The organism is Aureimonas ureilytica DSM 18598 = NBRC 106430, from assembly GCF_000382705.1.
In the GTDB taxonomy this organism is placed as follows: domain Bacteria; phylum Pseudomonadota; class Alphaproteobacteria; order Rhizobiales; family Rhizobiaceae; genus Aureimonas; species Aureimonas ureilytica.
This window is the reverse complement of record NZ_ARQE01000003.1, coordinates 1-54,381: the sequence shown is the minus strand read 5'-3', so window position 1 is coordinate 54,381 and position 54,381 is coordinate 1. Positions and strand designations below refer to the sequence as shown.

The window sequence follows — 54,381 nt, the reverse complement described above, 5'->3', positions numbered from 1 at the left end:
CTTTCTGGCTCGGCCGGGCGGCGAGATCGGCGAAGCCGCCTTCATCTTCGTCCTGTCGCTCGGCACGCCGACCGGCATGATCGGCACGGGCATTCTCACGCTTTTCGTCGTCGTGGCGGATCTGGCAGGCGAACTCCAGAGGCGGGCCGAGTGCGATTACCTGTCCGGCGTCCTCAACCGTCGCGGCTTCGAAGAGAAGATCGGCGAACGGCGGGCCGACGCGGGGGAGGGCGGCTTCATGGTGTCCGCCGATCTCGATCGGTTCAAGGCCATCAACGACCGATGCGGCCACATGGTCGGCGATGAAGTGATCAGGCGCTTTGCCCGTCATCTCGACGAGGGCGCGAAGCCCGGCGATCTCGTCGGGCGAATGGGCGGCGAGGAATTCGCCGTGTTCCTGTCCTGCGCCAGCGCTGCGGAGGCCTTGCAGCGGGTGGAAGCGCTCCGCGATCGGCTTCCCTCGCTTTATGCCGATCTCGCTCTCCCCATGCCGGTCACGGCGAGCTTCGGCCTCGTCCGGTTCGAACCGTCCGAGACATTCGCGCAGGCCTATGCGCGCGCGGACGAAGCCCTCTACGCCTCCAAGCTCGCCGGCCGCAACAAGACCGTGTCGCGTCTGGACGCGGCGGCCTGATCCCCGCTTCGCCGGCGGCGTCGGACTCGGCCGAGCGCCCCCGTCAAAGCCGCGCCACGACCTCGCCGAGCCAGCGGTCTTTGAGCCCCAAGCGCTCGATTTCCTCGAAGGCCGAGCGCACGTAATCGACATTGGGGCCGGACTGGCCGTGACCGCCCGCCACCAGACGCGCCGCCGTGTCGACGTCGAGCCGCCCGGCATATTGCTGATGGCCGCGATCCACGATGTAGGCGAGGGCGCGCACGGGGCGCCCGTCCTGCAAGCGCACGGGGAGGGTGGTTTCCAGATAGACGCTCGTCGGCAGCTCGCGCTCGCGCAGGTAAGCGATCGTTTCGTCGCGCAGCGCCTCGGCCACGCGAAACGCCATGCCGACGCAGGAGCCGCCCCGGTCGAGTCCGAACACGAGGCCCGGCCGCTCCGGCGTGCCGCGATGGACATGGGAATAGATGCAGAGCGAGCGATGGAAGCCGGCGAGCCGCGCCGTCTGCCGCTCCTCGAAGGCGAAGCCCGGCCGCCACATCAGGGAGCCATAGCCGAACACCCACAAATCGCCCATACCGCTTGCCATTCCCTTCCCCGGCGCGCCAAAAGGCGGGCCGAATCGCTGATCGGTCCCGATCCGCTCGAAAGAGCGAGGCCGGGGCCGCTGAACCCGTCAGGTCGAGCGCGCCCGTCTTGCCTCCCGTGGCGAGGCGGGCGCGCTCCCCCGCGCAAAAAGGACGAGACGATGGCAAGGTCAAGCATTCCCGAGGGCCGGCCGCGCCGATCGCGCGCGGGGGGCAAGCTCAAGACGCTCCTCGTTCTCGTGATCGTCCTGGCGCTCGCCGGCGCCGGCGCCTGGTACTGGCTGGCAAGCGAACTCGACCGGCGTGTCGCCTCGGCGCTGGAAGCGGCGGGCGGGGGCGGGGCGGCGATCCTGTGCGAGAACCGGCAGGTCTTCGGCTTTCCCTTCCGGCTCGGCCTGTCCTGCGACCGGATCGCCATCGACGCGCCACAGGATGGCTTGAGCGTCTCGGCCGGCTCGCTGCGCACGGCCTCGCAGATCTACGATCCCGGCCATATCGTCGCCGAACTCGCCGGCCCGGCGCTCGTGAGCGCGCCCGACCTGCCGCCGCTCCATCTCGACTGGAGCCTCGCGCAGGGCTCCACGACGCTCTGGACGCAAGGGCTGGAGCGCGCGTCGCTCGTGATGGACGCGCCGGTCGTGTCGCTTCGCGAAGGCGAGGGGGCCGGCACGCCGATCGCGCGCTCGCAGCGGCTGGAAGCCCATGCGCGGCGCAACGGCGCGGCGCTCGACTTCGCCTTCACGGACACGGGCGTCGCCGCCACCCTGCCCAACGTGCCGCCGCTGCCGCCCTTCGACCTCGCCGCCGATCTGACGCTGGACGGCGCGGCCGGCTGGCTCCGGACCGGCGTACCCGGCGCCAACATCTCGGAAGCCCTGCGCGGCGAGGCGGGGACGATCCGCCGCCTCGCGCTGACCCTGCCGGGCGGCGGCGGGGCCGATCTCTCCGGCCCCTTCCGCGTGTCGGAAAGCGGCGAGATTTCGGGCGACTTCCGTCTGGCGGTGTCCGATCCGCAGTCGATCGCCGGTCTCGTCGGCGTTCTCGTGCCCGGAACGGGCGGTCTCGCGACGACGGTGGTCGGCGCGCTCGGCTTCGTCGGGCGGCAGGAGGGGGGCAAGACCGTGGTGGACGTTCAGGTGCGCGAGGGCGAAGCGCGGCTCGGCTTCATCCCGCTCGGCCGCCTGCCGCGCCTCTGAGGCGCCGAGAGCCAGAATGGACGCGGCGGCTCGGGGGTGCCCCGGCCGCCGCTGTTTCCTTGCCTGCCGACGCCGCCGCAGTAGGGGCGATGCCATGCCCGAGCGCGAGGCTTACTCGCCGGGAACGCCCTCTCCGGCGGGAGTGGTGGCGGGCGTGCCGGCTTCGTTCCCCGGCTCGTTCCAAGCGTCCTTGCGCGGCTTGAGGCGGCCGAAATTGGCCTCCTGCGTGTCCTGCCCCGCTTCCACGATGGAGCGGCGGATGGCGCGGGTGCGCGTGAACAGATCGAACAGCGAATCCCCGTCCGCCCAGCGGATGGCGCGCTGGAGCGAGGCCAGATCCTCCGAGAAGCGCGCCAGCATTTCCAGAACCGCCTCGCGATTGTTCAGGAAGATGTCGCGCCACATGGTCGGGTCGGACGCCGCGATGCGGGTGAAGTCGCGAAAGCCCGAGGCCGAGAACTTGATGACCTCGGACTGCGTGACGGTTTCGAGGTCGGCGGCGGTGCCGACGATGTTGTAGGCGATGAGATGCGGCACGTGGCTGACGATGGCGAGCACGAGATCGTGGTGCTCGGCCGTCATGGTCTCGACCATCGCGCCCGTCGCCTTCCAGAAGCGCACGAGGCGATCGGTGGCCTCCGGGTCCGTGCCTTCGATCGGCGTCAGGATGGTCCAGCGGTTCTCGAAGAGTTCCGCAAAGCCGGCGTCGGGGCCGGACTGCTCGGTGCCGGCGATCGGGTGGCCCGGCACGAAATGGACGTTACCCGGCAGATGCGGCTGCATGGCCGTGACGACAGCCGCCTTCACCGAGCCGACATCGGAAACGATGGCGCCGGGCTTCAGATGCGGGCCGATCGTCGCCGCCGCCGCGCCGCAGGAGCCGACCGGCAGGCAGAGGATCACGAGATCGGCGTCGGCCACGGCCTCGGCCGGGTCGAGATGGTAGCTCGTGCCGAGCTTGAGCTCCTCGGCGCGCTTCAGCGTTTCGGGCCGGCGCGTGGCGATCGCGGTCTCGCGCGCCAGACCCCGCTCGCGGATGTTGAGCGCGATCGACGAGCCGATGAGGCCGATGCCGATGAGGGCGACCTTGTTGAAAAGCGGCTCGCTCATCGGCCCAGGAACTCCTCGAGCGCCCGCAGGACGCCCGCGTTGGCCTCGGCCGAGCCGACCGTCATGCGCAGCGCGTTCGGGAAGCCGTAGCCCGTCACGCGGCGCAGGATGAAGCCGCGCTCGGTGAGGAAGGCGTCGGCGTCCGCCGCCATGCGGCCGGCGGCCTCGGGGAAGTGGACCAGCACGAAATTGCCGACCGAGGGCGTGACGCGCAGGCCGAGCGCCGAGAGACCCGTCGTCAGCCGCTCCAGCCATTCGTCATTGTGCGCGACGGTCTTCTCGACGTGATCGCGGTCGCGGATCGCCGCCGCGCCGGCCGCGATCGCCATGGCGTTGAGGTTGAAGGGGCCGCGGATGCGGTCGAGCGCGTCCACGATCGCTTCGGGCGCGACCAGCCAGCCGATGCGCAGGCCCGCGAGCCCGTGGATCTTCGAGAAGGTGCGCGTCATCACGACATTCTCGTGCTCGGCGACGAGGGCGAGGCCCGCTTCGTAATCGGCGCGCCGCACATATTCGGCATAGGCCGCATCGAGCACGAGCAGCACATGCGAGGGCAGGCCGGCATGAAGGCGGCGCACTTCGGCGGCCGGCAGATAGGTGCCGGTCGGATTGTTCGGATTGGCGAGGAAGACGATCTTGGTGCGCTCGGTGACGCAGGCGAGGATCGCGTCCACCTCGGCCCGCTCGTCGCGCTCCTTGGCGACCACCGGCACCGCGCCCGCCGCGCGGATATAGATGTCGTAGACGAGGAAGCCGTGCTCGGTGTGGACGGCCTCGTCGCCCGGCTGCAGGAAGGCCTGCGCCAGAAGGCCGAGAAGCTCGTCCGAGCCGTTGCCGCACAGGATGCGGGCGGGGTTGAGCCCGTGGACCTCGCCAATCGCCTGACGCAGCGCGCCGGCCTGCCCGTCCGGGTAGAGCTCCAGATGCGCCGCGACGTCGGCGAGCGCGGCCTGAACGCGCGGCGAGGCGCCGAAGGGCGTTTCGTTGGAGGACAGCTTGTGCAGCGTCACGCCGTCGGGCGCGCGGCTCTTGCCGGGCACATAGGCGTGGATGTCCAGAACGCCGGGCTTGGGAACGGGACGCGCGCGCTGTTCGGACATGGGATCGAGCCTGCGAAGGTTGCCGGATGGTCGGTTCGGGAGTGCCCGACCGGTCCCGGCGACGCAAGGCCCGGAGGGTCCGCTCAAGGCGCTCCAAGGGTCGCATAGACCCGCCGCGCCGGCTTGTCGAGCATTCCGGCGCGCGCCGGCTGGGTCTCGGCCGGGTGCGAAGGCCGCCGGGCGGGCGCGCCAAGCGTGTTGCCTTCCCGCGCGCCAGCCGATAGCACGGGTCATGTCCATCATCGCCGATCCTGTCACCGGGGAAAACCTCGGCATTCGCGAGGCCCGCCAGCCCTCGTCCAAGGTCGCCTATTTCGGCGAGGCCGAGCCGCTGCGCCTCGACGCGGGGCGCACGCTGTCGCCCTTCCACATCGCCTACGAGACCTATGGCGAGCTGAACGCCGACAAGTCCAACGCGATCTATGTCTGCCACGCGCTGACGGGCGACCAATACGCCGCCAGCCGCAATCCCGTGACCGGCAAGCCCGGCTGGTGGTCCACCCTCATCGGGCCGGGCAAGCCGATCGACACGGATCGCTTCTTCGTCGTCTGCTCCAACGTCATCGGCTCCTGCATGGGCTCGACCGGCCCGGCCTCGGTGGATCTCGCGACCGGCCTTCCTTACGCGCTGGACCTGCCCGTCCTCACCATTCCCGACATGGTGCGCGCGCAGGCCATGCTGATCGACCGGCTCGGCATCGACCAGCTCTTTGCCGTGATCGGCGGCTCGATGGGCGGGATGCAGTGCCTGCAATGGACGGTGGCCTATCCCGAGCGCGTCTTCGCGGCGCTGCCGATCGCCACCGGCGCGCGCCATTCCTCGCAGAACATCGCCTTTCACGAGGTCGGCCGGCAGGCCGTCATGGCCGATCCCGACTGGCGCGGGGGGCATTACCTTCAATACGGCACGCGCCCCCACAAGGGGCTCGCCGTGGCGCGCATGGCCGCGCATGTGACCTATCTTTCGGAAGCCGCGCTCCACCGCAAGTTCGGCCGCAACCTGCAGGACCGCGAAAAGCTCGGCTTCGGCTTCGAGGCCGATTTCCAGATCGAGAGCTATCTGCGCCACCAGGGCATGACCTTCGTCGATCGCTTCGACGCCAATGCCTATCTCTATCTCACGCGCGCGATGGATTATTTCGACATCGCGGCCGAGCATGGCGGCAAGCTGGCCGAGGCCTTCCGGGGCGCCAAGACACGCTTCTGCCTCGTCTCCTTCTCGTCCGACTGGCTGTTCCCGACGAGCGAAAGCCGCACGGTCGTCCACGCGCTGAACGCCAACGCCGCGTCCGTCTCCTTCGTGGAGATCGAGACCGACAAGGGCCACGACGCCTTTCTTCTCGACGAGCCGGAATTCACCGGCGCGGTGCAGGGCTTCGTGTCCTCCGCCGCGAAAGTCAGGGGCCTTCTGCCATGAGCGCGACCGCCGCCCCCGTTCCGACCACGGCCGAGGTCGCGGACGCGCCCGGCCGGCGCGTCGATCTGGAACTCATCGCCGATCTCGTGGCGCGGGGCAGCCGCGTCCTCGATATCGGCTGCGGCGACGGCTCGCTCATGGAAATCCTCCAGAGCCGGCGTGGCGTCGATGTGCGCGGGATCGAGCTCTCGCAGCCCGGCGTCAACGAATGCGTGCGGCGCGGCCTGTCGGTGATCCAGGGCGATGCCGATCGCGACCTCGTCCATTATCCAGACGGCGCCTTCGACTACGCGATCCTGTCCCAGACCATCCAGGCGACGGACAATCCCAAGCTCGTCCTCACCGAGCTTCTGCGGATCGGCCGGCGCGCGGTCGTGTCCTTTCCGAATTTCGGCCATTGGTCGGTGCGCTCGTCGCTCTTCTTCAAGGGGCGGATGCCGGTGACCAAAAGCCTGTCCTATTCCTGGTACGACACGCCCAACATCCATTTCTGCACGATCCGCGACTTCGTGGACCTCGCGCGGGATGTCGGTGCCGAAGTCGAGACCGCCGTCGCGCTCAATGCGTCGGGCGAGCGACTGGGCGTGCGGATGCCCTGGTCGCTGTGGAACCTCTTCGGTCAGCAGGCGGTGTTCGTGCTGAAGCGCTAGCCGCGCGCTCCCTTGTTCTCGCGATCCGCGATCAGAGGGGCGTCGAGGCCGCATTTCCTTTCCCGTCCGAAAATGCCTCGGAGCATTTCGACTGTTCTGGCGCATCGGGCGGCCATCCCTCGGCCGGCCCGACGGTTCAGGGGGGCGCGACGCGGGGGCAGACCCTTGGTTCAGAGATCGACGAGCTTCAGGCTGGCCTCGCCATAGCGCTCGCCGCTGACCTTGCCGGGCGCGAAGGCCTCGCTCAGCTCGGCGAGGTCGTCGGCCGAGAGCGCGAGATTGGCGGCGTCCATGTTCTCTTCGAGATAGGCCATGCGCTTGGTGCCGGGGATCGGCACGATGTCGTCTCCTTGCGCCAGAACCCAGGCGAGCGCCACCTGCGAAGGGCGGGCGGCGTGGCGCTCGGCGACGCCTTCCACCGTCAGGAGAAGCTGGCGGTTCTTTTCGATATGGCCTTCCGCAAAGCGCGGCGCGGTGCGGCGATAGTCACCCTCGGGGATCGCTTCGCGCGTCGCGAAGCGCCCGGTCAGGAAGCCGCGGCCGAGCGGCGAATAGGGCACGAAGCCGATGCCGAGCTCGCGCAAGGCCGGCAGGATTTCGGCCTCCGGATCGCGGCTCCAGAGCGAGTATTCGGTCTGGAGCGCGGCGATGGGCCAGGTGGCATGGGCGCGGCGGATCGTCTGCGGACCGGCCTCGGACAGGCCGAGGAAGCGCAGCTTGCCGCGCTCCACGAGCCGGCTCATCTCGCCCACCGTGTCCTCGATCGGCACGTTCACGTCCACCCGGTGCTGGTAGAGAAGGTCGATCGTCTCGAGCCCCAGGCGCTTGAGGCTCGCGTCCACCGCGCGGCGCACATGGTCGGGCCGGCCGTTGATGCCGAGCCGCTCGCCCTTCGGCCCCAGCATGTGGCCGAACTTGGTGGCGACCACCACGCCGTCGCGGCGGCCCTTCAGCGCCTGGCCGACGAGCTCCTCGTTGTGGCCCGCACCGTACATGTCGGCCGTGTCCAGTAGGGTGACGCCGAGGTCGAGCGCCCGGTGAATGACGTTGAGGGATTCGGCGTCGTTCCGCGCGCCGTAGAATTCCGACATGCCCATGCAGCCGAGGCCGAGCGAGGAGACGGTGAGGTCGGGGCCGAGCTTGCGCTGCTGCATGGGACATCCAAAGGCTTGAGATGGGAGAGGGGTCAGGCCGGCTCGCCGCCGGAGCCGGGCGGCGGGGCGAGGGCGTCGATGGGCTCGCGGTGCAGGGCCGGCGCGCCCTGGGGCACGAGAACGGGGCGCAGGCGCCTCAGGCGCTGCTTCTCGCCGTTCGACACGGGAATGCCGCGATACACGAGCTTGGTGGCTTCCAGGACGATCGCCCCCGAAAACAGCGGCCAGGCGCGACGCCCGACCCGGTCCCAAAGCGGCACGAGATTGAGAAACCCGGCGCGGCGGAAGGGCGGGAAATGCAGCGCCTGCGAGAAGCCCGACGGTGTGAACATGGTCTCGCGCAGGAGCTGCGTCGCCTGTCCGCGCGACCAGGGCCGGCCAGAGCCGAAGGGCGTGTGCTCGAATCGCGTCCACACGCCGCGCCGGCTCGGCAGGACGAGAACGAGCCGCCCGCCCGGGGCCAGCACGCGCCATGCCTCGTTCAGCATCTCCGTCGGGCTTTCGGCAAATTCCAGCGCGTGGACCATCAGGATGCGGTCGATGCAGGCGTCGCCAAGCGGCAGGTCGGCCGGGTGGACGAGGGCGGTCAGCGAGCGGCCGTGCGGCGGCCAGTTCACGGCGCCTTGCGCGGCCGGCATGAAGGCGAGCGCGCGTTCCGCGTCGGGCGCGAGCTTGTCGAGATAGGGCGTGACATAGCCGAGCCCGACGAGGCGTTCCTGCGAGATCGGCTTCCAGATCGGCGCCAGCGCCGCCGAAACGGAGCGCACGGCGGCCTCGCCGAGCCGTGTCGCGTAGAAGTCGCGGATATCGACGATGTCGGCGTTCAATCCTTGAGTCTCGCGGCTGCTGCGTTCGGCGGGACCCTATCGCACACTCGGCCGCTTCGCACAGGGCTTTTGCGGCCTCCCCCTTCGGCTCGGGACGGGCCTGCGCTATGTCCCCGGCCAGAGCCAAGGAGGGACGCCGCGCCATGGGTGCCGAGATCAGACAGTTCACCTGCCGACGGGACAATTTCGGCGTGCTCCTGCACGAGCCGGACAGCGGCCTGACGCTGTCGATCGACGCGCCGGAGGAGGGGCCGATCCTGGAGGCGCTGGAGCACGAGGGCTGGCGGCTCACCCATATTCTGACGACCCATCACCATGACGACCATGTCAGCGCCAACGAGGCGCTGAAGGCACGGTTCGGCGCGGAGATCATCGGACCGGCCGAGGAGGCCGCGCGCATTCCCGGCCTCGACCGCCCGGTGCGGGGCGGGGACCGGTTCGCGCTCGGCGCGATCGAGGTCGAGGTGATCGACACGCCGGGCCACACGGCGGGCGGGATTTCCTATTTTCTGCCGGGCGAAAAGCTTCTGTTCGCGGCCGACGCCCTGTTCTCGCTCGGCTGCGGCCGCTTGTTCGAGGGGAGCCCCGCTCAGATGTGGGAAAGCCTCCAGCGCCTGCGCGCCCTGCCCGACGACACGATGCTCTATTGCGGCCACGAATACACGGCCACCAATGCTCGCTTCGCGCTCGACGTCGATCCCGGCAATCTCCTGCTGCAGGAGCGGGTGAAGGAGGTCGAGACCCTGCGCGTCGAGCACCGGGCGACGCTGCCGGTCCTGCTCGGGCGCGAGAAGCGGACCAACCCGTTCCTGCGCGCCGACGATCCCGAGCTTCAGGCCGCGTTCGGCATGGCGGGGGCCGATCCCGTCGCCGTCTTCGCGGCGCTGCGCCAGAAGAGGAACGGCTATTGAGGGCGCGCGACATCATCGCCAAGCTCGGCCTCCAGCCGCACCCGGAAGGCGGCTGGTATCGCGAGACCTTCCGCGACACCGCCCTCGATGCGGACGGGCGGCCGCGCTCCACGGCGATCCTTTATCTCCTCGACACGGGCGAGACCTCGGAATGGCATCGCGTGACGGACGTCGCCGAGGCGTGGCACTGGCATGCGGGCGGCCCGCTGGCGCTCACTGTCTCGCCGAACGGGCACGACGCCTCGTCGCATCGCCTCGGGCCGAATCTGCTGCTCGGCGAAGTGCCGCAATTCGTGGTGCCCGCCGGGTGCTGGCAGACGGCGACGAGCCTCGGCGAATGGACGCTGGTCGGCTGCACGGTCGCGCCGGGCTTCCGCTTCGAGAGTTTCGAGATGGCGCCGAAAGACTGGCGCCCGACCCCGCGCCCGCCGCGCGGCGGGTGACGGGCGTCAGGCCCTCGCGAGAAGCCGGGAGAACATCGGCAGAGCGGCGAGCACGGCGCCGAGCGTGATCAGCGTGGCGGCGAGCGCGAGGGTCCAGCTCGGGCTCGCTTCGCCGAAGAGGATGAGAACCAGCGTCGACAGGAGCGGCGCGGCATAGCTCGCGGCGCCCAGAAGCTGGATGTCGCCGCGCTTCACGCCGTAATCCCAGACATAGAAGGCCGCGCCGACCGGCAGGAGGCCGAGGGCGAGGATCGCCAGCCATTCTCCCGATGTCGCCGGCCAGACCGTCGTCTCGAACATCCAGTGCGCGGGCAGCGACAGGAGCGCCGTTCCCGCGCAGAAGCCCGTCACCACGTCGCTCGGCACGTCTCGCGCGCGGCGCGACAGGAGCGAATAGCCGGCCCAGATCAGCGCGCAGCAGCCGGCCAGGATATAGCCGAAGCCATGGCTTCCCTCGAAGGACAGGCCACCGCCGCGCCCGGCGATGATGAGCCCCGCGCCGGACAGGCCGAAGAGCGCGCCGACGAGATGGAACCAGCGCAGCTTCTCGCCCGGCAGCATGGCCGAGCCGAGCACGATCAGAAGCGGCCAGAGATAGGCGATGAGGCTCGCCTCGGCGGCCGGCGCGTTGCGCAGGGCCGCGAAATACACGGCATGATAGCCGAACAACCCGCCGACGCCGAGAAGCCAGACCGAGGGCGGCTGTCGGAACACCCGGAGCGGCACCCGGCGCACGCGCAGCGCGACGAGGCCGACGAGCGTGCCGATCGCAAAGCATAGGGCGTTCATCTGGAGCGGCGGCACGGCGCCGCTTCGGGCCGTCAGGAGCGCCAGGAGCGCCCACATCAAAATTGCCGAGAACCCCAGTGCCGTCGCCATCGCCTTGCCCTCATTCCCCGTTTTGCGGGTAGCGAAGACACCGGGCGCCGTCAAACGCTTTGCCGGCCATCGATCGGGCAAGGCCGCCGCGTCGCACCTTGGGGTGCGACGCGGCAGCAAGGTGCGAGGCGCGGGCCGGGCAGGACCCGGCCCGAAACCGGGCCGATCAGTGGGCCAGCGCCTTTTCCAGCTCGGCCTTGCTCATCTTGGAGCGGTTGGGAATGTCGCGCTTGCGGGCTTCGGCATAGAGCTCGGCCTTGGTGCGCTCGCCGCTGTCCTTGTCGGCCTTCCTGCCCTTGCCACCGTCGCGATGCTCGGCGGTCTTCTTCGCGATCTTTTCGGGCTGCTTGGAGTGCTGCTGGCCCTTCTTCGTGTCGCGGCGCTTCTTGTCGGAGGTCTTCTTGTAGTCCTCGTCCGACAGGGATTCGCGGGCCTCCTTGGGCAGATAGCGCTCGCCCGTGTCGGCGCTCTTCTTGCCGGACTTGGTGCCCCAATCCTCCTCCTGCCATTGCTGGAGGCTGTTGTCCTTGCGCTTCTCGCCCTTGAAGCCGCCGCCCTCGCGCTCGTATTCGGCGGTCGCCATCTGCGCCTTGCGGGCGGACCATTGGCCGGGCTTGCCGCCCTTGGACCCTTTCGTGACCTTTTCCTTCACCTTCTCCCAGAGCTTGGGATTGGTATGCTCGGCTGTGGTGGACATGGCTTGGCTCCGATCCGACCTTTGATCGCCGACCAACGATCGATGCCGGGCGGGGGATGCCGAGGCCCCGATGCGACACGCGGACGCGCCCGCGTATCGCGCCATCCATGAGGGCTCAGGCGATCACGTCACGTGCGATCGCGTCTCAGGCGATCATGGCCGAGAAGTCCGCGATCGCGCGCCCCTCGTAGATGCCGTTGCCCAGGTAATGGTTCAGCGGATTGACGCCCGCGAGCGCCACGTCGGTGTTCTTGTCCAGATAGGCGCTCGTGTCGAAGGCGGCGGAGGGGTCGCGCTTCTCGCGCCAGCCATTGTCGTTGTAATGCGAGAGCGGGTCGATCTTGGCGGCGGCGACGTCGGGATTGGTCTTCAGGTAATAGCGCGTGTCGAACAGGGCATTGGGGTTGCGCCCTTCCTGGAAGCCGCTGGTCGCATAGTGCTGGCGCGCGTTGACATGGGCGGCGGCGACATCCGGGTTGGCGAAGAGGTAATAGGCCTCGTCGAACCCGTCGGCCGCGAGCCGCTCGCCGATCATCTTGTAGCTCGCGCGGCCCTCGGCCTGGCCCTTCTGCAGGAAGTGCTCGAGCGCGCCCATGCCGCTCGAGGCGACGTCGGGGTTGAAGCGCAGGTAGAGCCGCACGTCGAAGGCGAGCGAGGGGTCGCGCCCTTCCTTCTCGCCATAGGCCGCGAAATGGCCGAGCGGATTGACGCCCGCCGCCGCCACGTCCTTGTTGACGGCGAGATAGGCCGAGACGTCGAAGAACGCGTTGGGATCGCGCGCTTCGCGCGCGCCATAGGTCTGGAAATGGGCGAGCGCGTCGGTGCCGGACGCATACACGTCGCGCTGCGTCTTCATGTAGTAGAACGGGTCGAACAGGGGCTGGCTCGGGTCGAGCCGCACCGCCCCGTCGGAAAACTCGAAGCGCTCCACCCCGTCGGCGCGGTCGCTCGCCCCGGCGGCCTGGAGCAGCACCGTGCCGTTCTGGCCGAGGCGATGGGCGTAGCTCGCGAGCGCGCCGGAGAACACGGCGGTGTCGGTGCCGGCCCCGCCCGACAGCGTGTCGCTGCCCGCGCCGCCGATCAGGATGTCGTTGCCGGCATTGCCGACCAGGACGTTGTCGCCTTCGTTGCCGACGATCCGGTCCGAGCCCGCGCCGCCGATCGCGTTCTCGATCATCACCCCGCGCGCGATCGAGACATTGCCGACGAGCCCGCCGACATTGGAAAAGGCGCCGTCATTGAGGTCGATCAGCTGATCCTGTGTGTAGAGCGCGAAGTCCAGCGTGTCGCGCCCGCCCGCATCCCAGACCGAGAAGACGAGCTTGGAGGAGGCGCTCGTCGCGGTCAGGAAATCGCGCCCGGTGTTGGAGCCGAAGCCGTAGACGCTGTCACCCGTGCGGGTCGAGAGATTGGCGCCGTAGAGCCGCTGCATGGCGGCGATGTCGTCCATCATCGGACCGCTGGCATAGGTCCCGCCGAAGCTGCCCCCGGTGTTGGTCTCCGACCAGTAGCTCATGACACTGTACTGCGCCGTGTCCTCATAATAGGTCGCGTCGGTGGCATAGCTCGGCGTGCCGTTGCCGGCATTGTAATCGCCGGGATGCAGGAGGCCGAGCGCATGGCCGATCTCGTGCAGGAGCACGTGCCGCCCGTAGTTCTGCGCGTCCGGCGCCGCGTTGTAGGGGAAGGTGCCGTTGACCCAGACATCGCCGCCGATGCCGGTCTTCGAGCTCGGGTCCGGCAGATAGGCGAAGGCCGCCGCGCCGTCCGCGCCCCTGGCGTAGTTGCCGAACAGGATCTGCGAGGCGCTCGGCCCGCCGCGCGTGAAGGTGAGATTGGCGACATCCGCCCAGGATTGCAGCGCCAGCTGCGCCTGCGCCGCTTGCTGGGCGTTGAACCCCGTGAAGCCGCTCGTGTCGCCCGGCATGGAGGACGGCGCCTGCGTGCGGAAATCGTAGCTCACCGTCGCGGCCTTGCCGAGCGCATTCGCGCCGCCGTTCCAGGTGAGGTTCGCGCGGCCGATCTCGGCGCCCGCCGCGTCCGAACTCAGCGAGGTCTTGCCGTTCGGGCTGCCGTTGCCGCGATTGTCGTTGTTCAATGCGGCGTAAGGGGAGGGCGTGCCGCTGCCGAGGTCATGCCGAAGATCGCCGCAGAGAAAACACATGGGCAGCAATCCTTCTTCGAACGGGACGGATAAGGCGAGATTTAGCCAGCTAAAATTTTGCCGCAACCAGATGCTTTCAAGCCTCCGGATCGCGGCGATCTTGCGGCGGGACAATATGTGAACGCGAAAACTTAACTTGGGCTCACCCGGCCGTCTTGCGAATCTTCCACGCGGCGCAATTTCGGCCGGAGCGGCGGATGCGCAACAGCGTCCGGTCCGCTAGAAAGGCCGATATTCGAGGGCGAAGGGGACGAGACCCATGCAACGGCGCTTCATCCAGTGCGACGTTTTCTCACCGCTCGCGACGCGCGGAAACGGGCTCGCCGTGGTGCTGGACGGGGAGGGGCTCTCGGACGAGGCGATGCAGCGCTTTGCCGCCTGGACGCAGCTCGCGGAGACGACCTTCCTCCTGCCGCCGCAGGACCCCGATGCCGATTATCGCCTGCGCATCTTCACCACGACGCGCGAGCTGCCCTTCGCCGGCCATCCGACGCTCGGCAGCTGCATGAGCTGGCTTCACGCCGGGGGCGTGCCGAGGACGCCCGGCCTCGTGCGCCAGGAATGCGGCGTCGGCCTCGTCGAGGTGGACGTGTCGGCCGAGCGTCCGGCCTTCGTCGCGCCGCCGACGCGCATCGAGCCGCTGGAGGAGGCCGTTCTCGCCTCCGCGCTCCGGGCGCTGCGCATCGACCCGGCCGATGTGGTCGCCTCGGCGCGGCTGGTGAACGGACCGGTCTGGGAGTTCATCGAGCTGCGCGACGCCGACGCCGTGCTGCGGGCCGACGCTTCGGGCGCGAGCTTTCCGCAGGAGCGGGCGATCGGCCTTCTCGGCGCCTATCCGCCGGGCGGCGAGGCCGATTTCGAAGTGCGCATGATCGACATCTGGCACGGCGTGAAGGAGGACCCGATCACCGGCTCGCTCAACGCCGCGATCGCCCGCTGGCTGAAAGCCGATGGGCGGCTCGTCGCCCCTTACGTCGCCGCGCAGGGGCGCGCGATCGGCCGCCACGGCCGCGTCCACGTGCGCCCGCGCGGCGAGGACGTGCTCGTCGGCGGCGACGTGACCGTGCTGATCGAGGGCGTTCTAGATTTCTAGGGCTTGGCGAATCGCGTGGCGGTCAGCGTCAGCGGGCCGACCTGCGTGGGAATGCGCACATAGACGGGGGCGTAGACCCCGCTGTCGCCGATCGGCGCGAACCAGAGCTGGATGGTGCGCCCCTGCAGGAACTTGATGCCGTTGGACGAGGTGCGATAGCCCGACACCGGGCGGATGCGCGCGTTGCAGGCGATCGCCTTGCCGGAAAAGCCGTCGGCCTTGAAATCCCTGGCGCCATCGCCCGGCGACAGGACGAGATCGAGGCGCGACCAGCCATCGAAGAAGGGCGCGGTCCTGCCGCAGAGCGAGGCCGGATCCCGGCCGGGCTTCAGCATGAGACCGCTCAGGGGATCGACCACGCTGGCGAGCTGTGCGGGCTTGACCGGAACGAAATCGGACGGGGCCGGGCTTTTGGCCGGCGGCGCCACCTCGGCCGAGACGGCCCGCGTGCCCCGGTATCGCACGTCGGACCGCCAGGATTTGCCGTCGCTCGTGTATTCGAGGCGGTAGCGCTCGGCGAACAGCCGGGTGGGCCCGACCCGGCCCGAGACCGAACTCGTGCCGCGCGTAGAGGACACGAGTTCGGCGAGCCCCGCCGAAGACAGGGTGCCCGACACGGAATAGCGCGTCGGCGAAAGCCGGGTCTCGAAATGGGCGCGGCCGACCGGCAGGCCGATCAGCGAGATCGCATAGTCGGTCTGAAGCGGGCCGTCGGCGCGCGCCGGCAGGGCGGCGAGAAGACCGGTCAGAACCAGGGCGAGGCGTGGCAGCATGAAAATCCTCGTGGCCGTGCGGCCCGCGTGGTCTAGAAAGGAGTGCCCAGTCTCGGCCGCCGACGCATCGGGGTCTCCTCACAAAGCCGGGAGGCCAGGCCCGTGTGAAGGGGCCTTCGAGGAGGGGCATTCGGGGAGGAGAGAGGCGAGCGATCGGGAGAAGAACAGGCGGCTCAATCCATTGCACCGCTTTGTGGCGGCGGGTTGACGCGGCAGCCGGTCGCGACTATAGGAACCTTCGATTTTCCGATCATGCCATGGGGTCGATGATCGCGCTGCCGTCCGGCGGCGGCGCGCCCCGCAAGGCCGTATCGATTGTTTGAAAGGTGATCCCATGTCGCGCGCTTGCGAACTGACCGGCAAGGCCGTCCTGACCGGTAACAATGTCAGCCACGCGAACAACAAGACGCGTCGTCGCTTCCTGCCGAACCTGTGCCAGGTCACGCTGATCTCCGACGCGCTCGGCCAGCGTTTCCGTCTTCGCGTTTCGGCTCATGCGCTCCGCTCGGTCGAGCATCGCGGTGGCCTCGACGCCTTCCTCGCGAAGGCCTCCGAGATCGAGCTGTCGCCCCGCGCCCGCCTTCTGAAGCGCCAGATCGCCAAGAAGGTCGCCGGCGAGACGCAGGCCGCCTAATCAGCGTTTCGATCCCTTCGGGTCGATCGGGAAGCGTCACCGCTAGCGGTGGCGCTTCTTTTCTTTGGGGGCGGTGTTTCGTCCCACACGCCGCTCCCGATGCGTCGGGGGCTCCCATCGACCGCTGGTGCCATACCCCAGCCTAAAAAAATGGACCAAAGCCCGTGACCTCTTCGCGCCGCTATGTGCTGCCGGTGATCGCCATGACGATCATCGTGCTCTTCTCCAACGTCTCCGTGCAGTTCCCCGTGCAGGGTGAGATCGGGCCGCTCAAGCTCGCCGATCTCCTGACCTGGGGCGCCTTCGTCTATCCCTTCGCCTTCATCGTCACCGACGTGAACAACCGGCTCTACGGCCCGTCCATGGCGCGCCGCGTGGTCTATCTCGGCTTCCTCATGGCGGTGGTGAGCTCGGTCCTGTTCCCGCCGATTCTCTACCGTCTCGGCCTCGTGCCCTTCGAGACCGAAGCCGGCCGCTTGCTGCGCATCGCGCTCGCCAGCGGCACCGCCTTTCTGATGGCGCAGCTTCTCGACATTCTCGTCTTCAACCGCCTGCGCCTGCTCGCCTGGTGGAAGGCGCCGCTCGCCAGCGGCATTCTCGGCACGGTCTTGGACACGCTGACCTTCTTCACGGTCGCCTTCGCGCCGCTCTTCGTCTTCCTCGGCCCCAACGACGCGTTCTCGCTGGAACACGCGCCGCTCTTCGGCCTCCTGCCGGTGGACGCGCCGCGCTGGCTGTCCTGGGCGCTCGGGGATTTCTGCGTGAAGCTCGCCATCGCCGTGTTCGGCCTCGTGCCCTACCGCGTGGTGATCAACACCGTCCTGCCCTACCGCGAAGCGCAGCGGGTCGCGGCCTGAAACGGTCCCGGCGGCCGGTCGCTCAGGGCGTCCGGCCGGCCTCTGCGCCCTCGCGCAGGCGAAATTCCAGATAGAGATTGCGCTGGAAGAACGAGCCGTTGTCGTCGGATACGAGCGACAGGATCGTCTCGCCGCGCTCGTTGGTCCAGACGTCCAGCCCTTCCATATTGTCGATCTCGTTGCCGAAATCGGCCTCCATGATGACCGGCCCGTCCACCAGCGCGCCGGGGCGGATCGCGGCGGCCGCGATGCGCCGGATGCGCATGCCGATCCGGCCGAATCCCTCGTAGCGCCGCTCCAGAAGCAGGAAGTCGCCGCCCGGCAGGAAGGCCCCGTCGGTTGCCGACCAGACCTTGTCCTTGCGCACCGTGAACTGCCCGGCCTCGCCGCGCCCGAGAATCGCGGCGAGAAGATGGCCGGCCCCGTCGATCGACTGTTCGGCCACCACGATCGCCGCGCCCTCGAGGGGCGAGTCCTTCGGCGACACCGCAATCGTCTCCAGCCCGCCATTGGAGCGCAGTTCGCGCTTCGGGATGGGAAGCGGCACCGCCGTCGGGCGGCCGGGACGGGCCGCGTCGAAACGCTCGATCCGCGCGTCGCGCTCGAAGGACACGAGCGCGCTGTCGCCGTCGAGCGCCAGACCCTCGGCATCGGCCTCGCCCTTGCGGCGCGGCGGCGCGCCGGACGCATCGAGAATCGGGTCGATCCGGGCGTCGTCCATGCCGACGGGCCGGCCGGACGTGTCGCGCCGGATCGCGCCCCGGAACCAGTATCCGGTGTCGGTCACGGCGAGGAAGCGCCGTCCGCCCTCCTGCATGCGGATCGCGGACACGCCTTCCAGACGCCGGTCGTTGGAGCGGTAGCTGAAGCCGCCGAGGTAATCGAGCGCGCCGAAGCGCGTCTCGGCGGAGCCGATGCGGAACTGGCCGATCCCTTGCGCGTCGATGCGCGTCTCGGCCGGCTCGGCCCCGGCGGGGTCGAGCGTCAGGAGGAGGGCGAGCGCGGTGGCGGCGCGAAGGCGCGACCGGCTCATGCGCGCGCGCTCATCCGCCTACCTGCGGCCCGCCGCGCGACGGCGCGGATGGGGCATGGCGCCCTCGTCCTCGAACAGGGCGGCGAGCTGCTCGGTCATGGCGCCGGCGAGTTCCTCGGCGTCCGAGATCGTCACGGCGCGGCGATAATAGCGCGTCACGTCATGGCCGATGCCGATCGCCAGAAGCTCCACCGGCGAGCGCGTCTCGATCTCCTCGATCACGGCGCGCAGGTGCCGCTCCAGATAATTGCCGGGGTTCACCGAGAGGGTCGAATCGTCGACCGGCGCGCCGTCCGAGATCATCATCAGGATGCGCCGCTGCTCGGGCCGGCCGAGCAGGCGGTTGTGCGCCCAGATCAGCGCCTCGCCGTCGATATTCTCCTTGAGGAGCCCTTCGCGCATCATCAGGCCGAGATTGCGCCGGGCGCGCCGCCAGGGCGCGTCGGCCGACTTGTAGACGATGTGGCGAAGATCGTTGAGGCGTCCGGGCCGCTGCGGCTTGCCGGCCTTCAGCCAGGCTTCGCGCGACTGGCCGCCCTTCCAGGCGCGGGTGGTGAAGCCGAGCACCTCGACCTTCACGCCGCAACGCTCCAGCGTGCGGGCGAGGATGTCGGCGCAGGTCGCCGCCACCGTGATCGGCCGCCCGCGCATCGAGCCGGAATTGTCGATGAGGAGCGTCACGATCGTGTCGCGGAATTCGGTGTCGCGCTCCATCTTGAAGGAGAGCGGCTGCAACGGGTCGGTCACGAGGCGCGTCAGGCGCGCCGTGTCGAGATAGCCCTCTTCGAGGTCGAAGTCCCAGGAGCGGTTCTGCTGCGCCATGAGGCGGCGCTGGAGGCGGTTGGCGAGCCGCCCGACCGCGCCCTGAAGCGAGGAAAGCTGCTTGTCGAGGAAGGAGCGCAGCCGGTCGAGCTCGGCCTCGTCGCACAGATCCTCGGCGCCGACCGTCTCGTCGAAGCTCTCGTTGTAGACCTGATAATCGGTGTCGCCGAGATCGCGAGGCAGGGCCTGGTTGGGCCGGCGCGACTCGCCGGGCGTCTCGGAATCGACGTCCTCGTCCTCGGTCAGCTCGTCGCTCGTCTGCTCGGAGGTCTCGGCCTCGCTCGCATCCTCGCTTTCGGCCTCGCCCTCGGCTTCCTGCGGCTCGGCCTCGTCCTGGCCGGCTTCCTTCTCGGCGCCGCTGTCTTCCTGGTCACGGGACTGGTTGTCGCCGGCTTCCTCGGGCGTTTCCTCGTCGGACGGGTCGGACTCGTCGGCGAGTTCCTCGGCCATGTCCATGGACACGAGCATGTCGCGCAGCGCGCGCGCGAACAGGCGCTGGTCCTCGATCGTCTCGCCCAGGCGCTCGAATTTCGGACCGGCCTTGTCCTCGATCCAGTCGCGCCAGACATCGACGATGGCCTGCGCGCTCGGCGGAATGGCGCGGCCCGTCAGGCGTTCGCGCACCATCAGCGCCACCGCGTCCTCCAGCGGCGCTTCGGCGCGGTCGGTCACTTCGGTGAGGTTGGAGCGGAAATACTTGTCCTCCAGCATGGAGGCGAGATTGTCCGCGACGCCCGGCATGGCGTTGGCGCCGATCGCCTCGCAGCGGGCCTGCTCCACCGCGTCGAACACGGCGCGCGCGCCCCGCCCGTCGGGCGAGAGCGTGGCGTGGATGCGCGCGTCGTGGCGCGCCTTGCGCAGCGCCATGGCGTCGGACAGACCGCGCACCACGGCGATCTCGGTCTCGCCGGCACGCTTGGGAAGCTCGGGCAGGCGCGCCCGCTCGCCGGTCAGCCCGGGGCGCTCGTTGCCATAGGTGACCTCGAGCTCGCCATCGCCCGAGATCGCGCGCATGCAGCCCGCGACCGCGCGGCGGAAGGGCTCGCGATCCGTGGTCTTGGGGCGCTGCCCCTTGGCCGAATTGTCTCCGGGGCGCGCCATGCGGATCAGTCCAGAACCAGATTGGCCGCCGATTCCGGCAATTCCTCGCCAAAGGCGCGCTGGTAGAATTCGGCGACCAGGGGGCGCTCGAGATCGTCGCACTTGTTGAGGAAGGTCAGGCGGAAGGCGAAGCCGATATCGCCGAAGATCTCGGCATTCTCGGCCCAGGTGATGACCGTGCGCGGGCTCATGACGGTGGAAAGATCGCCGTTGCGGAAGGCCGAGCGCGTGAGATCGGCGACGCGCACCATCTTGGAGACTTCGGCGCGGCCCTTGTCGGTCTGGAAATGCTTGGCCTTGGCCAGAACGATCCCGACCTCGTTGTCATGCGGCAGGTAGTTCAGGACGGTGACGATCGACCAGCGGTCCATCTGCGCCTGATTGATCTGCTGCGTGCCGTGGTAGAGGCCTGTCGTGTCGCCGAGGCCGACCGTGTTGGCGGTGGCGAACAGGCGGAAGGCGGGGTGCGGGCGGATGACGCGCGCCTGATCGAGAAGGGTGAGGCGGCCCGACGATTCCAGAACGCGCTGGATCACGAACATCACGTCCGGGCGGCCGGCATCGTATTCGTCGAATACGAGCGCGACATTGTTCTGATAGGCCCAGGGCAGGATGCCGTCGCGGAATTCCGTGACCTGCTTGCCCTCGCGAACGGTGATCGCGTCCTTGCCGACGAGATCGATACGCGACACGTGGCTGTCGAGATTGAGGCGCACGCAGGGCCAGTTGAGGCGGGCGGCGACCTGCTCGATATGGGTCGACTTGCCGGTGCCGTGCGAGCCCGACACCATGACGCGGCGGTTCTTGGCGAAGCCCGCCAGGATCGCCAGCGTCGTCTGCTTGTCGAACAGATAGTCCGGGTCGATCTCGGGAACGTGCGGGTCCGTCTTGGAAAAGGCCGGCACCTTCAGGTCGCTCTCGAAACCGAAGGTCTCGCGGACGGAGATCATGGCGTCGGGGAGGTTCGCCACTTCCAGTTCCGCTGCACTCATCATACCTCCAACGGCGCTTGCGGCCCTGAGCGGGCGAGGCGCCACCACATCTCGTATTCGGTTTCGGGACAGGCCCGGGCGGAGCGAATGCGGACCGGACGATCCGATTCGACCCGGATTAACAGAAGCCCGACTGCTTCAAAAGCTTGTAGGCCTGAATCACCTCGCGCAGCCGGTCTTCCGAGCCGCGATCGCCGCCGTTGGAATCGGGGTGATACTGCTTCACCAGCGCCTTGTACTGGACGCGGATCGCCTCGGCATTGGCGTTCTGGGGCACGCCCAGCGTCTCCAGCGCCTTGGATTCCAGGGTGCGCGGCTTCTTGACCGGGGCGGGCTTGGCCGGCGCGCCGGCGCCCTCGAACAGGTTGAAGCGGTCGTGGATGCGCGCATTGACGCGGCGCGGCCGACCGCTCGGCAGCGAGGAGGGCATGGCGGCGGCCGCGCGCGGGCCGGCCGAGCTGTTGGTGCCCATGGGCGCCGTCGGCCGGTGGCCGGTCAGCGAGTCCTTCAGATACTTCTGGATGTCGTCGTCGCCGAGACCGGAGAAGTAGTTGTAGGACTTGTTGTAGAGGCGCACGTGGTCGACGCAGAAATTGAGGTACTGGCCCTCGTGGTCGCGCCCGCGCGGCGCCTTGTGGGTGCCGGGCTGGTCGCAGCCCTCCCACATGCATTCGGGCGCGCGCACCTTCTCGGCGGCTTTCTTGCCGGCAGGTTTGACGCGAATCTGGTCGAAGAGTTTGTTGTCGAGTGTCATCACGGCCGGATTATGGGGCCCCGCAGGGACGCGAACAAGAATTGACAGACGCGAAAACCCGTCCACAACAGGTCCGCGATCCGAAGGGGCGCGGGCGTGTCGATCCGGGCGTCGGATCACCCCGCCCGTTTCAACAATTGTGAGGCGCGATCATGACCATTCAAGCCACTATCGAAACCAAGTTGCGCGAGGCCTTTTCGCCCGAAAGCCTCGCCGTGGTCAACGAGAGCCATCTCCATGCCGGACACCACCATGGCGGCAGCGACCACCATGGCGGTTTCGACGGAACGGGCGAGACGCATTTTCGCGTGCGCATCGTGTCGCAGGCCTTTTCGGGGCAGAGCCGCGTCCAGCGCCACCGGGCGGTGAACGAGACGCTGGCGGCCGAGCTGTCGGGCGGCGTCCATGCGCTCGCCATCGAGGCGAGCGCCCCCGGCGAGCCGACCCGCCGCTAAGGGCCGGACATGCGCACGCGGCTTCGCCGGCGCAACCGGCTGCGCTTTGCCACGGGGCTCCTGTTCGCCGCGAGCCTCAGCTTCCTCGCCGGGCTCGCCGACGTCGTCGGTTTCATCCTGGCGGGTGATTTCGTGAGCTTCATGAGCGGCAACACGACGCGGCTCGGCATCGCGCTCGCCACCGGCGACGGCGCGGCGATCCTGCGCCTTGCCCTCGTGGTCGCGATCTTCGTGGTCGGCAACGCGTTCGGCGCCCTGTTCATGCGATGGACGCATGGGAGCCAGCCGGCGCTCCTGTGCCTCGTCGGCATCCTGGCGCTCCTGCCGCTTCTGTTTGCAGAAGCCTCGCACGGCATTCCCGCGCTGGTTCTCGCGATGGGCGCGCTCAACGCGGCGCTGGAGGAGGTGGACGGGCAGGCGCTCGGCGTCACCTATGTCTCGGGCGCCCTGTCGCGCTTCGGGCGCGGGCTCGGCCGCTTCCTGATCGGCCAGCAGGCCAAGGGCTGGTGGGTGCAGATCGTGCCCTGGGCGGGGATGCTGACGGGCGCGCTGACGGGCGCGCTCCTCACCCATCGCTGGGGCGCGCTCGCCGTCTTTGGCGTGGCGGGCACGGCGCTCGCCCTGGCGCTCGCCGGCTTCCTCGTGCCGCCGAGCTGGCGCCGTGTCTGGCTGGCGCGCAAACCCTTCCGCCGCGCGCCGCCCGAGCCGCGCAAGCCCGCTTCGTAATTCCGAGCGTCGGTCAGGCGCCGAGTTCGGCTTCCAGAAAGCGGCCGATTTCGGCCGGGTCGACGTCGCGCGCCACGAAGGCCTGCCCGATGCCGCGCGTCAGGATGAAGGTGAGGGCGCCGCGCACGACCTTCTTGTCCTGCGCGATCTTGCCCATCAGCTCGGTGAGCGTGAAGGGCGTGCCGGGGATCTCCTGGATGCGCGTCGGCAGGCCGCTCGCGCGCAGGTGCGCCACGGCACGCTCGGCGTCCTGGCCGGGGCAGAGGCCCTGGCGCACCGAGAAGCGATGGGCGAGCGCCATGCCGATCGACACGGCCTCGCCATGGACGAGCCGTTCGGCGTCGTAGCGCGCCGCCGATTCCAGCGCGTGGCCGAACGTGTGCCCGAGATTGAGAAGGGCGCGGTCGCCGTCCTCGCGCTCGTCGCCCGCCACGACCTCGGCCTTGGCGCGGCAGCTCGCGGCGATCGCTTCCGCCCGTTCCGCGCCGCCCGCGAAGATCGCCGCGCGCTTGGCCTCCAGCCAGTGGAAGAAGTCCGGCCGGTCGATCAGCCCGTATTTGACGACCTCGGCATAGCCGGCGGCGAACTCGCGGGGGGAGAGGGTTTCGAGGACGTCGGTGTCGGCCAGAACCAGCGCGGGCTGGTGGAACACGCCGACGAGATTCTTGCCGCGCGGCGAATTGATGCCGGTCTTGCCGCCGACCGACGAATCGACCTGCGCCAGAAGCGAGGTCGGCACCTGCACGAAGCCCATGCCGCGCCGCGCGACGCCGGCCGCAAAACCCGTGAGATCGCCTACCACGCCGCCGCCGAAGGCGACCACCGCGTCGCCCCGCTCCAGGCGCTCTTCGAGGATGCGGTCCACCACCGCCTCGAAATGCGGAAAGCTCTTGGTGGGCTCGCCCGAGGGCACGCGCATCGTGGCGTGGGGAATCTCGGCCTTGCTCAAGGCGGCGCGCAGCGCCTCGCCATGCAGATCGTCCACCCGCTCGTCCGCGACGATCAGAAGACGGGCCTTCGGCAGGCGGGCGGCGATCTCGGCGCCGGCGGAGGCGAGAAGGCCGGGGCCGATCAGGATGTCGTAGGAGCGCGGCCCCAGTTCGACGCGCACGCTCTGGCGGGTCTCGTCACTCATGAGGCGGCCTTTTGCGGAATGGGACGGCGGGCGAGAGCGTGGATGATCTCGCGCGCGATCGTGTCGCGCTTCACGTTGCGCGAGTGGATGTGGATGTCGGCCGTGCCGTAGATCGGATAGCGCGCGTCCATCAGCGCCTTCATCGTGGCGCGCGGATCGGCGGTCTTGAGAAGCGGGCGCGTCGGCCGTTTCAGGACGCGCTCCATCAGCGTGTCGAGATCGGCGTGGAGCCAGACCGTGACGGCGCGTTCCTTCAGGATGCGGCGCGTGTCCTCGTTCATGAAGGCACCGCCCCCGGTGGCGATGACGTGGGGCGGCCCGTCGGTCAGCCGCGCCACGACGCGCGCTTCCAGCGCCCGGAACTCCGGCTCGCCATAGGTGGCGAAGAGTTCGGCGACGCTCATGCGCGCCGCTTCCTCGATTTCCTCGTCCGTGTCCACGAAGGGCAGGCCGAGAAAACTCGCCAAACGCTTGCCGACCGTGGTCTTTCCCGCACCCATGAGTCCGACGAGCACCACCGCGCGCCCGTTCAACCGGGCGACGGCATCGTGAAGGGAACGCTCGAGGTCGGCACCGGTCATGGAACGAAAGCTTCAAAAACGCTTGTAAAGCGATGGTCTGAGACCAGAAATCCCCGAATGCGTCAAGCGAACCGAGAGGTTCGGCGGGCGCGGCGGACGCCTTTGCGGCAAGGGGCGCGGCTCGCCGCCGCTTCGCTGGAGCCGGCAGGGGCCTGTTAGGGGCAGGATAAGATGCCCCGCTTCATAACGGGCCCTAGATTGCGCTAGGGGACGAGACGCGGGGCCGATGCGCCGCGAAAGGGAAGCCACGCCGACCGATGCCGACACTCACACGCCTTCTTCTCGTTCTCGCGCTTCTGGCGGGCGCGGTGTTCTCCGTCATGTGGGCGCTCGTGACCTTCGTGCGGCCGGACACCGTGCCGATCACGCAGAGCGTGCCGATTCCGGCGCTGCAGGAGCGACGCGCGCCCGTGCCCGCGGTCACTGCCCCTGGCGCCACCCCGGTCACGCCCGCCCCGGCGGCTCCCGCCGCTCCGGGCGCGGGCGCGCCCGTGGAGGGCCTGCGATGAGCGCGAACACGCTGGACGGCGCGCGGATCGAGAGTTTCCTCGAAATGATGGCGGTGGAGCGCGGCGCGGCCGAAAACACGCTCCAGGCCTATCGGCGCGACCTCGACCATGCGCGCGAGTTTCTGGCGGGGGAGGGGACGGGGCTCGGCGGCGCGACGACGGAGGCGATTCGCCACTACATCCACCATCTCGACGAGGAGGGCTTTGCGCCCTCCAGCCTGCAGCGGCGCATGAGCGCGCTGCGCCAGTTCTTCAAGTTTCTCTACGCCGAAGGCATCCGGCCCGACGATCCGACCTCGCCGATCGAGGGCGCGCGCAAGGCGCGCAGCCTGCCCAAGATCCTGTCGGAAGCGGAGGTGGACGCGCTGATCGGCCAGGCCGAAGCGGACGCGGCCACGCCGGACCTGTCGAGACCGGCCTTGGCGCGCGCCCTTCGCCTGCACGCGCTGGTCGAGCTTCTCTACGCGACCGGCCTTCGCGTGTCGGAACTCGTGTCCCTGCCGCGCGCGGTCCTGCGCTCGCGCCAGCGGCTGATCGTGGTGCGCGGCAAGGGCAACAAGGAGCGCATGGTGCCCGTCGGCGAGCGCGCGCGCGACGCGCTTCAGCGCTTCGCCACGGCCCTGCGGGACGGGTCCGGCGCGCCCGAGGGCCCCTGGCTGTTTCCGGCCCTGTCGGAAACCGGTCATCTGACGCGGCAGGGCTTCGCGCGCGATCTCAAGGCGCTGGCCATCCGGGCCGGCATCGCGTCCGATCGCGTGTCGCCCCATGTCCTGCGCCACGCCTTCGCCAGCCATCTCCTGCAGAACGGCGCCGATCTTCGCGCCGTGCAGGAGCTGCTCGGCCATGCCGATATCGGCACGACGCAGATCTACACCCATGTTCTGGAAGAGCGGCTTCTGCGCCTCGTCACCGATCACCATCCGCTCTCGGAACTGGCCGCCGAGGAATAGTGTTGCCAAAGCGCGCCATTCCTTGACAAAGACGGGTCGGATCGCCAGTTTGCCGGCCGACGCGAACACCCCTATGGGACGGCGGCGCCGCCCGGCCGACGGGAGGTGCCACAACTCCCGCCCCGGCTTGCCGCCGAGGCGAAAGACCCCGCCCGGCCATTGCCGGTGCTTCGAGACAACGAGGCCCGCGCCGCGCGGCCGCACGAGGACGGCTCAGGGCCGCTGCTGGATGCACAATTATCTCGACTTCGAAAAACCCGTCGCCGATCTCGACAGCCAGATCATCGAACTGAAGAAGATCGGCTCGGGCGAGAACAGTCTCGACGTTTCGGAGGACATCCAGCGGCTGGAAAAGCGCTCCTCCGACGCGCTGGTCGATCTCTACCGCAAGCTGACGCCCTGGCAGAAGACGCAGGTCGCCCGCCACCCGGACCGGCCGCATTGCGTCGACTACGTCTCGCGCCTCATCACCGACTTTACGCCGCTGGCGGGCGATCGCTACTTCGCCGAGGACTATGCCGTGATCGCCGGCTTCGGCCGGTTCCGGGGCCAGTCCGTCGCCGTGATCGGGCAGGAAAAGGGCGCCGACACGCAGACGCGCCTCAAGCACAATTTCGGCATGGCGCGGCCCGAGGGCTACCGCAAGGCCGTGCGCATCATGGAAATGGCCGAGCGCTTCGGCATTCCCGTCGTGACGCTCGTGGATACGGCCGGCGCCTATCCCGGCATCGGCGCGGAGGAGCGCGGCCAGGCCGAGGCCATCGCGCGCTCGACCGAGACCTGCCTCAAGCTGGAAGTGCCGCTCGTCTCGCTGATCATCGGCGAGGGCGGCTCGGGCGGGGCCATCGCCATCGCGGCGGCGAACCGCGTCCTCATGCTGGAACACGCGATCTACAGCGTCATCTCGCCGGAAGCGGGCGCCTCCATTCTCTGGCGCGACGCCGCGCGCGCCAAGGACGTCGCCCAGGCGATGAAGATCACCGCGCAGGACCTCAAGGGCTTCGGCGTGATCGACGAGATCGTGCCCGAGCCGCTCGGCGGCGCGCATCGCGACAAGGACGCCGCGATCGACATGGCGGCCGACCGGATCGAGGCCGCGCTCGGCGAGCTGTCGCTGCTCGACGGCCCGGCGCTGCGGCGCGAGCGGCGCGAGAAGTTCCTGGCCATCGGACGCGACCTCAAGGTCTGACGGGGTCGTCCCGCCTTTTGTTGGAGCCGGTTTTCCTGTAGGGAAGCTGCGCGGGTCGATCCTGATCGGTCGCCCGCGCCTTGTCATGCGCCCGTTTCCGGCGCGCGGGCCGGGCCCGGCGCACGGGGAAAGTCACGCATTTTTCATCGCTCGTTAAGGGATTGGAAACCGTCCCGGCGTGACAAGAAGGCGATATGGGACGGCGGGCCTCGATGCTCGGCTCCGTCCGGGACTGATCGGATCGCCGGCCCGTCGATCGAGGACGAGGCCGGATCGAGGGGATGAGGGGAACATGTCCGTACGCCGCCTTGCCGCCGCAACCCTCTTCGCCGGAACGCTCCTGGCCTTGTCGGGCTGCACGGGGGGCGCCGATTTCGGCGATCTCATGGGCGCCGACGCACCTCTGCCGCCGAGTCTCGTCAAGCTGATCCGTGCCGGCAACATGGGCGAGAACTCCGCCATCATGGTGCGGATCTACAAGGAAGAGTCCGAACTCGAGGTCTGGAAGCAGAAGGGCGACGGCAGTTTCGCGCTTTTGAAGACCTACCCGATCTGCGCCTGGTCCGGCAAACTCGGACCCAAGCGGAAAGAGGGCGACCGCCAGGCCCCCGAGGGCTTCTACGCCGTCACCCCCGGCCAGCTGAACCCGAAGTCGAACTATCACCTCGCCTTCGACATGGGCTATCCGAACGCCTATGACCGCGCCAACGGCTCCACCGGCCAGAACCTGATGGTGCATGGCTCCTGCAATTCGTCCGGCTGCTACGCCATGGACAACTGGCAGATGGAGGAGCTTTACGCCCTCGCGCGCCACGCCTTCCAGGGCGGGCAGCGGGCCATCCAGGTGCAGGCTCTGCCCTTCCGCATGACGCCCAAGAACATGGCGCGGCACAAGAATTCCGAGCACTACGCCTTCTGGAAGATGCTGAAAGAGGGCACGGACCGCTTCGACCTCACCAAGAAGCCGGTCGCCGTCGCCACCTGCGAGAAGCGCTACGTCTTCGACGCGACGCTCAGCGACGGCCGGGTGCTCGACCCGGACGGCACCTGCCCCGCCGTGGCGGAGCCCGCCGAACTCGTGGCCAAGCGCAAGGCGGACGACGATCTGGAAAGGCAGATCGCCTCCACCATGGCGCCGGAGGAGTTCGCGGTTCAGTCGACCTTCGTCTACAAGACCGGCTCGCCCATCTCGGCCGAGGCCTATGCCGCCGAGCAGCATCGCCGCGAGGGCTTCGACCGCGACGGCAAGCCGCTGAACGCCAAGACCTCGATGTTCAAGAACCTGCTGCAGAAGCGCGCCCTGAACACGAGCGACGCGTCGCGGGACCAGTAGGACCGTCGTATCGGAGCGGACGATGAGGCCGGCTGGACGAAACGAGAGATCCGCCGCATGACAGCCTCGACACCGTTCCATGGCCTTTCGGCCTTTCCGATTACACCCACGAACAATGAGGGCCGCGTCGATACCGAGGCACTGGGACGTTTGCTGGATCGCCTGTGCAACGCAGGCGTCGATTCGATCGGCCTTCTCGGATCGACCGGAACCTATGCCTACCTGAGCCGGGACGAGCGACGGCGGGCTGTCGAAGCGGGCGTGGAGTGCGTCGCCGGGCGCGTTCCGCTCATCGTCGGGGTCGGCGCGTTGCGAACCGATCACGCGCGGGAACTGGCGAGGGACGCCTTCGCGGCGCGCGCTGATGCCCTCCTCATGGCACCCGTCTCGTACACACCTTTGATGCAGGACGAGGTGTTCGAACACTTCCGCTCGGTCGCCGACGCGACGGACCTGCCGCTTTGCATCTACAACAACCCCGGCACAACGCATTTCACCTTCACCCCCGATCTCCTTGTCCGCCTTGCGGACCTCGAAACCGTGCGTGGCGTGAAAATGCCGGCGACAAGCGGAATTGCCGAAGAGCTTGCGTTTCTGCGGGCGCGAACCGACCTCGCCATTGGCTATAGCGGCGACTGGATCATGGCGGACGCGATGCTCGCGGGCGCGGATGCCTTCTACAGCGTGCTCGGCGGCCTCTTGCCCGCCCCTGTTCTGCGCTTGGTTCGCTCGGCGCAGGCCGGCAACGTGACCGAGACCCAGTTCCTCGACCAACGGCTCACGCCGCTCTGGGACGCGTTCAAAGCCTACGGAAGCCTGCGGGTGATGTATGCTCTTCTCGAAAGGCTCGATTTTGAACCGGTCGCGCCGCCCCTTCCCATCCTCCCCCTCGGGCCGGAAGCTCGCGCGCGTATCGCCTTGGCGGCCGAGCCTTTTCTAGAGGCGGAGATGGATTGGCTGCCAGCTCGAGATCAGGAATAGCCAACGAAAAAGGCCGGCGTCTCCGCCGGCCTTTTCGCGTTTCGGTGCCCTGCCTCAGACGATCTGCTCGTAGGCGCCATGGCAGTGCTTGAACTTCTTGCCCGAGCCGCAGGGGCAGGGGGCGTTGCGGCCGACCATGCCCCAGGTCTGCGGATCGTTCGGATCGATCTGAAGCGGCGATTCCCCGGTCGGGGTGAAGTCCGCCGTCAGACGCGCCGCGCCATTGCCGAACTCGTCCTCGCCCGTCGTGGCGTCGATGTGATGCGCCTGCATCGGCGGCACCTGCGGCGCTTCGGTTTCCTCGGGGCGCACGATCTCGACGCGCATGAGCTGCTGCGTGGTGCGCTCGCGAAGGCTCGTCAGCATGGACTGGAAGAGCTCGAAGGCTTCCGACTTGTACTCGTTCAGCGGGTCGCGCTGCGCATAGCCGCGGAAGCCGACGGCCGAGCGCAGATGGTCGAGATTGACGAGATGCTCGCGCCACAGGGCGTCGATCGTCTGCAGCACGATCGAGCGCTCGATATAGCGCATGATGTCGGCGCCGAAGCGCGCCTCCTTCTCGGCGAAGGCCTGATCGGCGGCGTCGGTGATGCGCTTGCGCACGTCGGCGTCGTCGATGCCTTCCTCTTCCGCCCAGGCGGCGATGGGCAGGTCGAGATTGAGGAACTCGCGCACTTCCTCGGTCAGCTCCGCCGTTTCCCACTGCTCGGGATAGGCGCGCTCGGGCATGCGGCGGGCGACCAGAAGCTCGATCGTCTCGTGACGCATGTCGGCGACGGTCTCGTCGAGCGAGTCCGCGTCCATCAGCTCGATGCGCTGCTCGAAGATGACCTTGCGCTGGTCATTCATCACGTCGTCGTATTTGAGCAGGTTCTTGCGGATGTCGAAGTTGCGCGCCTCGACCTTCTTCTGCGCCTTTTCCAGCGCCTTGTTGATCCAGGGGTGGACGATCGCCTCGTCCTCCTTGAGGCCGAGCCGCGTCAGCATCGTGTCCATGCGCTCGGACCCGAAGATGCGCATCAGGTCGTCCTGGAGCGACAGGTAGAACTTGGACTGGCCGGGGTCGCCCTGGCGGCCGGAGCGGCCGCGCAGCTGGTTGTCGATGCGGCGCGACTCATGACGCTCGGTGGCGAGCACGTAGAGACCGCCGGCGCTGAGCGCTTCCTGCTTGAGGCGCTGGATGTCCTCGCGGATCGCCGCGATCGCCGCGTCCCGCTCCGGGCCATCCGGCATTTCGGCAAGCTCGTGCTCGACGCGCATTTCCAGATTGCCGCCGAGCTGGATGTCGGTGCCGCGACCGGCCATGTTGGTGGCGATCGTCACGGCGCCGGGAACGCCAGCCTGCGCGACGATATAGGCTTCCTGCTCGTGATAACGCGCGTTGAGGACCTGGAAGTCCTTCAGGCCTTCCTTGCGCAGTCGGTCGGCCAGCATTTCCGACTTCTCGATCGAGGTCGTGCCGACGAGGATCGGCTGGCGCCGCTCGGCCGCCGCGCGGATCTCCTTGGCGATCGCGCGGAACTTCTCCTCGTTGGTGCGATAAACCTCGTCGTCCTCGTCGAGGCGCTTGACCGGCAGATTGGTCGGGATTTCCACGACGTCGAGATTGTAGATGTCGGCGAACTCGGCCGCTTCCGTCGCCGCCGTGCCGGTCATGCCGGCGAGGCGCTTGTACATGCGGAAATAGTTCTGGAACGTGATCGAGGCGAGCGTCTGGTTCTCGGGCTGGACGGTGACGCCTTCCTTGGCTTCCAGCGCCTGATGCAGGCCTTCCGAGAAACGGCGGCCCGGCATCATGCGGCCGGTGAACTCGTCGATGATGACGATCTCGTCGTTGCGGACGATGTAGTCCTTGTCGCGCTGGAAGAGCTTGTGGGCCTTCAGCGCGTTGTTGACGTGATGGACGATCGTGACGTTCTCGATGTCGTAGAGCGAGTCGCCGACGAGATGGCCGGCCGCTTCGAGAAGACGCTCCAGCTTTTCCGTGCCGTCCTCGGTGAAGGAGACCTGGCGCTGCTTCTCGTCGACCTCGTAGTCCTCAGGGCTGAGCTGGGGAATGAAGCTGTCGATCGTGCGGTAGAGATCGGAGCGGTCGTCCAGCGGGCCGGAGATGATGAGCGGCGTGCGCGCCTCGTCGATCAGGATCGAGTCCACCTCGTCGATGATCGCGAAATGGTGGCCGCGCTGCACCATCTGCGAGCGCTCGTACTTCATGTTGTCGCGAAGATAGTCGAAGCCGAGTTCGTTGTTCGTCGCGTAGGTGATGTCGCAATGATAGGCGTCGCGGCGCTCGTCGTCCGACAGGCCGTGCATGATGACGCCGACGGTCAGGCCGAGGAAATTGTAGACCCGGCCCATCGTGGCCGCGTCGCGACGGGCGAGGTAGTCGTTCACGGTGACGACGTGGACGCCCTTGCTTTCCAGGGCTGCGAGATAGACCGGCAGCGTGCCGACCAGCGTCTTGCCTTCGCCGGTGCGCATTTCCGCGATCGAGCCGCCGGCCAGAACCATGCCGCCGATCATCTGCACGTCGAAGGGGCGAAGGCCGAGCGCGCGCTTGGCCGCCTCGCGCACCGTCGCGAAGGCCGGCACGAGGAGGTCCTCGATCGTCTTGCCCTTGGCGATCTCCGCGCGGAACTCGGCGGTTCGGGCGCGCAGCGCCTCGTCGCTCAGCGCCGCCAGTTCAGGTTCCAGCGCCGCGATGGCCCGCACCGTCGGCTCGAACTTGCGGACCCGGCGGCTGTTGGCCGACCCCAGGAGCTTGCGGGCTAGGCCACCGAAACTCACCATCCGTCACGTCCTTCCAGGAAACTCTCGCTCGGGCAGCTTGCGCCCGTTGTCCGCCGCCCGATGGCCGGGACCGGCCCGGATGTCCGCGGGATGCGGCCAAGGTGGAAGCGGCTGGACTTCTAAAACGTGCGAGAGATAAGAGCGCCCCTGTATGATGTCAACGCCGCGCCGGGGCGCGCGGCGGCCCTCAAAACACCGCAAAGCCCCTTCTTTGCGGTATGGAGAGACCCGTTCCGTCCTGCCGCGATTCGTCTTCGCCGGGCGCCGTTTCCTTGAAAGGCTCGCTTAACGCCATGCTGTCTTCGACCCGCCTTCGGCGTGCCGCCTCCGGCCTCGCCCTTCTCGCCGCGTCCGCCGTCTTCGCAGCGCCCGCTCTCGCGCAGGACACGGCCGCGCCCGCCCCGGCCGGCGCGGCAGCTCCGGCAGCGCCGGCCCCTGCGCCCGTGCCGCCCGAGACCGTTCTCGCCAAGGTCGGCTCGCAGGAGATCACCGAAGCCGATCTGCAGACCGCGACGGCCGATCTCGCCGCCCAGTTCGGCCAGCTACCGCCCGAGCAGCAGCGCCTCGCCGTCCTCTCGGCGCTGATCGACATCAAGGCGCTGGCCGAAGAGGCGGAAGCCGCCAAGCTTCAGGATGACCCGGACGTCGCGCGTCGCATCGCCTTCCTGCGCGAGCGCGCACTGCACAACGCCTTCTTCGAGAAGAACGGCGTGTCGGCGATCACCGATGCCGAGCTGAAGGCGCGCTACGACGCCGAGGTCGCGGCGATGAAGCCGGTGGACGAGATCCACGCCAAGCACATCCTCGTTCCCACCAAGGAAGAGGCCGAGGCGGCGATCAAGGAACTCGACGCCGGCAAGGATTTCGATGAGGTCGCCAAGGAGAAGTCCACCGGCCCGACCGGCCCGCAGGGCGGCGATCTCGGCTTCTTCGGCCCCGGCCAGATGGTGCCCGCCTTCGAGGCGGCGGCCTTCAAGCTGGAGCCCAACTCCTACACCAAGGAGCCGGTGCAGACCCAGTTCGGCTGGCACGTCATCAAGGTCCTGGAAAAGCGCAAGCAGCAGCCCCCGGCCTTCGAGGAAGTGAAGGATCAGGTGCGCCAGATCGTCATGCGCGAGAAATACATCGCCATGGTCCAGAAGGCGCGCGAAGAGGAAAAGGTCAGCTATGTCGACCCGGCCCTGAAGGCGCAGGTCGAGGCGATGGAAAAGGCCATGTCCGGCAAGGCCGGCAGCGACCCGGAAGCGGCGGCCGACGAAGCCGACGAGGCGACGCAGCCGGCTGACGGCGCCGCCCCCGCGCCGGCTCCCGCCCAGTAAGCGAGACCCAGCAGGCGGGACGAAAAACGGCGCATCCCGTGCGCCGCCGCCCGCCCAAAGACCCCGCGCCCGCGATCCGTCGCGGGCGTTTTCGTTTCGCCCACGCTCGGGCCGCCCCTTCGCCCCTTGCGGCAGGAGGGCGCATGGGGCAGGAAGCGCGCGTTCGCCCATCCTCCCAGAGGGAACAGCCATGGCCACCGCCGTTTCGCCGCTTGCCCCGACCTCCTATCCCGAGATGCCCGCGATCCCCGGCGTCGTCATCGCGACCGCCGAGGCGGGCATCAAGTACAAGAGCCGCACCGATCTGCTTCTGATGCGCTTCGAGGAAGGCACGAGCGTCGCGGGCGTCTTCACCACGTCGAAATGCCCCTCGGCGCCGGTGGATCATTGCCGCGCCGCGCTGAAGGCCGGCACGGCCCGCGCGGTTCTCGTCAATTCCGGCAATGCCAACGCCTTCACCGGCAAGAAGGGCCTCGCCACCTGCGAGGCGACGGCCAAGGCCATGGCCGATGCGCTCGGCTGCCGGCCGGACGAAGTGTTCCTGGCCTCGACCGGCGTCATCGGCGAGCCGCTCGACGCGGGCAAGATCAACGCCCAGATCCCCGCACTGATCGCGGGCACCGACGGCCTGCTGTGGCGCGAGGCGGCCAACGCCATCATGACCACCGACACCTATCCCAAGGTCGCGACCCGCACGGTTCCGCTCGGCGAGGCGAGCGTGACGCTGAACGGCATCGCCAAGGGCGCCGGCATGATCGCGCCCGACATGGCGACCATGCTCTCCTTCCTGGCGACGGATGCCAGGATCGCGCCCGCCGCGCTGCAGGCGCTCCTGGCCGAGGCGGTCGCCCCGAGCTTCAATTCGGTGACGGTGGATTCCGACACCTCGACCTCCGACACGCTCCTGCTCTTCGCCACCGGCAAGGCCGGCAATGCCGAAGTGACGGATGCCGCCGATCCGCGCCTCCAGCCCTTCCGCGAGGCGCTGAATGCGATGCTTCTGGATCTCGCGCGGCAGGTGGCGCGCGACGGCGAGGGCGCGCGCAAGGAAATTCAGGTGACCGTGTCGGGCGCGGTGGACGATCGCTCCGCCAAGCGCATCGCGCTTTCCATCGCCAATTCGCCGCTGGTGAAGACGGCGGTGGCCGGCGAGGACGCCAATTGGGGCCGCGTCGTCGCCGCCGTCGGCAAGGCCGGCGAGCCGGCCGAGCGCGATCGCCTCGCGATCTACTTCGGCGACGTGCGCGTCGCCGTCGAGGGCGAGCGCGACCCGGCCTATAGCGAGGCCGAAGCCTCGGCCGAGATGAAGAAGGACGAGATCGCGATCCGCGTCGAGCTCGGGCTCGGCGAGGGGCGCTGGACCGTCTATAGCTGCGATCTGACCAAGGAGTATGTCGCGATCAATGGCGACTACCGGAGCTGACGCGCCGCCGAGCCTTGCCGTGGTCCGTCGCCTCGAGGCGGCGGGCTTTCGAGCGTGGCCGGCGACGTCGACCTTTTTCGACGGCACCTGGGCCGTGCGGGTGACCACGAGCTTTCCGGCCAAGCGGCTGAACTCGGTCAACCCGCTCGACCGCTCGGACGACGCCAATCTGCCCGAGCGGATCGAGGCGGCGCGAAAGCGCTTTGCCGAGGTCGGCCGGCCGCTTCTGTTCCGCCAGTCGCCGCTCTGCTCGGAACGGCTCGCCGCCTATCTCGACGCGGAAGGCTGGTCGCGCTTCGGGGAAAGCCTCGTCTACACGGCCGATCTGTCCGAGATCGATCTCGGCGGCGGCATTGACCGCATCCCGATCCATGACGGGCAGCGCTATCTCGAAGCCTCGCTCGCGGTTCACGAGCGGCCCGCCTCGCTGCGGCCGGGCCTCGAAGCCGTGCTCGGCGCCATCCGCCCGCCGGCCGCCTTCTTCGTGCGCGAGGACGAGGCCGGCGCGCCGCTCGCCGTGGCGCTCGCGATCACCGACAACGATCTCGCCGGCATTCTCGATGTCGCCGTCGTGCCCGGCGCGCGGCGCCAGGGGCTCGGGCGCGATCTCGTCGTCACCGCGCTGCGCCACACGGTTCACCGGGGCGCGCGCACCGGCTGGCTGCAGGTGGAGGCGGAGAACGAGGCGGGGCTGGCGCTCTACCGCCGCCTCGGCTTCCGCGAGGCCTATCGCTATGTGTACCGCGCGCCGCCGGGCGTCGCTGTCTGACCCCACTTCGAAAGAGCCGCCGATCATGCCGACGCCCCGCCTGCTTCTCGTCGCCGCCTGTGCGCTGATCGATGCCGACAACCGCATTCTCCTGACCGAACGGCCCGAGGGAAAGAGCCTCGCCGGCCTTTGGGAGTTTCCGGGCGGCAAGGTGGAGGCGGGGGAGACGCCCGAGGAAACCCTGATCCGCGAACTTCGCGAGGAGATCGGCGTCGAGACCAAGGCCGATTGTCTGGCGCCGCTCACCTTCGCCAGCCACAATTACGAGAATTTCCACCTCCTGATGCCGCTCTACGTGTGCCGGCGCTATGAGGGCATCGCGCGGGGGCTGGAAGGGCAGCGGATCAAATGGGTGCGCGCGTCCGAGCTGCGCGCCTATCCCATGCCGCCGGCTGACCTGCCGCTGATTCCCTTCCTGGAGGATCTCCTGTGAAGGCAAACGGAAGTTTGGTCGTTAAGCATGGGGCTTAAAAGGCGGTTTACTCCTGCCGGGCAAAACTGAAGGGACGACTTGGCCGCATATGCCCGGAGGCCGCATGACGAAATCCCGATCCAAACGCCGCCTTCGCCGCAATGGTGGAACGGGAGCCGCGCTCCTGCGCGCGCTGCTTCTCGCGGGACCCCTGGCGATCGCCATCGTGGTGGGCCTGTCGCCGCGCGCCGAGCGCAGCCTCAGCAGCGAGGGCATCGACATGACCATGACCGGCTCGGTCAAGCCGTCCGGCTTCTCCTTCGCCATCGGCGGCCCGGCCTCGCCGACGCCCTTCGGCGCCTGCCTTCGCACGAGCGACGCCGCACCCCGGGGGATGTGTTGAAAGCCGTGGGTCGCCGCGTCGGCGCGCAGGCGTCGCGTTTTCACGCGAGCGAAGCCGGCGCGACTGCCATCGAGTATTCCGTCCTGATGTCGATCCTGGTTCTGGCCATCATCACGGGCGCGAGCGTCACGGGCACCAACCTGTCGGATCTGTTCAACGAGGTCATGCTGCAGGTTTCCGCGGCGCTGGCCAAATCCTGACGTCGGACCTGCCGGGACGGGGCCGGACGTGCCGGGCTGTCCCGTCCGGCACCTTATCGCGGGCCGTTCAGCCCTGCGGCTTCGGCTTCAGCGCTTCCGCGAGGCTCATCTGCGCGCTGCCGGGCTTCAGCGGCTTCTGCTGGCTGTCATGCGGTCGCCAGCCCGAGAGATAGATGATGTCGAACGTGGCGCGCAGGCGCCCGTCCGGGTCCGCGAAGCGCTCGGCGTAGATTTCGCCCGCCCGCAGAAACAGGCGGCGGCCGACCGGGCGACGCGAGCGCGCCCGCAAGACGTTGGTCATGCCCATGGCGCGCAGGTCGCGCATGAGGTGGAACAGCGTGTCGTAGCGCACCGTCAGCCGATCCTGGTCGATCACCGGCAGGGCGAAGCCCGTGCGCTGGAGCAGGCCTCCGGCGTCGCGCATGTCGGCAAAGGGTGCGACGCGCGGCGAGGCGCCGCCATAGATCTCGGCCTCGGCCGCCACGAGGCTGGAGCGCAGCTCGTTCAAGGTTTCGCCGCCCAGCAGCGCGGCCAGGAACAGTCCGTCCGGCCGCAGCGCCCGGCGAATCTGGACGAAGGCGCCCGGCGTGTCGTTGGTGAGATGCAGCGACAGGGCCGAGACGACGAGATCGACGCTTTCGTCGCGCAGCGGCAGCGCTTCCTCGTCCGCCACGATCCCGTTCTCGCCCTCGCGCAGGAAGCGCGCGTCGCGCTCCAAGCGCAGGATATGGTCCACCTGACCGCCGGCCTTCAGGCGCGCGGCGAGTTGCCCGCCATAGCCCGCCAGATCGACGCCGACGGCGAAGCGGCGCTGGACGAGCGACAGGCGGTCCACCAGTTCCTCGGCCACGGCCTGAAGCAGGAAATCGGCCCCCGGCTCGGCGCCGGCGGCCGCGCGCAGGCGCCGACGGTCGAGAAGGGAGCGGTCGAACGGAGCGGCGGCTTCGGTCATGGAAACGCCTCGGCAAGCGAGGCCGCGCGGCATAGCGCCCGCGGCAGGATGAGAATGCGGCCCTTGTGGCCGGCGTCGGGCGGTATATCGTCAAGTTTGCGCCGGAAGGCGAACGGAAATTCGCGAGACGACGTGTGGAACGCGCCGTTTCGCGCGCTGGAGGCATGGAGGACCGGGGCCGATGGGGCCGCTGCTGCACGCTTGGACGCTGGTGCCGCGTTCGCTGACGCGCTTCCTGTATCCCCCCGCCTGCCCCGGCTGCGGCGTGGCCGTCGGCGAGGCGAGGGGGCTTTGCCCGAGCTGCTGGAGCACGATGCGCTTCATCGAGCGGCCCTATTGCGAAGCGCTCGGCCTGCCCTTTTCCTTCGATCTCGGCCGGGGCTTCCTGTCGGCCGAGGCGATCGCCGATCCGCCGGTCTTCGCGCGGCTGCGCGCGGCGGTCGTCTACGAGGACCTCGCGGCGCGGCTCGTGTCGCGCCTGAAATATGGCGACCGGACCGATCTCGCCCCGCTCATGGCCGGCTGGATGCGCCGCGCAGGGGCCGAGCTGATCGCCGACGCCGAGCTGATCGTGCCGGTTCCGCTTCATCGCACGCGCCTGTTCCGCCGCCGCTTCAACCAGTCGGCCGAGCTGGCGCGGCTTCTGGCGGGCGGCCATCCGCCCTTCGCGCCCATGGCGCTCCGTCGCACGCGGCGCACGCGCTCGCAGGTCGGCCTCGGGCCGGCCGAGCGGCTCGCCAATGTGCGCGGCGCCTTCGAGGTGCCGGCGCGCGAGGCCGGCCAGGTCGCGGGCCGCCGGGTGCTTCTGGTGGACGACGTCTTCACAACGGGCGCCACCGTATCGAGCGCGGTGCGGGCGCTGAAGCGCGCCGGCGCGCGCGAGGTGGATGTCCTCGTCTTCGCAAGGGTTGCGGCCGGGCGCGCTTGACCGCATATGGTCTGGCTGATCCGCCCCTGCTCCAAGGACGCCGCCATGCCTCCCGTCACGATCTATACCCGCCAGCTTTGCGGCTACTGCGCGCGCGCCAAGCAGCTCTTGAGCGCCAAGGGCGTCCAGTTCGAGGAAAAGGACGCGACGGTGAACCCGGCCTTCCGGCAGGAGATGATGCAGCGCGCGCCGGGCAGCACGACCTTCCCGCAGATCTTCATCGGCGAGACGCATGTCGGCGGCTGCGACGATCTCCACGCGCTGGATCGGGCCGGCAAGCTCGACCCGCTTCTGGCCGCCTGAAAGGAGAAAGCCTCGTGACCGTCTTCAAGGCCGCCCTCGTTCAGATGCGCTCCGGCGTCGACCCGGCGCGCAACGCCGAGACCATGGAGCGCCTCGTCGGCGAGGCCGTCGCCAAGGGCGCGCACTATGTGCAGACGCCGGAAATGACCGGCATCCTGTGCCGCGACAAGACGGTGTTCCGCGCCCATCTGAAACCCGCCGAGGCCGATCCGGTCGTGGCCGCCGCGCGCGCCCTGGCGCGCCGCCACGCCATCACGCTGCATCTCGGCTCGACCGCCGTGGAAGCGCCGGGCGGCATGGCCGCCAATCGCGCCTTTCTGATCGGGCCGGACGGCGAGACGATCACGACCTACGACAAGATCCACATGTTCGACGTCGATCTCGACAAGGGCGAGAGCTGGCGCGAATCGGCGACCTACCAGCCGGGCACCGAAGCCAACGTCGCCGATATCGCGGTCGGCGAGGGCACGGCGCGGCTCGGCTTTGCCGTGTGCTACGACATGCGCTTTCCCGAGCTGTTCCGCGCCGAGGCGCTGGCGGGGGCCGGGATTCTGACCGCGCCCGCCGCCTTCACGCGCCAGACGGGCGAGGCGCATTGGCACATTCTCCTGCGCGCCCGCGCCATCGAGAACAATTGCTTCATGCTGGCGGCCGCCCAGGGCGGGCTGCACGAGGACGGACGCGAGACCTTCGGTCATTCGATCGCGATCGACCCCTGGGGCCGCGTGCTCGCGGAAATCACGGGCGACGAGCCGGGCGTCGTGGTGACGGAGATCGACACCGCGCGCGTCGCCGAAATTCGCGCCAAGATCCCCAATCTCAAGAACCGCCGCCGCTTCGAGGCGCCCGCGCCGCGCGGCGACTGCGCGCCCGCATCCGGGGAGGCCGAGGCGCGCGGATGATCCATTATTCGCTCCGCTGCGCGCCCGCCGGCCACGGCTTCGACGGCTGGTTCCGCTCCGGCGCGGATTTCGACGCGCAGGCCGCGCGCGGCCTGCTCGAATGCCCGGTCTGCGGCTCGGACGCGGTGGAGAAGGCCCTGATGCGGCCGGCCGTCGCGAGTTCCGAGCGAAGCGCCGGCGCGGGCCGCGAGGAAGCGTCGGATGCGCCAGGCCCGAGCGGCGCATCGGCCGTCGCCGCGCCCCGGGCCGGCCCGGTGGTCGCCGGCGCGCCGCCGGAAATGGCCGAGATGTTCGCGCGTCTGCAGGAGCTTGCCCGCGAGGTTCGCGCCAAGGCCGATTATGTCGGCGGCGGCTTTGCCGAGGAAGCGCGGCGCATTCATTACGGCGAGGCCGAGGAGCGGCAGATCTACGGCGAAGCCTCGAGCGGCGAGGTGCGCTCGCTTCTGGAAGAGGGCATCGCCGCCATTCCGCTCCCACCCCTGCCCGAAGACAAGAACTGAGCACCATGGCCAAGACCAAGACCTGGGCGAAGGCCCCGTCGCCCTGCATCTCCGTCTGCAAGTTCCGCGACAACGGCCATTGCATCGGCTGCGGCATGACCAAGCCGGAAAAGAAGCGCTTCAAGCGCCTGGATGGCAAGGCGGAGAAGAAGGGCTTCCTGACGCTCCTCGTCGCGCGGCTGGAGGCGTCCGGGCGTCTCGGCTACTGGTCGCGCATGTATCGGCGCCGCTGCGAGAAGAAGAGCCGGCCGTGCCCGCTCGACAAGCTGGAGAGCGCGGCCTTGCCCGCCGCCCTCGACAAGACGCCCAAGGCCGCCTAGCTGAGGGGCGAACTGGTTTTCTGTTAGGCGATCACCGAATGACGGTTTCCGCGATTTGGGCCGATGCTCCGAGCCCGTGCGTCGATGTCTGCAAGTACAAGCGGGCGGGGCGCTGCGTCGGCTGCATGATGACCAAGATGGAGAAGGATTCCTTCCCGCGCTCCGGCAGCGCCGAGGCCAAGAAGCGCTTCTTCGACGATCTGATGGGGCGCCTGCGCTCCGAGCACAAGAACCCCGCCTTCTGGGCCATCGCCTACAGGCGCAAATGCGAGCGCGAGGGCGTTCCCTGTCCGCTGGACGAGGAGGCGGGCGCGGAAAGCGCCGGCTGAGCGCAGCCCGCCGGCTAGCCCTTCCTTTGCGAACACCCCAAAAGAAAAGGCCCGCCGGATCGCTCCGACGGGCCTTTCTAGATTAACGAACCGAGCCGATCAGGCGGCGGTCGTCTTGAGGTGGGCGCGGAGCATCCACGCGAACTTGTCGTGCTTCTCGATGCGGCCGGTGGCCATGTCGTTGGTCGCCCAGTCGCCATGCTGCTCGGCGACCTGCGCGAGCGCCGAAAGCGTCGCCGACAGGGTCTCCTGGTCCTTCATGAGGACTTCGACCATGGTCTTGGCGTCGGTGCGGCCGTCATGCTCGGGAACCGCCGAACGCTCGAGATAGAGCGAGTAGCGGCCTTCGGCATGGGCGTCGAACGCCTTGATGCGCTCGGCGAGGAGGTCCTGCGCCTCGAAGTGATCCTCGTAGATCTCCTGAAACAGCTCATGCAGAGCGCCGAAGCTCATGCCCGTGACGTTCCAGTGGAAGTTCTGAGCCTTCAGCGTCTCCACGGCGGTCTCGGCAAGAGCCTGCGTAAGGCCATTGACGATGTCTTCCTTGGCGGACGGCTCGATCTTGGCGGCGACGAAACCCATGGGATTCTCCTTTGATGACGAGATGGTTCGATTGTGATTCGGGGCAAGGAGGCGATTGCCTCTTTGGAATGGTTCTAAACTACGCGCTCCCGGCTAAGGATTCAAGCTCTCTTTTGGAATCATTCTAAACTGAGGAACGAAAAACGCCCAACCCACCCTAAGGGGCAAAGATCAAATCGGCGCGACAAGACGCGGATAAGCAGGGAATGGGAAAGGGGAGCGGCGGGAAGGCGCGTCCCGAAGGGCGGACCGGCTCGATCGGGCGAGGCCGGTGCGCGCCGCATGGGCGATCAGGCCGCCGCGTCGAGCGCGCGAACCATGCCATGCGAGAGAAAGCGCATCCAGCGCCGGGAGGCGGGGCGGACGCGCCAGGAGACGAGCGCGCCGGCGGCCGCGTCCTGGCCCGAGCGCCAGGCGCCGACGAGGCGCAGGAGCCAGCATTCGTCGTCGCTGACGTCGCTCGCGCCGGGACGATAGAAGCCCATTTCGGAGGTCGCGTGATCGCACAGGGCGCGGAAGAAGGCCGTCGCGTAGCGGTCGAGCGAGGCGGTGGGCTGGCCCGCGAGAACGTAGCAGGCGCGCTCCAGATCGGCCTTGGGGGCCAGCTGCGAGCGCAGCGCCAGCCAGCGCAGGCGCTCCAGGTCGAGCCGCTGCGCCGGCGTCAGCTCGCGCGCCGCCGCCACGCGCTCGGCGGTGGGACAACGCGGGAACGCCAGAACCCGGGTCTCGTCACGCTCCGGGTGGAACCGCATCGCAAGGGCTGCCATCGATCGCTCTGCCTTTGTCGCGGAGCGAAAAACGCGCCGCGCTAAAACCTGACCACAAACGGAAGCATTCTTTAGCAGAGGATCGCGGCGACCGAAAGGGGCTCGCGAAGCCCGTCCGGCAACCCGGCCGGGCCGGGCGACGGGTTTTTCAGGCCAAGCTCTCAGCCCCGGCGCGCGAGCATCATGTAGTTCACGTCCATGTCGCGAGAGCGGCGCCACTCGTCGGCGAGCGGATGGTAGACGACGCCCGTCTGGTCGATGAAGGCGAGGCCCTCGCCCTCGACGGGGCGGCGGATTTCCTCGGGGCGCACGAGCTTGGAGAACTGGTGCGTGCCGCGCGGCAGCCAGCCGAGCACATATTCCGCGCCGACGATGGCGAACGCCATGGCCTTCATCGTGCGGTTGATCGTGGCGACGAAGAGAAGCCCGCCCGGCTTCACCATGCGCGCGGCCGAGCGCAGGAAGAGATCGACGTCGGAGACGTGCTCCACGACTTCGAGCGCCAGCACGACGTCGAAGCGCTCGCCCGCCTGATCCAGCGCTTCGGCCGTCTCGGCGCGGTAGTCGATCGACAGGCCGCCCTGCGCGGCATGGATCTTGGCGACCTCGATATTGGTGGCGGAGGCATCGGCGCCGAGCATCTCCGCTCCCAGGCGCGCCAGCGGCTCGCAGATCAGCCCGCCGCCGCAGCCGATGTCGAGCATGCGCAGGCCGGTGAAGGGCGTCAGCGACTGAAGGTCCCGCCCGAAATTCATGGCGATCTCTTCGCGCAGATAGGCGAGGCGCACCGGATTGAACTTGTGCAGCGGCTTGAACTTGCCGGTCGGGTTCCACCATTCGGCCGACAGGCGCGAGAAGCGTTCCACCTCGCCCGCGTCCACCGTCGTCTGCCGCGCTGCGTCCGCCATGGTTCTCTCCGATCGGCCTCGTGCTTGCGCCCGGCATGTTCCGCGCACGCCTCGAATGTCAAGCGGGGGAGGGCGCCGGTTCACCTTGCGAAACCGCGCGGGTTCGGTTAACTCGGCCCGCCTGCCTTCGGCTTCTTCGCTTCATTCAAGGGAACACGCCGCCGGCCGGCGTTTCTTTATCCTGGGTCTGCCCCGCGCCTTCGTTCGCGATGCCGGCCCTTGCTGGCACGATGGTTTCATGGCGCGTCTCGTTCTCAAATTCGGCGGCACCTCCGTCGCCGACATCGCCCGAATCCGAAACGTGGCCCGCCATGTGAAACGCGAGGTCGACGCGGGTCATCAGGTGGCCGTGGTGGTCTCGGCCATGTCCGGCAAGACCAACGAACTGGTCGGCTGGTGCACCGAAGCCTCCCCCATGCACGACGCGCGCGAATACGACGCGGTCGTGGCGTCGGGCGAGCAGGTCACGGCGGGGCTCCTGGCCATCACGCTTCAGAACATGGGCATCAACGCCCGCTCCTGGCAGGGCTGGCAGATCCCGATCCGCACCGACGGCGCCCACGCCTCGGCGCGCATCCAGGAGATCGACGGCTCCGAGATCGTGCGCCGCTTCGGCGAGGGGCAGGTGGCCGTGATCGCCGGCTTCCAGGGACTGGCGCCCGACAACCGGATCGCCACGCTCGGGCGCGGCGGGTCGGACACCTCGGCGGTGGCCGTCGCGGCCGCGCTGAAGGCCGATCGCTGCGACATCTACACGGACGTGGACGGCGTCTACACGACCGATCCGCGCATCGAGCCCAAGGCCCGGCGCATGCCGCGCGTGTCCTTCGAGGAAATGCTCGAAATGGCCTCGCTCGGCGCCAAGGTGCTTCAGGTGCGCTCGGTCGAGCTCGCCATGGTCCACAAGGTGCGCACCTTCGTGCGCTCCTCCTTCGAGGACCCGGACGCGCCGGGCATGGGCGATTTCCTGAACCCGCCCGGCACACTCATTTGCGACGAGGATGAAATCGTGGAACAGCAGGTCGTCACCGGCATCGCCTACGCCAAGGATGAGGCGCAGATCTCGCTGCGCCGCGTCGAGGACCAGCCGGGCGTCGCCGCCGCCATCTTCGGCCCGCTCGCCGACGCCGGCGTCAATGTCGACATGATCGTGCAGAACGTCTCGGAAGACGGCACGCGCACCGACATGACCTTCACCGTGCCGGCCGGCGACCTCGCCAAGGCCATGCAGGTGATCGAGAACGCCAAGGCCGAGATGCGCTTCGACGTCGTCCAGTCCGAGCGCGACCTCACCAAGGTTTCGGTGATCGGCATCGGCATGCGCTCGCACACGGGCGTCGCCGCCACCGCCTTCAAGGCGCTGGCCGCGCGGGGCATCAACATTCGCGCGATCACGACCTCGGAGATCAAGATCTCCATCCTGATCGACCGCGAATATACCGAGCTGGCCGTGCGGAGCTTGCATTCCGTCTACGGTCTCGACAAAGCTTGATTTTGAGGGCGCCCGGTTCGGGCGCCCGTCCCTTCGTCCCGGCCGGAGCGATCCGACCGGGAAGGCTCATCGCTGACGGAAGACGCCTCTGATGCGAAGCGACTCCTCGGGACCGCGCATGTTGATGCGCCGGATCAGGGAACTCATGGCCGAGCCGCTGGAGCCACAGGCCCGGCTCGACGAGATCGTTCGTCAGATCGCCGCCAATATGGTGGCCGAAGTCTGCTCGCTCTACGTCCTGCGCGCCGACGGGGTCCTGGAACTCTACGCCACCGAGGGCCTCAATCCGGGCTCCGTGCATCTGGCGCAGCTGCGCCTCGGCGAAGGCCTCGTCGGCACGATCGCCGCCACGGCCAGAGCCCTGAACCTGCAGGACGCGCAGAAGCACCCCGCCTTCACCTATCTGCCCGAAACGGGCGAGGAGATCTTCCTCTCGTTCCTCGGCGTGCCGATCCTGCGCGCCGGGCGCACGCTCGGCGTTCTCGTCGTGCAGAACAAGGAAAAGCGCACCTATCGCGACGAGGAGATCGAGGCGCTCGAGACCGTCGCCATGGTGGTGGCCGAGATGATCGCCGCCGGCAGCCTGGAAGGCCTGTCGCGCCCCGGCGTCGTTCTCGATCTATCGCGCCCCGTTCATTTCAAGGGCATCGCGCTCGCCGACGGCATCGGCCTCGGCCATGTCGTGCTGCACGAACCGCGCGTCGTCGTCACCAATCTCTTCAACGAGGACGCCGAGGCCGAGGTCTCGCGTCTCGACCGCGCGGTTTCGAACCTCCGCATCTCGATCGAGGACATGCTCTCGCGCCGCGACATGGCGGCGGAGGGCGAGCATCGCGCCGTTCTCGAAGCCTATCGCATGTTCGCCCATGACCGGGGCTGGGTGCGGCGGCTGGAAGAGGCCGTGCGCAACGGCCTGACCGCCGAGGCGTCGGTGGAAAAAGTGCAGAACGACATGCGCGCGCGCATGATGCACATGACCGACCCGTACCTGCGCGAGCGGCTGCACGATTTCGACGATCTCGCCAACCGGCTCCTGCGCGAGCTGATGGGCCGCTCGGGCGACATGTTCGCGGAAGGCTCGTCGGGCGACGCCGTGATCGTGGCGCGCTCCATGGGCGCGGCCGAGCTTCTCGACTACCGCCGCGACCAGATTCGTGGCCTCGTCCTCGAGGAAGGGGCGCCGACGAGCCATGTCGTGATCGTCGCCCGCGCGCTCGGCATTCCCGTGGTCGGACAGGCCAAGGGCGCCGTGTCCATGTCGGAAAAGGGCGACGCCATCATCGTGGACGGCGAGGAGGGGAGCGTTCACCTGCGCCCCGCCGCCGATATCGAGAGCGTCTTCGCCGAGCGCGTGAAGTTCCGCGCCAAGCGCCAGCAGCGCTATCTCGCCCTGCGCGACGTGCCGGCTCGCACGCGCGACGGGCAGGATGTCGATCTGATGATGAATGCCGGTCTCCTCGTGGACCTGCCGCAGCTGGAAGCCGCGGGCGCCGCCGGCATCGGCCTGTTCCGCACCGAGCTGCAGTTCATGATCGCCTCGACCATGCCCAAGACCAGCGATCAGGAGCGGCTCTACGCCGCCGTGCTGGACGCGGCCAACAACAAGCCGGTCACCTTCCGCACGCTCGATATCGGCGGCGACAAGGTCCTGCCCTATCTGCACCAGAGCCCGGAAGAGAACCCGGCGCTCGGCTATCGCGCCCTGCGTCTGGCGCTCGACCGGCCCGGCCTCATGCGCACCCAGCTTCGCGCGCTTCTGAAGGCGGCGGGCGGGCGCGAGCTGCGCGTCATGTTCCCGATGGTGACCGATCTCAACGAGATGCGGCAGGCGCGCGACCTCATCAGCCGCGAGTTCAAGCACCTGACGCGCTTCGGCCATGTCATGCCGCGCCGCTTGAAGCTCGGCGCGATGATCGAGGTGCCCTCGCTTCTCTTCCAACTGGACGAGCTGATGCAGCTCGTCGATTTCGTGTCGATCGGCTCCAACGATCTGTTCCAGTTCTTCTCGGCGGTGGACCGGGGCAATGCGCAGATCGCCGGGCGCTTCGACGATCTCTCGACACCCTTCATGCGGGCACTGCGCGAGATCCTGGAAGCGGCCAAGCGCAATTCCGTTTCGGTGACGCTCTGCGGCGAGATGGCGGGCCGCCCGCTCTCGGCCATGGCGCTGATCGGGCTCGGCTTCCGCTCCATTTCCATGACCTCGGCGGCGATCGGCCCGGTCAAGGCCATGCTGGTGGAACTCGACGCCGAGGCCTTGCATCGGCGCATTTCCGCCCATCTGGTCGAGAAGCACCCGAAGCAGACCTTCCGTCAGCTTCTGGAAGAGTTCGCGAGCGCGAATTCGATCCCCTGCTGAACGCACGCACGAACCGCGCGCAGAACGGCTCCCCCTTGCGGGGTGCCGAGCGCGCGCCCGCTACAAGGGCGAAGAATGGCCATCCTTCCCGAAAACACCATGACGGAAATCCTGAGGCGGGCCGACCAGCTTCAGGCCGAAATGGCGTCCGGCCCGGACCATGAGATCTATGCCAAGCTCGCGACCGAATGGTCGGGGTTGGAAGACGTGGTGGCGGGCATCCGCACCTATCGCGCCGCGGAGCGCGAACTCGCCGACCTCAAGGACATGCTCTCAGACCCGGCCTCCGACCGCGAGATGCGCGATCTCGCCGCGAGCGAGATCGGCGAGGTCGAGGTGCGGTTGGAAACCCTTTCGGCCGAGCTTCTGATCCTGCTTCTGCCCAAGGACGCGGCCGACGCCAAGGGCGCGATCCTCGAAATCCGCGCCGGCACGGGCGGCTCGGAAGCCGGGCTCTTCGCGGGCGATCTCTTCCGCATGTACCAGCGCTATGCCGACAGCCGGGGCTGGCGCGTCGAGGTGCTCGAAGCCTCCGAGGGGGAAGCGGGCGGCTATCGCGAAGTCGTGGCCTCGGTGAAGGGCGTCGGCGTGTTCTCGCGTCTCAAGTTCGAATCGGGCGTCCACCGCGTCCAGCGCGTGCCCGCCACCGAATCGCAGGGGCGCATCCACACATCCGCCGCGACGGTCGCCGTTCTGCCGGAGGCCGAAGAGGTCGATATCGAAATCCGCAACGAGGACATCCGCATCGACACGATGCGCTCGTCGGGCGCCGGCGGCCAGCACGTCAACACGACCGATTCGGCCGTGCGCATCACGCATCTGCCGACCGGCATCGTCGTCACCTCCTCGGAAAAGTCCCAGCACCAGAACCGGGCGCGGGCCATGCAGGTCCTGCGCGCGCGCCTCTTCGACATGGAGCGCTCGCGCATCGACGCCGAGCGCTCGGCCGACCGCAAGGCGCAGGTCGGCTCGGGCGACCGCTCCGAGCGCATCCGCACCTATAATTTCCCGCAGGGGCGCGTCACCGACCACCGCATCAACCTGACGCTCTACAAGCTCGACCGCGTGATCGAGGGCGAGATGGACGAACTGGTGGATGCGCTGGTCGCGGACGATCAGGCGACGCGTCTGGCCGCCATGGGCGCCTGAGCGTGAGCGAGGGGACGATCGGCAGCGTGAGCGAGGCGACGATCGGCGCGCTGCACCGCGCGCTGCGCCAGGCCTTGCGGAACGCGGGCTTCGAGACGCCCGATCTCGACGCGCGGCTTCTCGTCTGCGACACGTTCGCGCTCGACGCGGCCGGGCTGATCCTGCGGGCCGACGAGCCTGTCGCGCCGGAAGGGGCCGAGCGGCTCCGTGAGCGGACGCGGCGCCGTCTGGCGGGCGAGCCGGTCGGGCGCATTCTCGGGCGCCGCTTCTTCTTCGAACACGAGTTCCAGCTGTCCCCCGACACGCTGGAGCCCCGGCCGGACACGGAAGTGCTGGTCGAACTCGCCGCCGAGGCGTTCCGCAAAAAGGGCACTGGAAACCTCCTCTTCGCCGATGTCGGCGTCGGCACGGGCGCGATCGGCGTGTCGCTTCTGGCCTTGTTTCCGGAAAGCCGCTGCGTCGCCATCGACCTGTCGGAGGGCGCTCTCGATACGGCGCTGGAGAACGCGCGTGCGGCGGGCGTCGCGGATCGCTTCCTGCCGCTGCGGGGCGATTATCTCGGCGCGATCGGGCCCGGCTCGCTCGCCGCCGTGGTCAGCAACCCGCCCTATATTCCGAGCCGCGACGTCGACGCGCTGGACCCGGGCGTTCGCGAGCACGATCCGCGCTTGGCACTTGACGGCGGGGCGGACGGGCTCGACGCCTATCGCGCGTTGACGCAAGCCGCACGGCTTTGCCTGGCGCCGGGAGGCGATCTCCTTCTCGAAATCGGCATCGGGCAGGAGCGCGACGTGCGCGCTTTGGGCGAGGGAGCGGGCCTCGTCTGGCGCCAAACCCGCGCGGACCTTGCGGGGATCGCCCGCGCCCTGTGGTTTCAAAGCGACGATCGCGCTTAAATATCAGGGGGAAAACCGCCAAACTGGTGCGAACTTCTCCTTCGCCCTGCAAAGACCTCTTGTGGGTTGGCGCGCGGATCACTACTAGAAGATTGAAAGACGGAATGATCGAGGGGGACGTCCCCTACGATCGGCCGGGTCCAAGCAACCCTGCCGAAGACGGGACGCTCGAGGAAGCTCCGTCCCGTCCGTCAGCGCGGCGAAGGGGATCGCCGCAATGGACAGCACACTCCCAGATGAGCGACGCCGGCCTAACCCGCGTGTTTCCGGCAGACTCCGAACAAGACCCGAGCGAAGCCGCCGAGCGTGCATTCGCGCCATGGAGCCCAACCGGCGAGCCCGATCGGCTTGAATGCCGGATATCCAAACGACAGGAAGCTCATGAGGCCAGGACAGCAGCAGAACAAGCAGCGGATGCGCGGGCGCAACAACAACGGACGCAAGGGCCCCAATCCCCTGTCCCGCTCGTTCGAGTCGAATGGTCCCGACGTCAAGATCCGCGGCACGGCGCAGCACATCGCCGACAAGTACACCACCCTGGCGCGTGACGCCGCCGCCTCCGGCGATCGGGTGATGGCCGAGAACTATCTTCAGCACGCCGAACATTACGGCCGGATCGTCGCCGCCGCGATGGGCGAGTTCAAGCCCTCGCAGCCCGAGCGCGATTTCGACGAGTTCGACGACGAGATGGAAGAGGGCGGCGCCGGCGAGGCGGCGGCTTTCGCCCCGCAGGGCGAGCGCTCCGGCGGCCAGGGCTACAACGGCAACAATGGCGGCGAGCGCCAGCATCGCGAGCATCAGGGCCGCGACGGCCAGAACCGGGACGCGCAAAGCCGCGATTACCAGAATCGCGACGGCCAGAACCGGGATGGGCAGACCCGCGATTACCAGAATCGCGATGGTCAGAACCGGGACGGCCAGAACCGCGAAGGTCGCGACAACCGGGGTGACCGGGGCGAGCGCCGCGAGTTCCGCAACGACCGGGGCGAACGCGGCGAGCGCAACTTCAACCGCGATCGCAACGACAACAACGGCTATCGCGACCGCGACCGCCAGAACGCGCCGGCCGGCAGCGGCCCGCAGCCCTATCCCGCCGCACGCGAGGATGGCGGCGAGGCCCCGGCCGCGCCGCAGGGCGGCGAAGGGCAGCGCTTCGACGGCCCGCGCGGCGAGCGTGGCAATGGCGAACGGGGCGAGCGCCGCGAGAACCGCCGCGACCGCGATCGCGATCGTCCGCGCTTCAACGACCGTTCCGGCGAGCGCCGCTTCGAGGAACGCTTCGGCCGCATCGACGGCAGCCGCCCCGAAGGCGCCGGCGAGAATGCGGGCGAGGCTCCGGCCGCCGCCGCTCCTGAGCAGGCGCCGGCACAGCCCGCCGCGCCGGCCCCGGCGCCCGCCGCCGAAATCCGCGACGCGCAGCCCGCTGCGAGCGTGACGCCCGCCCCGGTGGAAGCCGCCAAGCCCGCGCCGGTCGAGGCGCAGGCTTCGTCGGACGACGCCGGCACCGAGCAGCGCCGCCCGCGCACCCGCACCCGCCGCGAACCCGCGCAGGACGAGGCGCCGGCCGCCGAGGTCGCGACCGAAGAGCCCAAGCGCCGCACCCGTGCGGCGAGCCCGGCGCCCGCCCCCGAGGCGGAAGCTGGCGACGCGGCGCCCAAGCGCAAGCCGGGCCGCCCGCGCAAGAAGAAGACCGACGAGGATGGCGGCGAGGGCGGCTCGTCCGATCTCGAACTCGCCTCCCACGACTGAGCCTTCTCCAGGACCCATCGAAAAGCCCGGCGCATTCCGCCGGGCTTTTTTGTTGCGCTTGAGAGAGCTTTCCGCCCGCGCGGGACGCCGAACGCTTCACGCCTGCGTGAAAATTTGTCTGTTCACCCGCATTCGAGAGGCGGCCTGCCTCTTTGATGCGGGCGAGGCGGCTCCCATATTCCGCTCAGCGGCTGGCCTGAAGGGCGGCCGACTTCGAAGACGGGCTCCATGCCGCCCAGCGGGTGGAGCACTGACAAGGAGACGAATATGGATATGGAACGCTACACCGAGCGGGTTCGCGGCTTCATGCAGGCGGCGCAGACGCTGGCCCTGTCGCGCGATCACCAGCAATTCCTGCCCGAGCACCTGTTGAAGGTGCTGGTGGACGACAATGAGGGCCTCGCCTCCGGGCTGATCGACCGCGCGGGCGGCCGCTCCAAGGACGTGCGCCTCGGCGTCGACGCCGCGCTCGACGCGCTGCCGCGCGTGTCGGGCGGCAACGGACAGATCTATCTGGCCGCGCCGACGGCCAAGGTCTTCGCCACGGCCGAGGAGATCGCCAAGAAGGCGGGCGACAGTTTCGTCACCGTCGAACGGCTGCTTCTCGCCCTCGCGATGGAAAAGAGCGCCAAGACGGCCGAGATCCTGTCGAAGGCCGGCGTCAATCCGCAGGCTCTGAATGCCGCGATCAACGATCTGCGCAAGGGCCGCACGGCCGACTCGGCCTCCGCTGAGCAGGGCTATGACGCGCTCAAGAAATATGCCCGCGACCTCACCAAGGACGCGCGCGAGGGCAAGCTCGACCCGGTGATCGGCCGCGACGACGAAATCCGTCGCACGATCCAGGTCCTGTCCCGCCGAACCAAGAACAATCCGGTGCTGATCGGCGAGCCCGGCGTCGGCAAGACGGCGATCGCCGAAGGTCTGGCGCTGCGCCTCGTGAATGGCGACGTGCCCGAAAGCTTGCGCGACAAGCAGCTGATGGCGCTCGACATGGGCGCGCTGATCGCCGGCGCGAAATATCGCGGCGAGTTCGAGGAGCGCCTGAAGGCGGTTCTCTCCGAAGTCACGGCGGCGGAAGGGGGCATCATCCTCTTCATCGACGAGATGCACACGCTGGTCGGCGCGGGCAAGGCGGATGGCGCGATGGACGCGTCCAACCTCCTGAAACCCGCTCTGGCGCGCGGCGAGCTGCATTGCGTCGGCGCCACCACGCTCGACGAGTACCGCAAGCATGTCGAGAAGGACCCGGCGCTCGCCCGGCGCTTCCAGCCGGTCTTCGTGTCGGAGCCGACCGTCGAGGACACGATCTCGATCCTGCGCGGCCTGAAGGAAAAGTACGAGCAGCATCACAAGGTGCGCATCTCGGACTCGGCTTTGGTGGCCGCCGCGCAGCTATCGAACCGCTACATCACCGACCGCTTCCTGCCGGACAAGGCGATCGACCTCGTGGACGAGGGCGCGGCGCGCCTGCGCATGGCGGTCGATTCCAAGCCGGAGGCGCTGGACGAGATCGACCGGCGCGTCGTGCAGCTCAAGATCGAGCGCGAGGCGCTGAAGAAGGAGCATGACGACGGCTCGCGCTCCCGGCTGGAGCGGCTGGAGGCGGAACTTGCCAATCTGGAGGAGGAGTCCGACCGGCTCACCACCTCCTGGCAGGCCGAGAAGTCCAAGCTCGGGCTGGCGGCCGACCTCAAGAAGCGCCTGGACGAGGCGCGCAACGAACTCGCCATCGCGCAGCGCAAGGGCGAGTATCAGCGCGCGGGCGAACTCGCCTATGGCGAGATCCCCAAGCTCGAGCGCGAGCTGACGGAGGCGGAAGCCGCCGACGGCAAGGTCTCGATGGTCGAGGAGACGGTGACGGCCGACCATATCGGTCAGGTCGTCTCCCGCTGGACCGGCATTCCGGTGGACCGGATGATGCAGGGCGAGCGCGAGAAGCTCCTGTCCATGGAGGACGCGATCGCCAAGCGCGTCGTGGGGCAGGGCGAGGCCGTGCAAGCCGTGTCGAAGGCCGTGCGGCGCGCGCGCGCCGGCCTGCAGGACCCGAACCGTCCGATCGGCTCCTTCATGTTCTTGGGACCCACGGGCGTCGGCAAGACGGAGCTGACCAAGGCGCTCGCCACGTTCCTCTTCGACGAGGACACGGCGATGGTGCGCATCGACATGTCGGAATTCATGGAGAAACACTCCGTGGCCCGGCTGATCGGCGCGCCTCCGGGCTATGTCGGCTACGAGGAAGGCGGCGTTCTGACCGAGGCCGTCCGGCGTCGGCCCTATCAGGTGATCCTGTTCGACGAGATCGAGAAGGCGCATCCGGACGTGTTCAACATCCTCCTGCAGGTGCTGGACGACGGACGCCTGACCGACGGGCAGGGCCGCACGGTGGACTTCCGCAACACGCTGATCGTCATGACCTCCAATCTCGGCTCCGAATATCTCGTCGCCCTTCGCGACGACGAGGACGTGGACGCCGTGCGGGGTCAGGTGATGGACGTGGTGCGCACGGCCTTCCGCCCGGAATTCCTGAACCGCGTGGACGAAATCGTCCTGTTCCATCGCCTCAAGCGGGCCGACATGGGCGCGATCGTCGATATCCAGATGAAGCGTCTGGAGAAGCTTCTGGAAGAGCGCAAGATCGTGCTGGAACTCGACGACTCGGCGCGCGACTGGCTGGCCGAGCGCGGCTACGATCCCGCCTATGGCGCGCGCCCCTTGAAGCGCGTCATCCAGCGCGAGGTGCAGGACCCGCTCGCCGAGCGTATCCTCATGGGCCAGGTGAAGGACGAGGACCGCGTGAAGATTTCGGGCGGCACGGATCGCCTCAACTTCTACGTCGTCGGCTCCAAGTCGGCCGCGAACGGCGAACTCGTCGCGGCCTGATCGGCCCGACCGGACACACGAAAAGACCGGACAAACGAAAAGGGCGGCCCGAAAGGACCGCCCTTTTTCATGGGCTCGAAACGTCGATCGACGATCTTAGAGCGTTTCGGGTTTTATCGGAATCGACTTGTGGTTCCGATCGCGGCTGATGTGTGATTCAAGATGCTGACTGGATGGGAGGCCGGCATCGGATGACAGCACCTCTTTCGCATGATCTTCGCCAGCGGGTCGTTGGTGCGATCGAAGCCGGCGAGAGCTGCCGATCTGCGGCCACGCGGTTTGGGGTCGCGGTGTCCTCGGCGGTAAAGTGGTCGCAACGTTATCGCACGACGGGCTCGTTGGCTCCGGGCAAGATGGGCGGTCACCGTAAGCGGCTTCTC

The 54,381-nt window shown here is 68.5% G+C and carries 56 protein-coding genes (1 of these 56 only partly in view); 35 read left to right on the top strand and 21 right to left on the bottom strand.

What is annotated here, in order from left to right:
• On the top strand, positions 1-634 hold the 3' portion of the coding sequence (locus B146_RS0107530) for a GGDEF domain-containing protein (protein ID WP_019995815.1). The gene continues 503 nt to the left of window position 1, outside the view; 634 of the gene's 1,137 nt are visible here — the last part of the coding sequence; its start codon lies beyond the left edge, outside the window; it ends in the stop codon at positions 632-634.
• 43 nt (positions 635-677) lie between these two features.
• Here B146_RS0107530 and B146_RS0107525 read toward each other — a convergent pair whose 3' ends face one another.
• Positions 678-1,190 carry a gamma-glutamylcyclotransferase gene (locus B146_RS0107525; protein ID WP_019995814.1) on the bottom strand — a complete coding sequence of 171 codons (513 nt, stop codon included), beginning with the start codon at positions 1,188-1,190 and terminating at the stop codon, positions 678-680.
• A gap of 171 nt (positions 1,191-1,361) precedes the next feature.
• Here B146_RS0107525 and B146_RS0107520 point away from each other — a divergent pair, with 171 nt between their 5' ends.
• Positions 1,362-2,396 (top strand): DUF2125 domain-containing protein, encoded by a 1,035-nt coding sequence (locus tag B146_RS0107520; protein WP_019995813.1) that lies wholly within the window; start codon positions 1,362-1,364, stop codon positions 2,394-2,396.
• Positions 2,397-2,507: 111 nt separating this feature from the next.
• Here the strand turns inward: B146_RS0107520 and B146_RS0107515 are convergent, their stop codons facing one another.
• Both B146_RS0107515 and hisC read right to left on the bottom strand, forming a co-directional pair.
• Positions 2,508-3,506, bottom strand: a complete 999-nt coding sequence (locus B146_RS0107515; RefSeq protein WP_019995812.1) for a prephenate/arogenate dehydrogenase family protein — start codon at positions 3,504-3,506, stop codon at positions 2,508-2,510.
• The gene (hisC, locus tag B146_RS0107510) at positions 3,503-4,606 is read right to left on the bottom strand and encodes a histidinol-phosphate transaminase (protein ID WP_019995811.1); all 1,104 of its coding nucleotides are present in this window, start codon (positions 4,604-4,606) and stop codon (positions 3,503-3,505) included. The genes B146_RS0107515 and hisC overlap by 4 nt, the downstream gene beginning before the upstream one ends.
• 232 nt (positions 4,607-4,838) lie before the next feature.
• Here hisC and metX point away from each other — a divergent pair, with 232 nt between their 5' ends.
• Together metX and metW are read left to right on the top strand one after the other, a co-directional pair.
• A complete protein-coding gene (gene metX, locus B146_RS0107505; protein ID WP_019995810.1) occupies positions 4,839-6,023 on the top strand; it encodes a homoserine O-acetyltransferase MetX in 1,185 nt (394 codons plus the stop codon).
• A complete protein-coding gene (metW, locus tag B146_RS0107500; protein WP_019995809.1) occupies positions 6,020-6,673 on the top strand; it encodes a methionine biosynthesis protein MetW in 654 nt (217 codons plus the stop codon). The genes metX and metW overlap by 4 nt, the downstream gene beginning before the upstream one ends.
• A gap of 170 nt (positions 6,674-6,843) precedes the next feature.
• Here the strand turns inward: metW and B146_RS0107495 are convergent, their stop codons facing one another.
• Both B146_RS0107495 and B146_RS25330 read right to left on the bottom strand, forming a co-directional pair.
• A complete protein-coding gene (locus B146_RS0107495) occupies positions 6,844-7,827 on the bottom strand; it encodes an aldo/keto reductase (protein WP_019995808.1) in 984 nt (327 codons plus the stop codon).
• 32 nt (positions 7,828-7,859) lie between these two features.
• Positions 7,860-8,654, bottom strand: a complete 795-nt coding sequence (locus tag B146_RS25330) for a methyltransferase domain-containing protein (protein WP_019995807.1) — start codon at positions 8,652-8,654, stop codon at positions 7,860-7,862.
• A 143-nt stretch (positions 8,655-8,797) separates the two neighbouring features.
• Between B146_RS25330 and gloB the strand changes: the two genes are divergently transcribed.
• Both gloB and B146_RS0107480 read left to right on the top strand, forming a co-directional pair.
• Entirely contained in the window at positions 8,798-9,565 is a 768-nt protein-coding gene (gloB, locus tag B146_RS0107485; protein WP_019995806.1) for a hydroxyacylglutathione hydrolase, read from the top strand.
• Positions 9,562-10,008, top strand: a complete 447-nt coding sequence (locus tag B146_RS0107480; RefSeq protein ID WP_019995805.1) for a cupin domain-containing protein — start codon at positions 9,562-9,564, stop codon at positions 10,006-10,008. The genes gloB and B146_RS0107480 overlap by 4 nt, the downstream gene beginning before the upstream one ends.
• 6 nt (positions 10,009-10,014) lie before the next feature.
• Here the strand turns inward: B146_RS0107480 and yddG are convergent, their stop codons facing one another.
• The 3 genes from yddG to B146_RS29750 form a co-directional block, all read right to left on the bottom strand.
• On the bottom strand, positions 10,015-10,887 hold the full coding sequence (gene yddG / locus B146_RS0107475) for an aromatic amino acid exporter YddG (protein WP_026358425.1): 873 nt from the start codon (positions 10,885-10,887) through the stop codon (positions 10,015-10,017).
• Positions 10,888-11,053: 166 nt separating this feature from the next.
• On the bottom strand, positions 11,054-11,584 hold the full coding sequence (locus B146_RS0107470; protein WP_019995803.1) for a hypothetical protein: 531 nt from the start codon (positions 11,582-11,584) through the stop codon (positions 11,054-11,056).
• A 145-nt stretch (positions 11,585-11,729) separates the two neighbouring features.
• Positions 11,730-13,748: a M10 family metallopeptidase C-terminal domain-containing protein gene (locus tag B146_RS29750; protein ID WP_019995802.1), complete on the bottom strand. Its 2,019-nt coding sequence runs from the start codon at positions 13,746-13,748 to the stop codon at positions 11,730-11,732.
• A 259-nt stretch (positions 13,749-14,007) separates the two neighbouring features.
• Here B146_RS29750 and B146_RS0107460 point away from each other — a divergent pair, with 259 nt between their 5' ends.
• Positions 14,008-14,841 (top strand): PhzF family phenazine biosynthesis protein, encoded by an 834-nt coding sequence (locus B146_RS0107460; protein ID WP_019995801.1) that lies wholly within the window; start codon positions 14,008-14,010, stop codon positions 14,839-14,841.
• Here the strand turns inward: B146_RS0107460 and B146_RS0107455 are convergent.
• Positions 14,838-15,614, bottom strand: coding sequence for a DUF3108 domain-containing protein (locus tag B146_RS0107455; protein WP_019995800.1), 777 nt, complete (start codon positions 15,612-15,614; stop codon positions 14,838-14,840). The genes B146_RS0107460 and B146_RS0107455 overlap by 4 nt on opposite strands.
• A gap of 334 nt (positions 15,615-15,948) precedes the next feature.
• Here B146_RS0107455 and rpmB point away from each other — a divergent pair, with 334 nt between their 5' ends.
• The gene (rpmB, locus tag B146_RS0107450; RefSeq protein WP_019995799.1) at positions 15,949-16,248 is read left to right on the top strand and encodes a 50S ribosomal protein L28; all 300 of its coding nucleotides are present in this window, start codon (positions 15,949-15,951) and stop codon (positions 16,246-16,248) included.
• 164 nt (positions 16,249-16,412) lie between these two features.
• The gene (locus B146_RS0107445) at positions 16,413-17,105 is read left to right on the top strand and encodes a queuosine precursor transporter (protein WP_019995798.1); all 693 of its coding nucleotides are present in this window, start codon (positions 16,413-16,415) and stop codon (positions 17,103-17,105) included.
• A gap of 22 nt (positions 17,106-17,127) precedes the next feature.
• Here the strand turns inward: B146_RS0107445 and B146_RS0107440 are convergent, their stop codons facing one another.
• From B146_RS0107440 to B146_RS0107425, 4 genes are all read right to left on the bottom strand, one after another.
• Positions 17,128-18,138, bottom strand: coding sequence for an esterase-like activity of phytase family protein (locus tag B146_RS0107440; protein WP_019995797.1), 1,011 nt, complete (start codon positions 18,136-18,138; stop codon positions 17,128-17,130).
• A gap of 18 nt (positions 18,139-18,156) precedes the next feature.
• On the bottom strand, positions 18,157-20,061 hold the full coding sequence (gene cobT, locus B146_RS0107435; RefSeq protein WP_019995796.1) for a cobaltochelatase subunit CobT: 1,905 nt from the start codon (positions 20,059-20,061) through the stop codon (positions 18,157-18,159).
• A gap of 5 nt (positions 20,062-20,066) precedes the next feature.
• On the bottom strand, positions 20,067-21,053 hold the full coding sequence (gene cobS / locus B146_RS0107430) for a cobaltochelatase subunit CobS (RefSeq protein ID WP_026358424.1): 987 nt from the start codon (positions 21,051-21,053) through the stop codon (positions 20,067-20,069).
• 118 nt (positions 21,054-21,171) lie between these two features.
• A complete protein-coding gene (locus tag B146_RS0107425) occupies positions 21,172-21,807 on the bottom strand; it encodes a J domain-containing protein (protein ID WP_019995794.1) in 636 nt (211 codons plus the stop codon).
• 152 nt (positions 21,808-21,959) lie between these two features.
• Between B146_RS0107425 and B146_RS0107420 the strand changes: the two genes are divergently transcribed.
• Positions 21,960-22,262, top strand: a complete 303-nt coding sequence (locus tag B146_RS0107420; RefSeq protein ID WP_019995793.1) for a BolA family protein — start codon at positions 21,960-21,962, stop codon at positions 22,260-22,262.
• Between the two features lie 9 nt (positions 22,263-22,271).
• The gene (locus tag B146_RS25320) at positions 22,272-22,988 is read left to right on the top strand and encodes a YoaK family protein (protein ID WP_019995792.1); all 717 of its coding nucleotides are present in this window, start codon (positions 22,272-22,274) and stop codon (positions 22,986-22,988) included.
• 13 nt (positions 22,989-23,001) lie between these two features.
• Here B146_RS25320 and aroB read toward each other — a convergent pair whose 3' ends face one another.
• Positions 23,002-24,123: a 3-dehydroquinate synthase gene (gene aroB / locus B146_RS0107410; RefSeq protein WP_019995791.1), complete on the bottom strand. Its 1,122-nt coding sequence runs from the start codon at positions 24,121-24,123 to the stop codon at positions 23,002-23,004.
• Entirely contained in the window at positions 24,120-24,704 is a 585-nt protein-coding gene (locus tag B146_RS0107405; RefSeq protein ID WP_019995790.1) for a shikimate kinase, read from the bottom strand. Before B146_RS0107405 ends, aroB begins: the two co-directional genes overlap by 4 nt.
• A gap of 257 nt (positions 24,705-24,961) precedes the next feature.
• Here B146_RS0107405 and B146_RS0107400 point away from each other — a divergent pair, with 257 nt between their 5' ends.
• From B146_RS0107400 to B146_RS0107380, 5 genes are all read left to right on the top strand, one after another.
• The gene (locus B146_RS0107400) at positions 24,962-25,213 is read left to right on the top strand and encodes a hypothetical protein (RefSeq protein WP_019995789.1); all 252 of its coding nucleotides are present in this window, start codon (positions 24,962-24,964) and stop codon (positions 25,211-25,213) included.
• Complete coding sequence (locus tag B146_RS0107395; RefSeq protein ID WP_019995788.1) at positions 25,210-26,163, top strand: site-specific tyrosine recombinase XerD; 954 nt, start codon at positions 25,210-25,212, stop codon at positions 26,161-26,163. The genes B146_RS0107400 and B146_RS0107395 overlap by 4 nt, the downstream gene beginning before the upstream one ends.
• 229 nt (positions 26,164-26,392) lie before the next feature.
• On the top strand, positions 26,393-27,352 hold the full coding sequence (locus B146_RS0107390) for an acetyl-CoA carboxylase carboxyltransferase subunit alpha (RefSeq protein WP_019995787.1): 960 nt from the start codon (positions 26,393-26,395) through the stop codon (positions 27,350-27,352).
• A gap of 292 nt (positions 27,353-27,644) precedes the next feature.
• A complete protein-coding gene (locus tag B146_RS25315; RefSeq protein ID WP_051091526.1) occupies positions 27,645-28,685 on the top strand; it encodes a L,D-transpeptidase family protein in 1,041 nt (346 codons plus the stop codon).
• Between the two features lie 57 nt (positions 28,686-28,742).
• The gene (locus B146_RS0107380) at positions 28,743-29,666 is read left to right on the top strand and encodes a dihydrodipicolinate synthase family protein (protein WP_026358423.1); all 924 of its coding nucleotides are present in this window, start codon (positions 28,743-28,745) and stop codon (positions 29,664-29,666) included.
• Positions 29,667-29,720: 54 nt separating this feature from the next.
• On the opposite strand, the gene secA is transcribed toward B146_RS0107380, so the two are convergent.
• On the bottom strand, positions 29,721-32,456 hold the full coding sequence (gene secA / locus B146_RS0107375) for a preprotein translocase subunit SecA (protein ID WP_019995785.1): 2,736 nt from the start codon (positions 32,454-32,456) through the stop codon (positions 29,721-29,723).
• A gap of 293 nt (positions 32,457-32,749) precedes the next feature.
• Between secA and B146_RS0107370 the strand changes: the two genes are divergently transcribed.
• The 6 genes from B146_RS0107370 to B146_RS0107345 all read left to right on the top strand — a co-directional run bounded on the left by B146_RS0107370 (position 32,750) and on the right by B146_RS0107345 (position 36,982).
• Complete coding sequence (locus tag B146_RS0107370; protein ID WP_019995784.1) at positions 32,750-33,775, top strand: peptidylprolyl isomerase; 1,026 nt, start codon at positions 32,750-32,752, stop codon at positions 33,773-33,775.
• A gap of 190 nt (positions 33,776-33,965) precedes the next feature.
• A complete protein-coding gene (gene argJ / locus B146_RS0107365; RefSeq protein ID WP_019995783.1) occupies positions 33,966-35,198 on the top strand; it encodes a bifunctional glutamate N-acetyltransferase/amino-acid acetyltransferase ArgJ in 1,233 nt (410 codons plus the stop codon).
• Positions 35,179-35,967 carry a GNAT family N-acetyltransferase gene (locus B146_RS0107360; RefSeq protein ID WP_026358422.1) on the top strand — a complete coding sequence of 263 codons (789 nt, stop codon included), beginning with the start codon at positions 35,179-35,181 and terminating at the stop codon, positions 35,965-35,967. The genes argJ and B146_RS0107360 overlap by 20 nt, the downstream gene beginning before the upstream one ends.
• A 25-nt stretch (positions 35,968-35,992) precedes the next feature.
• Positions 35,993-36,400, top strand: coding sequence for an 8-oxo-dGTP diphosphatase MutT (mutT, locus tag B146_RS0107355; protein WP_019995781.1), 408 nt, complete (start codon positions 35,993-35,995; stop codon positions 36,398-36,400).
• A gap of 103 nt (positions 36,401-36,503) precedes the next feature.
• Positions 36,504-36,782, top strand: a complete 279-nt coding sequence (locus tag B146_RS0107350; protein WP_019995780.1) for a hypothetical protein — start codon at positions 36,504-36,506, stop codon at positions 36,780-36,782.
• Between the two features lie 5 nt (positions 36,783-36,787).
• Positions 36,788-36,982: a Flp family type IVb pilin gene (locus B146_RS0107345; RefSeq protein WP_026358421.1), complete on the top strand. Its 195-nt coding sequence runs from the start codon at positions 36,788-36,790 to the stop codon at positions 36,980-36,982.
• A gap of 67 nt (positions 36,983-37,049) precedes the next feature.
• Here the strand turns inward: B146_RS0107345 and B146_RS0107340 are convergent, their stop codons facing one another.
• A complete protein-coding gene (locus B146_RS0107340) occupies positions 37,050-37,934 on the bottom strand; it encodes a class I SAM-dependent methyltransferase (RefSeq protein ID WP_019995778.1) in 885 nt (294 codons plus the stop codon).
• A gap of 181 nt (positions 37,935-38,115) precedes the next feature.
• On the opposite strand from B146_RS0107340, the gene B146_RS0107335 reads away from it, so the two are divergent.
• The 6 genes from B146_RS0107335 to B146_RS0107310 are packed head-to-tail and all read left to right on the top strand — an operon-like array spanning position 38,116 to position 41,216.
• Positions 38,116-38,862 (top strand): ComF family protein, encoded by a 747-nt coding sequence (locus tag B146_RS0107335; protein ID WP_019995777.1) that lies wholly within the window; start codon positions 38,116-38,118, stop codon positions 38,860-38,862.
• Between the two features lie 45 nt (positions 38,863-38,907).
• Positions 38,908-39,165 (top strand): glutaredoxin 3, encoded by a 258-nt coding sequence (grxC, locus tag B146_RS0107330; protein WP_026358420.1) that lies wholly within the window; start codon positions 38,908-38,910, stop codon positions 39,163-39,165.
• A 14-nt stretch (positions 39,166-39,179) separates the two neighbouring features.
• Positions 39,180-40,067 (top strand): carbon-nitrogen hydrolase family protein, encoded by an 888-nt coding sequence (locus B146_RS0107325; RefSeq protein ID WP_019995775.1) that lies wholly within the window; start codon positions 39,180-39,182, stop codon positions 40,065-40,067.
• A complete protein-coding gene (locus B146_RS0107320) occupies positions 40,064-40,567 on the top strand; it encodes a DUF1178 family protein (protein ID WP_019995774.1) in 504 nt (167 codons plus the stop codon). Before B146_RS0107325 ends, B146_RS0107320 begins: the two co-directional genes overlap by 4 nt.
• A gap of 5 nt (positions 40,568-40,572) precedes the next feature.
• A complete protein-coding gene (locus tag B146_RS0107315) occupies positions 40,573-40,887 on the top strand; it encodes a DUF1289 domain-containing protein (protein WP_019995773.1) in 315 nt (104 codons plus the stop codon).
• Between the two features lie 38 nt (positions 40,888-40,925).
• A complete protein-coding gene (locus B146_RS0107310; RefSeq protein ID WP_019995772.1) occupies positions 40,926-41,216 on the top strand; it encodes a DUF1289 domain-containing protein in 291 nt (96 codons plus the stop codon).
• A 99-nt stretch (positions 41,217-41,315) separates the two neighbouring features.
• Here B146_RS0107310 and B146_RS0107305 read toward each other — a convergent pair whose 3' ends face one another.
• The 4 genes from B146_RS0107305 to B146_RS29745 all read right to left on the bottom strand — a co-directional run bounded on the left by B146_RS0107305 (position 41,316) and on the right by B146_RS29745 (position 43,813).
• Positions 41,316-41,798: a Dps family protein gene (locus B146_RS0107305; RefSeq protein WP_019995771.1), complete on the bottom strand. Its 483-nt coding sequence runs from the start codon at positions 41,796-41,798 to the stop codon at positions 41,316-41,318.
• 290 nt (positions 41,799-42,088) lie between these two features.
• Positions 42,089-42,565: a hypothetical protein gene (locus B146_RS0107300; protein ID WP_060577660.1), complete on the bottom strand. Its 477-nt coding sequence runs from the start codon at positions 42,563-42,565 to the stop codon at positions 42,089-42,091.
• A 161-nt stretch (positions 42,566-42,726) separates the two neighbouring features.
• Entirely contained in the window at positions 42,727-43,473 is a 747-nt protein-coding gene (ubiG, locus tag B146_RS0107295) for a bifunctional 2-polyprenyl-6-hydroxyphenol methylase/3-demethylubiquinol 3-O-methyltransferase UbiG (protein ID WP_019995769.1), read from the bottom strand.
• Positions 43,474-43,618: 145 nt separating this feature from the next.
• The gene (locus B146_RS29745; RefSeq protein WP_244498191.1) at positions 43,619-43,813 is read right to left on the bottom strand and encodes a hypothetical protein; all 195 of its coding nucleotides are present in this window, start codon (positions 43,811-43,813) and stop codon (positions 43,619-43,621) included.
• Between B146_RS29745 and B146_RS0107290 the strand changes: the two genes are divergently transcribed.
• From B146_RS0107290 to B146_RS28275, 7 genes are all read left to right on the top strand, one after another.
• Positions 43,757-44,965, top strand: coding sequence for an aspartate kinase (locus B146_RS0107290; RefSeq protein WP_244877423.1), 1,209 nt, complete (start codon positions 43,757-43,759; stop codon positions 44,963-44,965). The two genes, B146_RS29745 and B146_RS0107290, sit on opposite strands and share 57 nt — an antisense overlap.
• Positions 44,966-45,056: 91 nt before the next feature.
• Positions 45,057-47,324, top strand: coding sequence for a phosphoenolpyruvate--protein phosphotransferase (gene ptsP, locus B146_RS0107285; protein WP_019995767.1), 2,268 nt, complete (start codon positions 45,057-45,059; stop codon positions 47,322-47,324).
• Positions 47,325-47,399: 75 nt separating this feature from the next.
• A complete protein-coding gene (gene prfA / locus B146_RS0107280) occupies positions 47,400-48,473 on the top strand; it encodes a peptide chain release factor 1 (RefSeq protein ID WP_019995766.1) in 1,074 nt (357 codons plus the stop codon).
• 2 nt (positions 48,474-48,475) lie between these two features.
• The gene (gene prmC / locus B146_RS0107275) at positions 48,476-49,369 is read left to right on the top strand and encodes a peptide chain release factor N(5)-glutamine methyltransferase (RefSeq protein ID WP_019995765.1); all 894 of its coding nucleotides are present in this window, start codon (positions 48,476-48,478) and stop codon (positions 49,367-49,369) included.
• Positions 49,370-49,750: 381 nt separating this feature from the next.
• On the top strand, positions 49,751-51,118 hold the full coding sequence (locus B146_RS29545; RefSeq protein WP_081630936.1) for a DUF4167 domain-containing protein: 1,368 nt from the start codon (positions 49,751-49,753) through the stop codon (positions 51,116-51,118).
• Positions 51,119-51,385: 267 nt separating this feature from the next.
• Complete coding sequence (gene clpB / locus B146_RS0107265) at positions 51,386-54,001, top strand: ATP-dependent chaperone ClpB (RefSeq protein ID WP_019995763.1); 2,616 nt, start codon at positions 51,386-51,388, stop codon at positions 53,999-54,001.
• 191 nt (positions 54,002-54,192) lie between these two features.
• Positions 54,193-54,381 (top strand): helix-turn-helix domain-containing protein (locus B146_RS28275; RefSeq protein ID WP_162141932.1); only part of this gene is annotated, 189 nt, incomplete at its 3' end.

What these genes read in the sequence shown, in the direction of transcription:
- B146_RS0107525 (WP_019995814.1), bottom strand. Translation starts at nt 1,190, where the DNA reads ATGGGCGATTTGTGGGTGTTCGGCTATGGCTCCCTGATGTGGCGGCCG.
- B146_RS0107520 (WP_019995813.1), top strand. Translation starts at nt 1,362, where the DNA reads ATGGCAAGGTCAAGCATTCCCGAGGGCCGGCCGCGCCGATCGCGCGCG.
- B146_RS0107515 (WP_019995812.1), bottom strand. Translation starts at nt 3,506, where the DNA reads ATGAGCGAGCCGCTTTTCAACAAGGTCGCCCTCATCGGCATCGGCCTC.
- hisC (WP_019995811.1), bottom strand. Translation starts at nt 4,606, where the DNA reads ATGTCCGAACAGCGCGCGCGTCCCGTTCCCAAGCCCGGCGTTCTGGAC.
- metX (WP_019995810.1), top strand. Translation starts at nt 4,839, where the DNA reads ATGTCCATCATCGCCGATCCTGTCACCGGGGAAAACCTCGGCATTCGC.
- metW (WP_019995809.1), top strand. Translation starts at nt 6,020, where the DNA reads ATGAGCGCGACCGCCGCCCCCGTTCCGACCACGGCCGAGGTCGCGGAC.
- B146_RS0107495 (WP_019995808.1), bottom strand. Translation starts at nt 7,827, where the DNA reads ATGCAGCAGCGCAAGCTCGGCCCCGACCTCACCGTCTCCTCGCTCGGC.
- gloB (WP_019995806.1), top strand. Translation starts at nt 8,798, where the DNA reads ATGGGTGCCGAGATCAGACAGTTCACCTGCCGACGGGACAATTTCGGC.
- yddG (WP_026358425.1), bottom strand. Translation starts at nt 10,887, where the DNA reads ATGGCGACGGCACTGGGGTTCTCGGCAATTTTGATGTGGGCGCTCCTG.
- B146_RS0107470 (WP_019995803.1), bottom strand. Translation starts at nt 11,584, where the DNA reads ATGTCCACCACAGCCGAGCATACCAATCCCAAGCTCTGGGAGAAGGTG.
- B146_RS29750 (WP_019995802.1), bottom strand. Translation starts at nt 13,748, where the DNA reads ATGTGTTTTCTCTGCGGCGATCTTCGGCATGACCTCGGCAGCGGCACG.
- B146_RS0107460 (WP_019995801.1), top strand. Translation starts at nt 14,008, where the DNA reads ATGCAACGGCGCTTCATCCAGTGCGACGTTTTCTCACCGCTCGCGACG.
- B146_RS0107455 (WP_019995800.1), bottom strand. Translation starts at nt 15,614, where the DNA reads ATGCTGCCACGCCTCGCCCTGGTTCTGACCGGTCTTCTCGCCGCCCTG.
- rpmB (WP_019995799.1), top strand. Translation starts at nt 15,949, where the DNA reads ATGTCGCGCGCTTGCGAACTGACCGGCAAGGCCGTCCTGACCGGTAAC.
- B146_RS0107440 (WP_019995797.1), bottom strand. Translation starts at nt 18,138, where the DNA reads ATGAGCCGGTCGCGCCTTCGCGCCGCCACCGCGCTCGCCCTCCTCCTG.
- cobT (WP_019995796.1), bottom strand. Translation starts at nt 20,061, where the DNA reads ATGGCGCGCCCCGGAGACAATTCGGCCAAGGGGCAGCGCCCCAAGACC.
- cobS (WP_026358424.1), bottom strand. Translation starts at nt 21,053, where the DNA reads ATGAGTGCAGCGGAACTGGAAGTGGCGAACCTCCCCGACGCCATGATC.
- B146_RS0107425 (WP_019995794.1), bottom strand. Translation starts at nt 21,807, where the DNA reads ATGACACTCGACAACAAACTCTTCGACCAGATTCGCGTCAAACCTGCC.
- B146_RS0107420 (WP_019995793.1), top strand. Translation starts at nt 21,960, where the DNA reads ATGACCATTCAAGCCACTATCGAAACCAAGTTGCGCGAGGCCTTTTCG.
- B146_RS25320 (WP_019995792.1), top strand. Translation starts at nt 22,272, where the DNA reads ATGCGCACGCGGCTTCGCCGGCGCAACCGGCTGCGCTTTGCCACGGGG.
- aroB (WP_019995791.1), bottom strand. Translation starts at nt 24,123, where the DNA reads ATGAGTGACGAGACCCGCCAGAGCGTGCGCGTCGAACTGGGGCCGCGC.
- B146_RS0107405 (WP_019995790.1), bottom strand. Translation starts at nt 24,704, where the DNA reads ATGACCGGTGCCGACCTCGAGCGTTCCCTTCACGATGCCGTCGCCCGG.
- B146_RS0107400 (WP_019995789.1), top strand. Translation starts at nt 24,962, where the DNA reads ATGCCGACACTCACACGCCTTCTTCTCGTTCTCGCGCTTCTGGCGGGC.
- B146_RS0107395 (WP_019995788.1), top strand. Translation starts at nt 25,210, where the DNA reads ATGAGCGCGAACACGCTGGACGGCGCGCGGATCGAGAGTTTCCTCGAA.
- B146_RS0107390 (WP_019995787.1), top strand. Translation starts at nt 26,393, where the DNA reads ATGCACAATTATCTCGACTTCGAAAAACCCGTCGCCGATCTCGACAGC.
- B146_RS25315 (WP_051091526.1), top strand. Translation starts at nt 27,645, where the DNA reads ATGTCCGTACGCCGCCTTGCCGCCGCAACCCTCTTCGCCGGAACGCTC.
- B146_RS0107380 (WP_026358423.1), top strand. Translation starts at nt 28,743, where the DNA reads ATGACAGCCTCGACACCGTTCCATGGCCTTTCGGCCTTTCCGATTACA.
- secA (WP_019995785.1), bottom strand. Translation starts at nt 32,456, where the DNA reads ATGGTGAGTTTCGGTGGCCTAGCCCGCAAGCTCCTGGGGTCGGCCAAC.
- B146_RS0107370 (WP_019995784.1), top strand. Translation starts at nt 32,750, where the DNA reads ATGCTGTCTTCGACCCGCCTTCGGCGTGCCGCCTCCGGCCTCGCCCTT.
- argJ (WP_019995783.1), top strand. Translation starts at nt 33,966, where the DNA reads ATGGCCACCGCCGTTTCGCCGCTTGCCCCGACCTCCTATCCCGAGATG.
- B146_RS0107360 (WP_026358422.1), top strand. Translation starts at nt 35,179, where the DNA reads ATGGCGACTACCGGAGCTGACGCGCCGCCGAGCCTTGCCGTGGTCCGT.
- mutT (WP_019995781.1), top strand. Translation starts at nt 35,993, where the DNA reads ATGCCGACGCCCCGCCTGCTTCTCGTCGCCGCCTGTGCGCTGATCGAT.
- B146_RS0107350 (WP_019995780.1), top strand. Translation starts at nt 36,504, where the DNA reads ATGACGAAATCCCGATCCAAACGCCGCCTTCGCCGCAATGGTGGAACG.
- B146_RS0107340 (WP_019995778.1), bottom strand. Translation starts at nt 37,934, where the DNA reads ATGACCGAAGCCGCCGCTCCGTTCGACCGCTCCCTTCTCGACCGTCGG.
- B146_RS0107335 (WP_019995777.1), top strand. Translation starts at nt 38,116, where the DNA reads ATGGGGCCGCTGCTGCACGCTTGGACGCTGGTGCCGCGTTCGCTGACG.
- grxC (WP_026358420.1), top strand. Translation starts at nt 38,908, where the DNA reads ATGCCTCCCGTCACGATCTATACCCGCCAGCTTTGCGGCTACTGCGCG.
- B146_RS0107320 (WP_019995774.1), top strand. Translation starts at nt 40,064, where the DNA reads ATGATCCATTATTCGCTCCGCTGCGCGCCCGCCGGCCACGGCTTCGAC.
- B146_RS0107315 (WP_019995773.1), top strand. Translation starts at nt 40,573, where the DNA reads ATGGCCAAGACCAAGACCTGGGCGAAGGCCCCGTCGCCCTGCATCTCC.
- B146_RS0107310 (WP_019995772.1), top strand. Translation starts at nt 40,926, where the DNA reads ATGACGGTTTCCGCGATTTGGGCCGATGCTCCGAGCCCGTGCGTCGAT.
- B146_RS0107305 (WP_019995771.1), bottom strand. Translation starts at nt 41,798, where the DNA reads ATGGGTTTCGTCGCCGCCAAGATCGAGCCGTCCGCCAAGGAAGACATC.
- B146_RS0107300 (WP_060577660.1), bottom strand. Translation starts at nt 42,565, where the DNA reads ATGGCAGCCCTTGCGATGCGGTTCCACCCGGAGCGTGACGAGACCCGG.
- ubiG (WP_019995769.1), bottom strand. Translation starts at nt 43,473, where the DNA reads ATGGCGGACGCAGCGCGGCAGACGACGGTGGACGCGGGCGAGGTGGAA.
- B146_RS29745 (WP_244498191.1), bottom strand. Translation starts at nt 43,813, where the DNA reads ATGACCCGCGTCGACCTCGCGTTTCACATGGCGGGCCACGTTTCGGAT.
- ptsP (WP_019995767.1), top strand. Translation starts at nt 45,057, where the DNA reads ATGCGAAGCGACTCCTCGGGACCGCGCATGTTGATGCGCCGGATCAGG.
- prfA (WP_019995766.1), top strand. Translation starts at nt 47,400, where the DNA reads ATGGCCATCCTTCCCGAAAACACCATGACGGAAATCCTGAGGCGGGCC.
- B146_RS29545 (WP_081630936.1), top strand. Translation starts at nt 49,751, where the DNA reads ATGAGGCCAGGACAGCAGCAGAACAAGCAGCGGATGCGCGGGCGCAAC.
- clpB (WP_019995763.1), top strand. Translation starts at nt 51,386, where the DNA reads ATGGATATGGAACGCTACACCGAGCGGGTTCGCGGCTTCATGCAGGCG.